We start from the raw sequence: 57,436 nt of genomic DNA, 5'->3' as shown, positions 1-57,436 counted from the left end.
CCCATGCACCCGCGTTTCCCCTCGCCCCTTTTGCACGCCGCCCTGCTCGCTGCATTGCTCCCCGCCGCGCATGCCGGCGAGTTCGTCTATCAGGGCAAGCTCGATGATCGCGGTGTCCCCGCCAACGGTCGCTACGACCTGCGCATCGCCGCTTACACCGATGAAAAATCGGCATCCGGTCTGATGGCGCCGATCGAGTTTCCGAGCGTCGAAGTCAAGGACGGCCGCTTCGAACTGCGCTTCGATGCGCCGCTCGCGAAGGAGCGCGAAGCCTGGCTCGAAGTCGCCGTACGCGATGCCGGCAGCGCCGCCTACGCGAGCCTCCCGGGACGCAGCAAGGCAATCAGCGCCCCCCTGATCGGCGCCTGCTGGAGCGCCACCGGCGATGCTGGCAGCAACCCCACCACCCACTTCCTCGGCACCACCGACGCGCAGCCGTTGGTGCTGCGCACGGCCAACGTGCAGAGCCTGCGCATCGAGCCATCCAGCATCCTGTCGGGTGGTCTGCCGATCACCGCGAATGTAATTGCGGGAAGTAAGTCCAACTACACCGAGGTTGCTGTGCGCGGCGCCACGATCGCTGGCGGTGGCGTGCCCTTCGGCGACAACGACCCCGACTTCCTCAACGAGGGTCCGAATCGCGTCGCTGACCACTACGGCACGGTGGGGTGGCAACAACAACTTGGCAGGTGACCTCCTGGGTACCGCGGGCGATCGCGCCTTTGCCACCGTCGCAGGCGGCGCTTACAACAATGCAACGGGATTCGCTGCCGCGGTCGGAGGCGGCGAAATCAACCGAGCCAGTGGTGAGGGTGCGATGGTTTCGGGTGGTAGAGGCAACACGGCAAGCCATAGCATGAGTACGGCGGCCGGGGGGCTTTACAATTGCGCAGGTGGCTTGGTGTCGTTTGCGGCTGGCCACCTGGCCAAGGTGCGGGTGGGTTCGGCTTCCGGGAACGCCGGGTTCGGATGCGACGGTGTAGCCACCAGCGGTGATGCCAATGGCGACGAAGGCACCTTCGCCTGGGCCGACAGTCAGGTGGCCAACTTCGTTTCCACCGGCCCCAACCAGTTCCTGATCCGCGCCCAGGGTGGCGTGGCGATCAACACCAACGCGCCGGAGGCGGGTGCGGCGCTGACGGTGGCGGGCAATGCGGTGGTGCAGCCTCCGGGGGCCTTGTCCTTCGGCAGTTCAACGCGGCAGATGATCAATCTGTTCGGCACCTCGTACGGCATCGGCGTGCAGTCGGATACGCAGTATTTCCGCTCCGGCGGCAACGGCTACTTCGCCTGGTTCAAGGGCGGCGTGCACAGCAACACCGGGCTCGATCCGGGCGCCGGCGGCAGCCTGCTGATGACGCTCGGGCCCGCCGCGAGCACGCCCACCGGCACCGCGCGTGCGCAGAGCTTCACCAACGTCAGCGACCGCGCCAGCAAGACCGGCTTCGAGCCGATCGATGCCAGCGAAGTGCTGACGCGCGTGACGCAGTTGCCGCTCAGTCAGTGGTCCTATCGCAACGAACCGAGCGTGCGCCACCTCGGCCCGGTCGCGCAGGACTTCCGCGCTGCATTCGGCCTCGGCGAAGACGAGCGCACCATCAGCACGGTCGACAGCGCCGGCGTTGCGCTGGCCGCGATCCAGGGGCTGAACGCGAAGCTCGAAGCGGAGAACACCGCGCTGCGTGAAGACAACACTGCGATCCGCGACGAAATCACCAGTTTGCGCGAGCAGCAGTCGCGCGAACTCATCGCGCTGCAGCAGCAACTGACCGACCTGCGCGCGCTGCTGGCTCCCGCGGTCGCCGATGGAAGCCGCTGAGATGCGCACGCGAATTCTGGTCCTTGGTCTGCTGCTGTCAGGCGCCGACCTCGCCGCCGCCGAGCCCACGCGCTTCCAACTTCGCGGCGAACTGCAACCGAGCGCGACCAGCAACGACGGTCGCTTCAGCTTGCGCGCGCAGGCGCGGGTGACGCCCGAGGCGAAGTCCGGCGATGGCCGCTTCGCGCTCAAGTCCACGAATGCGAGCTGCGACCCGCTCGACTTCAACCTGTTCAAGGACGGCTTCGAAGGCCCCTGAACCCATGCATCGCACCGGAGATTCCACCATGTCCCGCCGTTTCGCCTCGTCCCTGCTGCACGCCGCCCTGCTCGCCGCATTGATCCCCGCCGCGCACGCCGGCGAGTTCGTCTATCAGGGCCAGCTCGATGATCGCGGGCAGCCCGCCAACGGTCGCTACGACCTGCGCATCGCCGCTTACACCGATGAAAAAGCGGCATCCGGCCTGATGGCGCCGATCGAGTTTCCGAGCGTTGAAGTCAAGGACGGCCGCTTCGAACTGCGCTTCGACGCGCCGCTCGCGAAGGACCGCGAAGCTTGGCTTGAAGTCGCCGTACGCGACGCGGGCAGCGTCGCCTACGCTAGCCTGCCCGGCCGCAGCAAGGCGATCAGCGCCCCCCTGATCGGCGCCTGCTGGAGCGCTACGGGGGATGCCGGCAGCAACCCCGCGACCCACTTCCTGGGCACCACCGACGCGCAGCCGCTGGTGCTGCGCACGGCCAACGTGCAGAGCCTGCGCATCGAGCCTTCCAGCACTCTGTTTGGTGGGCTGCCGATCACCGCGAATGCGATCGCGGGATCGCGCGTCAACGGCGTGACGGCCGGGGTGCGTGGCGCGACCATTTCCGGCGGCGGCGTGCCCAGCGGCGACAGCGACCCGGATTTCAGTGGCGAGTCGCCGAACCAGATTGCGGACCACTACGGAACCATCGGCGGCGGCTACGGCAATGTGGCCGGCATGGATGAGGGAGATCTGGATCTGCAGTCGTTTGCGGTCGTGGGCGGCGGCAAGGGCAATCTGGCAATGGGAAGCCTGAGCACGATCTCGGGGGGCGCCGACAACATCGCTGCTGGCGAAAATAGCTTCATCGGCGGTGGTGACTCCAATAGCGCCCCCGGTGGTGGCGGAACGGTTGGCGGTGGTGGAAGCAATACCGCCAGTGGTTCCGCCAGTACCGTTGCGGGCGGTGGAGCGAACATGGCCAGTGGCAGCCTTGGTTCGATCAGCGGCGGTGGATTCAACACCGCCAGCGGCGGCTACAGCTCCGTCTCAGGTGGAGCCTACAACTGTGCGGGCGGTGTTCTGTCTTCCGCGAACGGAAGCCGCGCCAAGGTTCGCCCCGGCAGCGGCTCGGGAAGCGCAGGACAGGGTTGCAACGGCGTAGCAACGGTGGGCACCGTTGGCGACCGGGGCACGTTCGTCTGGGCCGACTATCAGGATGCGGACTTCGTCTCTTCCGGCCCCAACCAGTTCCTGATCCGCGCCCAGGGCGGGGTGGCGATCAACACCAACACGCCGGAGGAGACTGCAGCGTTGACGGTGGCGGGCAATGTGGTGGTGCAGTCGCCAAACAGCTTGTCCTTCGGCAGCAGCACACGGCAGATGCTGAACCTGTGGGGCAACACCTACGGCATCGGCGTGCAGTCGGATACGCAGTATTTCCGCTCTGGCGGTAACGGCTACTTCGCCTGGTTCCGGGGCGGCGTGCACAGCAATACCGGGCTCGACCCGGGCGCCGGCGGCAGCCTGCTGATGACGCTCGGTCCCGCCGCCAGCACGCCCACCGGCACCGCGCGTGCGCAGAGCTTCACCAACGTCAGCGACCGCGCCAGCAAGACCGGCTTCGAGCCGATCGATGCCAGTGACGTGCTGACGCGCGTGACGCAGTTGCCGCTCAGCCAGTGGTCGTATCGCAACGAACCGAGCGTGCGCCACCTCGGCCCGGTCGCGCAGGACTTCCGCGCTGCATTCGGTCTCGGTGAAGACGAGCGCACCATCAGCACGGTCGACAGCGCGGGAGTCGCGCTTGCGGCGATCCAGGGTCTGAATGCGAAGCTGGAAGCCGAGAATGCGGCCAAGGACAACGAGATCGCTGTGCTGCGCCACGACCTCGCCGCCCTGCGCGATCGGCAGTCAGCCGAAGTTGCCGCCTTGCGCGCACTGATCGAATCGCGTCTGCCGGCGGAGCGCTGACATGCGCGCGCACTTCCGCTTGCTGCTCGGTGTCGCGTCCTTGCTGCCCGTCGGCGCGGTGATTGCCGCCGATCCCACGCGCTTCCAGCTCCGCGGCGAACTGCAATCGAGCGCGACCAGTTCGGACGGTCGCTTCAGCCTGCGCGCCGAGGCGCGGGTGACGCCCGAGGCCAAGTCGGCCGATGGCCGCTTCGCGCTCAAGTCCACGAATGCGAGCTGCGACCCGCTCGACTTCAACCTGTTCAAGGACGGCTTCGAAGGCCCCTGAACCCATGCATCGCACCGGAGATTCCACCATGTCCCGCCGTTTCGCCTCGTCCCTGCTGCACGCCGCCCTGCTCGCCGCATTGATCCCCGCCGCGCACGCCGGCGAGTTCGTCTATCAGGGCCAGCTCGATGATCGCGGGCAGCCCGCCAACGGTCGCTACGACCTGCGCATCGCCGCTTACACCGATGAAAAATCAGCATCCGGCCTGATGGCGCCGATCGAGTTTTCGAGCGTCGAAGTCAAGGACGGCCGCTTCGAACTGCGCTTCGATGCGCCGCTCGCGAAGGAGCGCGAAGCCTGGCTCGAAGTCGCCGTACGCGACGCGGGCAGCAGCGCCTACGCCAGCCTCCCGGGACGCAGCAAGGCAATCAGCGCCCCCCTGATCGGCGCCTGCTGGAGCGCTACGGGGGATGCCGGCAGCAACCCCGCGACCCACTTCCTCGGCACCACCGACGCGCAGCCGTTGGTGCTGCGCACGGCCAACGTGCAGAGCCTGCGCATCGAGCCCTCCAGCATCCTGTCGGGCGGTCTGCCGATCACCGCGAATGCGATCGCGGGATCGCGCGTCAACGGCGTGACGGCCGGCGTACGCGGCGCGACCATTTCCGGCGGCGGCGTGCCCACCGGCGACAGCGACCCGGATTTCAGCGGCGAGTCGCCGAATCAAATCGCCGACCACTACGGAACCATCGGCGGCGGCTACGGCAATGTGGCTGGCATGGATGATGGAGATCTGGATCTGCAGTCGTTTGCGGTCGTGGGCGGCGGCAAGGGCAATCTGGCAATGGGAAGCCTGAGCACGATCTCGGGGGGCGCCGACAACATCGCTGCTGGCGAAAATAGCTTCATCGGCGGTGGTGACTCCAATAGCGCCCCCCGGTGGTGGCGGAACGGTTGGCGGTGGTGGAAGCAATACCGCCAGTGGTTCCGCCAGTACCGTTGCGGGCGGTGGAGCGAACATGGCCAGTGGCAGCCTTGGTTCGATCAGCGGCGGTGGATTCAACACCGCCAGCGGCTACTACAGCTCGGTCTCAGGTGGAGCCTACAACTGTGCGGGCGGTGTTCTGTCTTCCGCGAACGGAAGCCGCGCCAAGGTTCGCCCCGGCAGCGGCTCGGGAAGCGCAGGACAGGGTTGCAACGGCATAGCAACGGTGGGCACCGTTGGCGACCGGGGCACGTTCGTCTGGGCCGACTATCAGGATGCGGACTTCGTCTCTACCGGCCCCAACCAGTTCCTGATCCGCGCCCAGGGCGGGGTGGCGATCAACACCAACACGCCGGAGGAGACTGCAGCGTTGACGGTGGCGGGCAACGTGGTGGTGCAGTCGCCAAACAGCTTGTCCTTCGGCAGCAGCACACGGCAGATGCTGAACCTGTGGGGCAACACCTACGGCATCGGCGTGCAGTCGGATACGCAGTACTTCCGCTCCGGTGGCAACGGCTACTTCGCCTGGTTCCGGGGCGGCGTGCACAGCAATACCGGGCTCGATCCGGGCGCCGGCGGCAGCCTGCTGATGACGCTCGGGCCCGCCGCGAGCACGCCCACCGGCACCGCGCGTGCGCAGAGCTTCACCAACGTCAGCGACCGCGCCAGCAAGACCGGCTTCGAGCCGATCGATGCCAGCGAAGTGCTGACGCGCGTGACGCAGTTGCCGCTCAGCCAGTGGTCCTATCGCAACGAACCGAGCGTGCGCCACCTCGGCCCGGTCGCGCAGGACTTCCGCGCTGCATTCGGCCTCGGCGAAGACGAGCGCACCATCAGCACGGTTGACAGCGCCGGCGTCGCGCTTGCGGCGATCCAGGGTCTGAACGCGAAGCTGGAGGCGGAGAACAACGCGCTGCGTGAGGACAACACCGCGATCCGCGACGAACTCGTCGCGCTGCAGCAGCAACTGACCGACCTGCGCGCGCTGCTGGCTCCCGCGGTCGCCGATGGAAGCCGCTGAGATGCGCACGCGAATTCTGGTCCTTGGTCTGCTGCTGTCAGGCGCCGACCTCGCCGCCGCCGAGCCCACGCGCTTCCAACTTCGCGGCGAACTGCAACCGAGCGCGACCAGCAACGACGGTCGCTTCAGCTTGCGCGCGCAGGCGCGGGTGACGCCCGTGGCGAAGTCCGGCGATGGCCGCTTCGCGCTCAAGTCCACGAATGCGAGCTGCGACCCGCTCGACTTCAACCTGTTCAAGGACGGCTTCGAAGGCCCCTGAACCCATGCATCGCACCGGAGATTCCACCATGTCCCGCCGTTTCGCCTCGTCCCTGCTGCACGCCGCCCTGCTCGCTGCATTGCTCCCCGCCGCGCACGCCGGCGAGTTCGTCTATCAGGGCCAGCTCGATGATCGCGGGCAGCCCGCCAACGGTCGCTACGACCTGCGCATCGCCGCTTACACCGATGAGAAATCGGCATCGGGCCTGATGGCGCCCATCGAGTTTTCGAGCGTCGAAGTCAAGGACGGCCGCTTCGAACTGCGCTTCGATGCGCCGCTCGCGAAGGACCGCGAAGCCTGGCTCGAAGTCGCCGTACGCGATGCCGGCAGCGCCGCCTACGCCAGCCTGCCCGGCCGCAGCAAGGCGATCAGCGCCCCCTTGATCGGCGCCTGCTGGAGCGCCACCGGCGATGCCGGCAGCAACCCCGCGACCAACTTCCTCGGCACCACCGACGCGCAGCCGTTGGTGCTGCGCACGGCCAACGTGCAGAGCCTGCGCATCGAGCCAAGCGCGGAGTTGTTTGAAGGTTTGCCGATCACTGCCAACGTGATTGCTGGAAGTCGCTCCAACTATACCGAGGCCAACGTGCGCGGAGCGACGATCGCCGGTGGCGGCGTTCCGTTTGGTAACAGCGACCCGGAGTTCTCCAACGATTTTCCGAACTACGTCGGCGACCACTACGGTACGGTTGGCGGCGGCTTCGGCAACAAGGCTGGCGACTATCTGGGCACCGTTGGGGATCGTGCCTTTGCCACCGTCGCCGGCGGTTATCGCAACGGTGCTGGGGGGCTCTATGGCATGGTTGGCGGCGGCGAAATTAACAACGCCAGTGGCGAAAGCGCCTCGGTCGGCGGCGGCCACGGCAATTCGGCGAGCCACTTGTACAGCACGGTGCCCGGGGGCTCGGGCAACTGTGCCGGCGGCGAGAGTTCGTTCGCCGCTGGACATAGCGCCAAGGTTCGGGTCGGGTCGTCTTCCGGATACGCCGGGTTTGGCTGCTCGAGTGTCGCTGCCAGCGGTGATGCCAATGGCGACGAAGGCACCTTCGCCTGGGCCGACAGTCAGGTGGCCAACTTCGTTTCCACCGGCCCCAACCAGTTCCTGATCCGCGCCCAGAATGGCGTGGCAATCAACACCAACGCGCCGGAGGTCGGAGCGGCGCTGACGGTGGCGGGGAGTGCGGTGGTGCAGTCTCCGGGCGCATTGTCCTTTGGCAGTGCGACGCGGCAGATGCTGAACCTGTTCGGCACCTCGTACGGCATCGGCGTGCAGTCGGATACGCAGTACTTCCGCTCTGGCGGCAACGGCTACTTCGCCTGGTTCCGGGGCGGCGTGCACAGCAATACCGGGCTCGACCCGGGCGCCGGCGGCAGCCTGCTGATGACGCTCGGTCCCGCCGCCAGCACGCCCACCGGCACCGCGCGTGCGCAGAGCTTCACCAACGTCAGCGACCGCGCCAGCAAGACCGGCTTCGAGCCGATCGATGCCAGTGACGTGCTGACGCGCGTGACGCAGTTGCCGCTCAGCCAGTGGTCGTATCGCAACGAACCGAGCGTGCGCCACCTCGGCCCGGTCGCGCAGGACTTCCGCGCTGCATTCGGTCTCGGTGAAGACGAGCGCACCATCAGCACGGTTGACAGCGCGGGAGTCGCGCTCGCGGCGATCCAGGGTCTGAATGCGAAGCTGGAAGCCGAGAATGCGGCCAAGGACAACGAGATCGCTGTGCTGCGCCAAGACCTCGCCGCCCTGCGCGCACTGGTCGAGTCGCGGCTGCGGGGCGAACGCTGACACGCGCGCGCACTTCCAACTCCGCGGCGAACTGCAGTCGAGCACGACCAGTTGCGACGGTCGCTTCAGCCTGCGCGCGCAGGTGACGCCCGAGGTCAAGTCCTTCGACGCGCGCCAGCGCGCGATCCGAGCCCGTGCGACACTTTCGCGACCCTGGCCGGGAGGAGTGCGATCATGCGATGCGTTCGACGAAGGTTCGGTCTGGCGCGCTGGCCGCTGATTGGCCTGCTGCTGACGCCCGTTTCGACGCTGGCCGACACCATCGTGGTCGGCAGCGGTGCGGGATGTACCCACAGCAGCCTGGCGACTGCCTTTCTCGCCGCCGCGGTCAGTTCCGGCAGCGATACCCTCATCATCACCGCCAACCAGACGCACACGGGTGCCGTCGCCTTGAACCTGACCAACGAAGGGTCGGTCACGATTCGCGGGGGCGTGAGTTGCGCCGATACCGCCGAGCAGCAGCGCGACATCACCGCGACCCAGGGCGATCTGTTCGAGTTCGTCAACACCCACGCCACGGTGCGCAAGCTGCGGCTGATCAGTGATGTCAATGGCGGTCGGCCGTTGACCGCCAGTGGCAGCAGTCTCATCACCCTCGACGATGGTGCGGTCCTCAACGCCGGCAAAGCCGGAACCGGCGGCAATCTTTATCTCAGCGGCGGCGCCAGTCTGGTGATGCTCTCGGGCTCGATGATCTGGCATGGCGCCGCAACGTTCGACGGTGGCGGCGTTTACTGCACGGGAGCGGGCACGGTGGCCATTGCCGATGGCGCGCTGATACGCGACAACACCGCCGCGTTCAATGGTGGCGGCATCTACGCTGCGTCGGGCTGCACCGTCAACCTTTCCGCCGGCGGACCCAGCACCTTCGGAGCGACCATCTTCGAAGGCGTCTGGAACAATCACGCCGACTTCAATGGCGGCGGCATCTACACCACCACCGGCGCGAACGTGAACGTGCTCGGGTCGTCGGCCGAGGCGGCATCAGTGCGAGACAACATCGCCGAAAAGAATGGCGGCGGCATCTACGCCACTGGTGCGGGAACCCGTGTCGAGATTCTTTCGGCCGAGATCGTCGACAACCTCAGCTACGAGGATGGCGGTGGGCTCTACGTCGGGGCTGGTGCCGACTTGCTGATGGATCGGGACCTGGCGAGTTGCGCCCGCGCCGTCCGCTGCTCGTTGCTTGAGGGAAACTCGAACGCATCGCTTGCCGGCGTCACCTCCGAAGGCGGCGCCATCTACGTCGCCGGCGGTGCGACTGCAGCGATCCGGCAGACCTATGTCACCGGAAACACGTCGCTCGATGAAGGCAATGTCGCGTTGGTCGATGGCAGCGACAGCTACTTGTTGCTGGAGGGGGGTGTGTTGTACGACAACGCTGGCGTCGGAACCCACGTGTTTGCGCGCAACGGCGGCCATGCGCGAGTCGCCTTCTCTTCGCTGTGGGGGAGTTCCACGCCAGGCCTGGGAATGTACCTGTTGCAGGCCGGCAACAATGGCCGTGTCGACCTGTATTCAAGTCTGGCGGTGGAAGGGTTCGGCCAGGCGCCCACGGGTGGCGGACCGGACAAGGTGTTCGGACCCGCCGGCAGCGGTGGTCAGCACTTCGCTCGCTGCGCAATTGCCCACGAGACCGGATCACTGCCGGTGGTACTCCCGACCACCTACTTGATCGAGACCGACCCCGCGCAGGTGTGGTCGTCACCGGCGACTGGCGACCCGCATCTGCGCGCGGATTCCGACGCCATCGATTATTGCGACACATCGGGCCATGTGCCGGTTGATCGCGATATCGACAACGAGGTTCGTGGCCTCGACGACCTCGGTGTCGCCGATCGCTTCGGCAACCACGACCTCGGTGCCGATGAGCGACCGCCGGGAGCGGCGCCGGACGCGATCTTCCAGAACGGCTTCGAGACCTAGCCTCGGTCATCGTTCCCGACGTCGGCCACATCACCGAGTGCAGGGGCGGCCAGGCGGTTCCGATGGAGGAAGGCCTGCCAAAGCTTACCTTTTTCGGCATCGGCGGCGAATCCTTCGGTCAGGCCATCGGTCAGGCCATCGGGCAAGGCGGTCTGACGACGCGCGAAGGCGCCGCCGATCGCCTGCGCAAGATCGCGGGGATTCATCGCATTTTCGCGGGGCAATGCCAGCAGGTCGAAGTAGTCCTTCATCCGGCTGCTGGTCATGCCGAGACTGGCGATGGCCTCCAGCTTCTCGGCGAAAACGGTCTTGCGCGGATACACGCGCAAGCGCGGGGCGGGGAGGTCGGCGAGCTTGGAGGGCTGCTCCTGGTGGGGCAGGGTGTTACTCATCGTCGGATGAAGTCAACCGAATCCGACGATATGGCCCGCAGCGGGATCAAGCCTCGTCGGGCTCGCCGCGGCCGAGGCCGTGTTCGCGGAGCTTCTTGTAGAAGCTGGTCTTGCCGATGCCGAGTGCGCGCCAGGCGGCTTCGCCCTGGCCGTGGCGGGCGAGGGCGGTGCGCAGGGCTTCGGCTTCGGCGCGGTGCAGGGCGGCTTCGAGGCCGATGCCGGCGGCGGCGTCGGGTGCGGCGGCGAGGGCGCCGGATGCCTGGGCGATCGCGTTCGGCAGCGGCAGCGCCTGCAGTCGTTCCGGCAGGTGCACGCGGTCGAGCGCTTCGCCTGGATGCAGCATCGCGGTGGCGGTCTCGACCACCTGGCGCAGTTCGCGCACGTTGCCCGGCCAGTGCCAGGCCTGCAGCGTGGCCAGCGCCGCGGCGCTCATGCCGGGGCTGCGCTGGGCGTTCTCGGCCAGCGCCTGCTGGAAGAAGTGGATGGCCAGCGGGGCGATGTCCTCGCGCCGCTCGCGCAGTGGCGGCAGGCGGATCTCGAATCCGGCGAGGCGATGGTAGAGGTCGAGTCGGAAGCGGCCGGCTTCGACTTCGTTGGCCAGATCACGATTCGTGGCGCCGACCAGGCGCACGTCGATGTCCACCAGATGTTTGCCGCCGATGCGCAGGATGCGGCCTTCCTCGACCGCGCGCAGCAGTCGCACCTGGGTCTCGGGCGGCATGTCGCCGAGTTCATCGAGGAACAGCGTGCCGCCGTTGGCGCGCTCGAACACGCCCGCGCGCGCATCGACGCCGGTGGCCGCGCCGCGCTCGATGCCGAACAGTTCGGCTTCCAGCAGATCGCGCGGCAGCGCTGCGCAGTTGATCGCGACGAAGGGTGCCTTGCGCCGCGGCGAGCTGTCGTGCACCCAGCGTGCGAGCGCGTCCTTGCCGGCACCGGTCTCGCCGAACACCAGCACGTTGACGCGGCTGCGCGCGACGCGTCCGAGCGCCTGCAGGCGGCGCAGCAGGGCTTCGTTGCGGCTCGGCACGCCGGGCGGGTGACTGGCAGCGGGCACCGTTGCATAGCCGGTGGGCATCGGCTCCGGCAGCAGGTCGAGCAGCGGTGCCAGCACGGCGGCCAGCGCGGGGACACGCGTCGCGCCCGCAGCGTCAGCCAGCACCCGCCAGCCGGCGTGTTCCAGCACCAGCGCCAGTTCGCAGTCGATGCCGCAGGCGGCACGCACGTTTCCGTCGAGGTCGAGCAGGCGCAGCGCGTCGAATTCGAGCGCCTGCGCGAAGGCCGCGAGCACGCGCGGCAGCGTTGCCTCGAAACCCGGGCGGGCCGTGGCCAATTCGCGCCACAGCGCCTCGCGCAACCGCGTCGCCAGCGTCAGTTGCTGGGTACCCAGCGCGGTGCGCTGCGCCGCGTTCGGCGGGTCGATCTCGCCGGTGCGAAACGCCAGCCCGGCCGGTTCGTCGGCGTGCTCGTGCACGCGCAGCCGCACCCCACCGAGGTCGAGCACGAAGTCGCCGCGGCAGGCGATCTGGCCGATGCGACGACCGTCGACGCGGCTGCCGTTGGTGGAATCGAGGTCGCGTACCACGCAGCCGCCGTCGCCGAGCACCTCGATCTCGACGTGCTCGCGCGACACGCCGCGCACGTCGAGCTGCACCGCGCAATCGCCGCCACGGCCGATGCGCCAGCGCCCGACGTCGAGCTGCCGCCGCGACAGCGCGGCGTCGGCCGGTTCCAAGGTTTCGAGCGTGTAGCGGATGCGTTCCATCGTTCAAGGGGCAGCAGCGGAACCGCAAGCATAGCGCCGGCCCCGGTCGCATCCTTGCGTCAACGGCGCGCGACCCGCTGCGTTGAGCGCGAGGTTGCTCGGGTGATGGGGTCGATCGGATGAAACGAACGGGTTTGGCGTTGTGGGCGCTGCTGGCGGGTCCGCTGGCGCATGCGCAGTCGATCTGCAGTTTTGCGGATGCGGACGCGCGCTTCGAGCAGTTGATGCAGGACCAGGGCTTGCCTGGTGGCGCGATCCTGATCGGCGACCGCCAGGGCCTGCTGCATGAGCGCTACTTCGGCAGCCATGGCGCCGCCACCGTGGTGCCGATCGCGTCCGCGAGCAAGCTGGTCTCGGGCGTGCGCATCCTGCAGCTGATCGACGACGGCCGCATCGATGCGGATGCGCCCGTCGCTGCCGTGCTGCCGCAATTCACTGGCGACAAGGCGACGATGAGCGTCGCGCAGATGTTCTCGCACACCGCCGGTTACGGCGGCGATTCCGGCGACCCGCTGGTGTTCGACCGCACGATCACGCTGGCCGAAGCGGTGGACCAGATCGCCTGCTGCCGGTCGCTGCCCGCGGGGTTCACGGTGGGCGGCCAGTTCGCTTACGGCGGCGTGTCGATGCACATCGCCGGTCGCGTTGCCGAAGTCGCGACCGGGCTCGACTGGGAAGCGGGATGGCAGGCGGAACTGGGCGTGCCGCTTGGCATCGGCTCGATCGACTGGCAGGCCTTCGGCGCCACCAGCAACTACCCGATTGCCGGCGGTGCGCGCAGCAACTTGCGCGACCTGGGTCGGCTGCTGCACCTCCTCGCCAACGACGGACGCTCGAACAACCGCCGCCTGCTGTCCATGGGTGCTGCCGATCGCCTGCTCGTGGATCGCGCGGCCGGCTTGCCGGCACTTGAAGTTCCGCCCGGCGTCACGCCGCCGGTGCACTACGGCCTCGGCGCCTGGATCGATGGTCTCGGCGGCCCCGAACGACTGCAACTGGTCCACAGCCTCGGCGCCTTCGGCACGATGCCCTGGGCGGACTTCAGACACCGTGCGTTCGGCGTCTTCATGATCCGCGGTGCCGCCGGCATCAATGGCGCCGCGATACCGGCCTACCGCGAGATGCTGGCCGCGATCGAGATCCGCCTCGAAGCCGGACCCTGCGTCTGGATCGAGCGCTTCGACGAGATCTTCGTCGCTGACTTCGACGCGCGTTGAACTACTCGAAGCCGTCCGCGAACAGCGATCCGTCGTCGTCGCGGATGTGCGCCGTCAGGGCCACGACTCCACACCGCTTGGCGGTCACGCCCGAGGGTGCCAGGCTGAAATCGGATCCATTGGCAGCATTGCCGGCCGTGGCCACCGCGACCGATGGGAAGCCGAACCCCTGGCCGCCGCGGCGGATGACCTCGATCGTCACGTTGCTGGATGCTTCCGGGACGTCGATGTTGGCGGTCGCGAACTCGATATGGCCGGACTCCGGCTCGACCAGGGTCACGTCGGCGCTGCGGCTATTGTCGCCCGCATCTTGCGCCTGAACGAACTCCTGTCGGATTGCGTTGACTCATGGCAGGGGATGCAAACTGCGATCTTTGTTGCTGGGCGCTCCGCCCTTCCTCCACACGGATTCAATGTCAATCGCTTTCGAAACCGTCCGCGAAGATCGTTGGTGTGCAGATCCCGTCGCCGCCAGCGTTGAAAATGGAGCTGATTTCGCCCGCGCTCAGCATCCGGCTGAACAAGGCGACTTCGTCGATCAGGCCGTTGAAGCTCGAGTTGAAGCCGTGCGCGGAATTGGTCTCGTCGGAGAAATTGCCGATGTTCCAGCCACGCGTGTTCGGAGTCGAACCCGAAAAGGTGCGCGGCGTTGATCCGCGCAGTTCGCCGTCGACGTAGAGCGCCATGACGCTGCCGTCATAGGTCGCGACCACCAGGTGCCAGCCATTGGCGATCGCCGTGTTCACGTAGGTATCCGCCAACTGCCGTTGATTGATGGCGAACAGGAGATTGCCGCTGTCGATCCTCAGGTACAAGGAGAAGTTGCCGATGCCGCCGCCCTCCCCCATGTAGTTGCCGGCGATGACCTGCAGCGCTGGCAAGTCGGCGGCGCTGGTGTTCACCCAGGCGGCGATCGTAAACGGACCGGTTTCGGTCAGTCCGATGCCGCCGAGCAAGCCGACCCGCATCGAATCGTCGATCCCGTCGAACTGGAATGCGCGACCGACAAACCCCGGCCCGTAGCCGACGCCATTGGTCAGGCTACCGGGGTAATTGCCGAGGCGGTCGAACGCGTTGTCCTCGCCGGACCACCAGGCGCCGAGACCCGGCGGCGCTGGCACGCATGCAAGCGGCGCCGCGATGGCGGCATTGGCGACCAGCAGCGCCGCGAGGGCGAGCAGGCAGGGCGGCCATATCACTCGGGCGACTTTCGAAGCGCCCCGATCGTGGTTGATATCGATCACCATGGCCAATTCTCCCGATTTGTGTGGCCCACCCGACGGCGTCCACCTGACATCGTGACGCCAGCGAAGAGATTATCGTCGCGTCGTTGCGGTCGACATTGACCATAGTCAACCCGATCTGGGCGGCAACATCAGGGCCACCGCCCTGCGCCCAGTTTCCTCTGTCGCAGAAGAGCCGTCGGGGTTCGCCGTCCGTGGGCACCAGGAGTTCCGTGCCGGTGTCGCTGCGCGACAACCGGAACAGGTTGGACGGGGTATCGATGAATGCATCGACGGCGCCGCTCTGGTCGCTGGCCAGCAGATTGGTTGCGCCGGATAGGAAGCCGATGATGTCGCCACCGTCCGATATCGTGCAGGCGAGCACATCGCTGTTCGCCTCGGTGCCGAGGATCGAAGTATCCTCCACCGAACGGGGTCGACGCTGGTCGTAGGAGCCTGCATCAAGTCTGGTTGCAAGGAGCCGGGCGACGACAAGACGGATGGACTTCCAAGCCATGGCGAAGGACCACGGGAGGACGATGCGCGACGCGAGTGGAACTCCCGCAGGGGCTGGCAGAGGAGGTCTTGGCAGAGGCGCGCATGCGTCTCCGCGAAGGACCGTGAGCGCTACTCGAAACCATCCTTGAACAAGGCATCGGCGACGAAGCTGTGGCTCATCGATGCCGACGGGTTGCCGCCGGTGGCGGCGTCGCCGAAGGGCAAGTAGCGGGTGTCGAGCACGGCGCCGAGTGCGTGCACGCCGAGCGCCATCGCCGGCAGCGTGCAGGTGGCGCTGGCGGAGGCGGGGCCGGTGGCGTTGAGTGCGGCGTCGCAGTATGCGTAGGTGCTGCCCCAGGCGGAGTAGCTGATGCGCACGCTGCCGCGCGGAACAAACGGTGCCGGGCCGGCGACGTTCACCGTCACGGTCTTGGCGGTGTTCTCGATCTGCGTGGCCGTCGTGCCGGGTGCGAAGGTCAGGGTCAACGGATGCCAGCCGAGCTCGCTCGATGCGCGCGAGGACGGCGCCGGCGGCATCGCGCCGAGTGTCGAAGCGACCACAACCGCGTCCGCCGGCCACGGCGTTGGCGGCAGCGGCAGCACGACGCTCTTGATCGACTGCGCGTCGGATGCTTCGTACACGTCGCTGCCCAAGCGATCGAGCGGCGCCTGCGTGATCGCCGAATAGAACTCGACTTGCAGCGGATACTGCGCGTTGGCCGTGCTGGCATCGATGCGGTAGCTGAGGTGCAGTCCGTCGGCCTCGAGCGCGAACGCGGTGATCTCCGGATGGTTCTGCACGCTGCTGTCGCGCCCGCCGAGGCTGCCGTCGGCGTCGCCGGCATCGTTCGGACGGCGCATCAGCGGACCGTCGCCGGTCGGCCAGCGCAGGTACCAGGGCTTCAGGTGGGTATCGACGAAATGATTGCCGAACACCGCGCCGCGACTGTTGCTGCCGGTGTCGATGGCGGCGAAATTGCCGCTGCTCGGGCCGACCACGAGGTTGCCATCGCCAGGTTGGTCGCCGCCGAACATCAGGGCGGCGACGTTCGAGGCGATGTAGGCGTATTCGAGCGCGAGCGGCGTGACGCCATCGGCACCGAGTCCGAAGTGATTGCCCTGTACCACCACCGGCGCCAGCGACTGGTTGTTGAAGGCGATGTTCTTCGGCGTGATGTCGAGGCCCTTGCGTGCGACCACGTTGCGGCCGTTCGGGTCGTCCGAACCAAAGTAGATGTAGTCGTCGTCGTAGTACGGGAAGTTGCCGTCGATGGCTTCGGCGACGCTGCAACTGCTCATGGTGTGGCCGTCGGCGCCGACCCCGAACAGGTTGCCGTACACCTTCAGCTTGCCGGTGTTGGTGTGGTTGACGATGCTGGCGCCGGCCTTGCAGAACAGATTGCGAGCGGCAGGCGTCAGGCCGCCGACGCGCACCGGTTGGCGCGACTCAAGCACGAACGCCCAGTTCACCATGCTGATGCCGCCATCGAGCGCCTCGCCGAAGGCATTGCCTTCGATGACGAACTCGCTGCTCGTCGGCGTCGAGTTCGTGTACTTGAGCGGATACACCTGGCCGTTGCCGCGGCCGTTCAGCACCAGCCCGCGCACCGTGCCGGGCGCGGTGAACCTCAGCGCCGGGTTGAGCTGGATCTTGTGTACCGTGTTCAGTCCGCCGGCGTTGGCGGCGATGGTGTTCGCCGAGGCGCCGGGCTGCGAGAAACCGTCGAGGGTCAGGGCTTCGTTGACCGAGATTTCGCCGGAACCGGCGATCACGCACCAGCCTTGCGCGGCGTTGCAGCCGGGATCGCTGGTCGGAATGTTGAAATGGATGGCGTCGATCACGCCGCTGCTGACATTGGCCTTGGCCACCGCGCCGGCGAGCGAACAGTCGTTGCCGATGCCGTCGTCGCAGCCGGACACGCCGGCGTCGGCCGAGGTGGTATCGACGGTGTAGGTGGCGGCCTGCGCGAGAGGGGCGCTGGCCAGAACTGCCAGCAGACTGGCGCGACACAGGATGGACATGGGAACCCCGGAATGACTGCGCGCAGCATCGGCCAAGTGACGAGTCGTCCCAACCCCGTGAACGTGGGGGTGACGAACCGCTATCGTGCACGCGTCCTTGGAAAGCGGGAGTCGGCGATGATGCGTCTGCAATGGTTGCTTGGCGGGCTGTTCGTGCTGGCTGGCTGCGCCTCGCCGCCCCGAGAAGCGCCCCCGCCTGAACAGGCAGCGACGGCGGTCGTGTCCGAATCCGAGCGGTTGGCCGCGATCGCTGCGCGCGTCACCATCCTCCGCGACGACTTCGGCGTGCCGCACATCTACGGCAAGACCGATGCCGATGCCGTGTTTGGGCTGCTCTACGCGCAGGCCGAGGACGACTTCCCGCGGATCGAGCGCAACTATCTGTGGGCGATCGGGCGGCTGGCCGAAGTGCAGGGCGAGTCGGCGTTGTGGAGCGACCTGCGCGCGAACTTGTACATGACGCGCGCAGAAGCCGAGGCCGCGTATGCGCACGCTCCGGAATGGTTACGCGAACTCTGCCAAGCCTTCGCCGATGGCCTGAACTTCTATCTGGCGACCCACCCCGGGGTGAAGCCGCAACGGCTCACGCGCTTCGAGCCGTGGATGCCGTTCTATTTCTTCGAAGGCTCGATCGGTGGCGACATCGAGTCGGTGCCGCTCGAAGGCATCGCCGCGTTCTACGGCCGCGGTCGCGCGGTCGAGGCGAGCCTGGCATCGGCTTCCGCAGAAGTCCGGCAGCCCGCGCCGTTGCCGATCGCATCCGCGCCGGCGCGCTTTGCCGAACCTTCCGGTTCCAACGGCTTTGCGATCGCAGGCAGTCGCACGCGCTCGGGTCATCCGCTGCTGCTGATCAATCCGCACACCTCGCTGTTCTTCCGCGGCGAAGTGCATGTGGTCAGCGAGGAAGGCTTGAATGCCTATGGCGCGGTGACCTGGGGGCAGTTCTTCGTCTACCAGGGATTCAACGAAACCACCGGCTGGATGCACACCTCGAGCTACGCCGATTTCATCGACGAATACGTGCAGCAGGTGCGGCGCGATGGCGACGTGCTGAAGGTCCGCGATGGCGATGTAATGAGTCCGGTCGAGACCTTCGATGTGTCGCTGAGCTACCGCGATGGCGACGCGATTCGCAGCCGCACCTTCCCGGTCTACCGCACGCGCCAGGGCCCGGTCACGCACACGATCGACGGACGCTGGACGACGACGCGGATCAACTGGAAGCCGGTCGATGCGCTCCGCCAGAGCTACCTGCGCATGAAGACGCGCGACTATGCCGGCTTCCGGGACATGATGCAGATTCGAGCCAATTCCTCGAACAACACCGTGTTCGCCGACGCCAGCGGCAACATCGCCTATTTCCACGGCAACTTCATGCCGAAGCGCGACCCGGCGTTGGACTATTCGCAGCCGCTGGACGGCAGCGATCCGCGCAGCGACTGGCAGGGCCTGCATGAACTCGACGAGATGATCACGCTGCTGAATCCCGGCAACGGTTGGATCCAGAACTGCAACTCGACACCGTTCAACGCCGCGCTCGACTTCAGCCCGAAGCGCGACGACTATCCGCGCTACATGGCGCCGGATGCCGAGACCTACCGCGCGATCCACGCCGTGCGCATGCTGAAGGACGCGAAGGACCTGACACTCGATAGCCTGATCGAACTCGCACACGATCCCGAACTGCCGGCCTTCGAGGTGTTGTTGCCGGGTTTGTTCACCGCCTACGACCACGATGCCCGCAACTGGCCGCAGCTCGCGCGCCCGATCTCGGTGCTCAGGCGCTGGGACCGCAAGGTCGCGCTGGACTCGGCGGGGATGACGCTGGCGCACTTCTATGGCGTGGCGCTGCTCGAACATCCGGCGCTGCCGCCCGGGTTGTCGCCGCTGGCGCAGGTCGAGTGGGCCGGGCGCGACAGCCTCGCTGCGGACCGGCTGGCCGCGTTTGCGCGCGTGGTCGCAACGCTCGAACGCGACTTCGGCAGCTGGGAAACGCCTTGGCGTGAAGTGAATCGCTACCAGCGCCTCGATGGCGCCATCGAACAACGCTACGACGATGCGCGGCCGAGCCTGCCGGTGCCGATGGCCTCGGGCAACTGGGGTGCGCTCGCCGCGTTCGGCGCCTTGCCGGGAGAAGGGACGAAGCGCATCTACGGCCGCAAGGGCAACAGCTTCATCGCCGCGGTCGAGTTCGGCCCGCGCCTGCGCGCCCGCACCCTGCTCGCCGGCGGCCAGAGCGGCGACCCGGCCTCCCCGCACTTCGCCGACCAGGCCGAACACTACGCCACCCGCCAATTCAAGGACGCAGCCTTCTACCGCGAAGACGTCGAGCGCCGCGCCGTGCGGCGTTACCACCCGGGGGAGTGAACGCGACGAAGCGCGTTTTCGGCAGCGCTGTCGCACGGTCTCGACTCATCGAAGGAAACCTCGTTTTGCCGCGGTGGAAATTCGGCGTAAGATGCGCGCACCTAGCCCCTTCGGACCGAACCGTCTCCGTAAGGTGTGCTTGCCGGGCGATCGTCCGGCTAGGCCGAGGGTGCGGACAAGGGGGCGACCACGTCGCTCCCTTCGTTTTTTCGAGTCACCCGAAATCCCAGACGTTTTCCAGCCGCGGGCCCAGCTGGCGCATCCAGCGGGCGTCCCGGCGCTCGTCGTCGCGCCGGGCACGCAGCACAGCGCCCGCGCACATGTCGGCCAGTTGGATCAGGTTGTCGTTCCTGGAGTCGACGAAGCGCAGACTGGCTACCTTGCCTTGCGCCAGCTCACGTCGCGGATAGCCGGCCAGCTCGCACTTGAACCGGCGGTCCCCGCTGCCGTCGACCTTGATCCTGGCGTCGCGCAGCGTGTCGTGATCGTGTGTCATCAGCAGGCGCAGAAAGAAGTTGTAGAAGCAGTCGCTGTCGCGCTTCAGGCGTTCGCTGTACAGACGCTGCTTCTCGACGACCAGCATTCGGGCGCGGAACTCCTGCTCGCGTACGGCCGAAAAGAACTAGTCGCGCACCCCGTCCGGAGACTTGGAGAACTTGATTTCCCCGTTGATCTGCAGGCGCTGTTTCAGGTCGGTGATGCAGGCCCCGGTCTGTTGCGCGGCGCGGTCGTCGTCGAAGCGCACCATCGCCACGACGAAATGGCTGGTGGAGCCCCGCCCGAGCTTGAAGCCGGTGTCACCGCTTTCATCCATCACCACCAGCATCGGCGCTTGATTCCTGTCTCGGAGCGGGTCGAGTCCGGCGCTTGGCGGATCGGTGCCGGGGTCGCGCCGGACCATAGCGACCCATTCGCTGACGAGGCTTTGGCCTCCGCGAGGACGGGTCTCGCGACTGCCTTGCCCGGCCTTTGCCTTGCTCTCTCCAGACCTTCGCCGGACAATCGCCCGTATTCCCTGATTTGATCCTGTCCATGATCGATGCCACGCGCTACCCGCGACTGGCGCAGATTGCCGTCCCCGGTGACTTGCGCCGCTTTCCCGAATCCGAGCTGTCGGCGATCGCCGCGGAACTGCGCGGCCATCTGATCGATTCGGTGGCGGTGTCGGGCGGGCATTTCGCCGCCGGGCTCGGCGTCGTCGAGCTGACCGTGGCCTTGCATTGGCTGTACGACACGCCGACCGATCGCCTGGTCTGGGACGTGGGCCACCAGTGCTATCCGCACAAGATCCTGAGCGGGCGCCGCGACACCATCCAGACGGTCAAGCAGCGCAACGGCGTGGCGCCGTTCCCGCGGCGCGAGGAAAGCGAATACGACACCTTTGGCGTCGGCCATTCCTCCACGTCGATTTCGGCGGCGCTCGGCATGGCGGTCGCGCTGCAACGGCAGGGCGATACGCGCAAGGTGGTGGCGGTGATCGGCGATGGCGCGATGACCGCGGGCATGGCCTACGAGGCGCTGAACCACGCCGGTGGCATGGATCCGGAGCCGAACCTGCTGGTGGTGTTGAACGACAACCAGATGTCGATCAGCGAGAACGTCGGCGGCCTGACCAAGATGTTTGCGCGACTGCTTGCGGGGCCCGCGTACACCGCGTTCCGCGAGGGCGGCAAGAAGCTGTTTCCGGCCAAGAGCCGCACCGGCAAATTCCTCAAACGCTGGGAAGAACATTGGAAGGGCATGGCGCTGCCGTCGACGCTGTTCGAGGAGATGGGGTTTCATTACACGGGGCCGGTGGATGGACATGATCTGCCGGAGATGCTGCGCATATTGCGCACCCTACGCGAGCTCAAGGGGCCGCAGCTGCTGCATGTGATCACGCGCAAGGGCAAGGGCTACGAGCGCGCCGAGGGCGACCAGATCGAATACCACGCGGTCGGGCCGTTCGATCCCGAAGTCGGCGTGGTCAAGAAGGCCGCACCGACCAAACCGAGCTACACCCAGGTGTTCGGCGACTGGCTGTGCGACATGGCCGCGACCGACCCCAAGCTCGCCGGCATCACCCCGGCGATGCGCGAAGGTTCCGGCCTGGTGCGCTTCTCGCAGGAGTATCCGCGGCAGTATTTCGATGTCGCCATTGCCGAGCAGCATGCGGTCACGCTCGCCGCCGGCATGGCCTGCGAGGGCATGAAGCCGGTGGTCGCGATCTACTCGACCTTCCTGCAGCGTGGCTACGACCAGCTGATCCACGACGTCGCGCTGCAGAACCTCGACGTGCTGTTCGCGATCGACCGCGCCGGCGTGGTCGGTCCCGATGGTGCGACCCATGCCGGCAGTTTCGATCTGAGCTTCCTGCGCTGCATCCCGAACCTGGTGCTGATGGCACCGGCCGACGAAGCCGAGTGTCGACGCATGCTCTCGACCGGCTATCGCCATCCTGGCCCTGCGGCAGTGCGTTATCCGCGCGGCAGCGGCCCCGGCGTCGCGGTGCCAAAGAATCTCGACACACTGCCAATCGGCGAGGCCGAGGTACGGCGTCGCGGGCGTAGCCTCGCCCTGCTCGCGTTCGGGGCGATGGTCGCGGAGGCTGCGAAGGTCGGTCTGGAGATCGACGCCACCGTGGTCAACATGCGTTTCATCAAGCCGCTGGACGAGAAGCTGCTGCTGGAGATCGCGCGCAGCCACGATGGTCTGATCACGATCGAGGACAATGCGGTGCAAGGCGGCGCCGGTTCCGCCGTCGCCGAACTGCTGGCCGCGCACGGGATCGCGGTTCCGCTGCTGCAGCTCGGCCTGCCCGACCGCTTCATCGAGCACATGACGCGCGAAGAGCTGCTGACCGAGGTCGGGCTCGACGCTGCCGGCATCCGCGCCAGCATCCGCAAGCGCTGGCCGCAGCAGCCGGTACCGGTGCGCAGCGTCGCCGGCTAGGCGCCACTGCGACAACGTGTCGCAGCGACGTGCCGCGACCCGATTCCTAGACTGTCCGGATCGTTTTCCACGTTTCCGGAGTCCTCCATGTCCCGCCCACACGCCCTCGCGGCCGCGGTGTTCGCCGCGCTGTCCGCTTCCGCCTTCGCCACCGAGAAAACCCTGCCACGGGTCGAGATCGAGGAGGTCGCGCCCGAACCCCTGCCGAACGCGAGCCCGGCGCGCGGCCTCAAGGCCAAGCGCGCCGCCACCAGCGACACTGCAGCCTTGCTGCGCGATGTGCCGGGCGTACAGTTGAACGGTGCCGGTGGCGTCTCCAGCCTGCCTGCCGTGCATGGCCTGGCCGATGATCGCCTGCGTATCCGCGTCGACGGCATGGATCTGGTCGCGACCTGCCCGAACCACATGAATCCGCCGCTCTCCTACCTGGACCCGGCGCAGGTCGCGTCGTTGCAGGTGTACGCCGGCATCGCGCCGGTCAGCCTTGGCGGCGACAGCATCGGCGGCAGCATCGTCGCCACTACACCGGCGCCGGCGTTTGCAGCGACGGGTGAAACGCGCGCCGGTGGCGAGGTCGCGAGTTTCTACCGCAGCAACAATGCGGCGCTTGGCGGGAGTGTCGATCTGCACTGGGCGAATGATGGCTTCCACGTCGGCTATCGCGGGGGCAGCAGCCGCGCCGACAACTACCGCGCCGGGCGCGACTTCAAGCCGGCAGCGAGTACTGGTCGGCCGGGTCACGAATTGCCGCTCGATGAGGTCGGCTCGACCGCCTACGAAACCGCGAACCACGCACTGACTCTGGCGCTGAAGCGCGACGCGCACCTGCTGGAGGCAAAGCTCGGCTACCAGGACATGCCCGAGCAGTTGTTCCCGAACCAGCGCATGGACCTGCTCGACAACACCCAGCAGCGCGGCAGCCTGCGTTATCGCGGCGAGTTCGGCTGGGGTGCGCTCGATGCCAGTGCCTACCACGAGCGCGTCGATCACTTCATGGACTTCGGGCCGGACAAGCGCTTCTGGTATGGCAGCAACTCGGGCCCCGGCAATCCCTGCGATCCGATCCGCTACATGGGTGACCCGGCCGGCACCTGCGCCGGCGGCATGCCGATGTACAGCGCCGGTCGCACCAGCGGCGCGCGGGTCGCGGCCGATCTCGGGTTCGGTGCCGCCGACCTGTTGCGCGTCGGCGCGGAGATGCAACGGTATGAACTCGACGACTGGTGGACGCCCTCAGGCGGCGGCATGGGCCCCGGTGTTTTCTGGAACATCGCCGATGGCGAACGCGATCGCAACGCACTGTTCGCGGAGTGGGAGCAGCACGTCTCCGATGCCTGGATGACCTTGCTCGGCGCTCGTTTCGAACAGGTGCATACCGACGCCGGCGATGTGCGCGGCTACAACACGATGCCGAACGCGCCCGGCGGCCAGTACGCCGAGGCCAACGCCTTCAATGCCCGCGATCGCGAACGCAACGACCACAATTGGGACCTGACCGCATTGGCGCGCTACACGCCGAGTGCACGTTTCGATCTCGAGTTTGGCCTCGCGCGCAAGGCGCGCACGCCGAACCTGTACGAACGCTACACCTGGTCGAGCTGGCCGATGGCGGCGACGATGAACAACTTCGTCGGCGACGGCAACGGCTACATCGGCAGCATCGACCTGGAACCTGAGGTCGCGCACACGCTGTCGGCGACCTTCGACTGGCACGCCGCCGACCACGCCTGGCGGCTGCGCGCCACGCCGCACTACACGAGCGTGCACGACTACATCGACGCCGCGCCGCGCACCGGCTGGGCCGCCAACCGCTTCAACGTGCTGCAACTGTCGAACCAGTCGGCGCGGTTGGTTGGCATCGATCTATCGGGTGAGGCGCGACTCGGCGAAGGCGGGTTCGGCGCGTTCGCGTTCGAGGGCATCGTCAACCATCTGCGCGGCGTGAACCGCGAGCGCGACGACGATCTCTACAACCTGATGCCGCTGAACGCACGGCTGCGCTTCAAGCATGCGTTCGGCGGCTGGAACAGCGTGCTCGAATTGGAACTGGTCGATGCCAAGGACCACGTGTCGGCGGTGCGCAACGAGGTGCCGACCGACGGCTATGGGCTGCTGCACCTGCGCACCTCGCGCGAGTTCGGTCGCCTGCGTCTTGACGCCGGCATCGAGAACCTGTTCGACCGCGGCTATCGCCTGCCGACTGGCGGTGCCTACCTCGGTCAGGGCACGACCATGAGCATGAACGGCGTGCCCTGGGGCATCGCGGTGGCGGGCATGGGGCGCAGTGTCCACCTCGGGCTCAGCCTCGGTTTCTGAGGCTGCGGCGGCGCGCTGGGGGAATCGTCACGCACGGGCGTCGTCTGGGCAGGAATGCCCGAGGAGACCTCCGATGCGCGCACTGCTGCTTTGTTGCCTGATCCTGATCGCTGCGCCGGTGCTGGCGCAGCGCGACTACACCGCGCCCGCCGATGCCGAGCGCACCGATGTCTGGTTTGACCCCACCGATTCCGGCTGGGCGCTGACGATCGCGCCTTCGGGTGCGATCAGTTCGGCGCTGCTCACCGATTTCGACGCCGCCGGTGCGCCGCGCTGGTGGTTCGGCGGCGCGGTGCGCGCGGGTCCGGGGCAGGTGGCGATGGCGCTGTATCGGCCGCGCTGGGACGTGGCGCGTCAACAGTTGGGCGGGGCCACGCAGGCCGGGCAGCTGAACTTCGTGCGGCACAGCGAAGACGCGGCGCACGTGGTGCTGCAACTCGATGGCCGTACGCGCGAACACACGCTGGTTCGCTACGTCGTCAACCGCGACTTCAGTCTCGGCGACCGTTCCGGCTTCTGGTTCGACCCGGTCGATGGCGGGCACGGCCAGCTGCTGATCCAGCAGGGCCGCTGGGTCGGCTCGATCTCGCTCGGTTACGACCGTGGCGGCGAGCCAACTTGGGCATTCGCGCAGGGCGATATCGGTGAAGGGCTGCTCGCGGCCACACGCGTGCGTCGCGTTTGCGACCCCGGTTGCCGGCTGCTGTCGGAAGCCGGCGGCGAAACCCGCATCCGCTTCCGTGGCCAGGACGATGCCATTGCGTCGATCACCCTCGGCGACGCGCAGGGTGTGTTCTGGTCGCGCCCGGACAAGGCGCTCTCGCGCTACACCGAAGCACCGAACACGCGGCTGCATGCGGGGGCACTGGCGCGCTTTTCCGACGCGGCAGCGATGACGCACTTCGTGCAACAAACCGCAGCGCACAATCCGTACTACAACCTCGATGGCTGCATCGATTTCTCGCCGGGTGTGCCTGCGGCCACCACCGCCAGCGACACCAATGTGCAGGAAGAAGGTGTCGGCGAATACGACCTGATCCAGCGCATCGGCAGTCGCGTATACAGCCTGAGCGCTCGCGACGATGGCGTGCGCCGCCTGCGTCTGCATGTGCTCGATGCGGCGAGCGGCGTGGCCAGCGAGACGGGCTCGATCGCGCTGCCCGAAGGCATGCAGGAGATCGGGCTGCATGTCGCCGGGCAGGGGGCGCAGACGCGCCTGATCCTGCTCGCCGGGCTCAATCCGTTCTACACCGCGTTTTCGCCGTGGTGCGGTTTCGAGCCGATCGACGGCAACGTGGTCGCGGTCGTGTACACGCTGGACGTGGAAGGCATGCCGCAGGAGGTTCGGCGCATCGAGCTGCAAGGCATGTTCGCGACCAGTCGGCTGGTCGGCGACGCGCTGTTCCTCGCCAGCTCGCGGCTGGTGCAGGTCACCGATGCCGGCGCGCCGATCCTGCCGCAGTGGCGCGAGAACGGCGGCCCGTGGCAGCCGATGGTCACGCTCGAATCCGTGTGGCTTCCGAACTTCGCGCCCAACGACTACGAGCGCAGCCTGACCACGCTGTCGCGTTTCGATCTCGGCGGTGGCGCGCCCGTGTTCGTGTCGCTGTTTGCGCGCCCGGAGCTCTCCTACGTCGCGCCCGGTGCCTGGTATCTGGCGACCAGCGAGTACCGCATCGCCTCGGGCATTGTGCCGTCCGGTGGCGCTGCGCCGCAGCTCGATATCCACAAGCTGGCGCTGCCCGACCTGAGCTATCGCGCGAGTGGCAGCGTGCCGGGCAGCATCAGTACCTCAGCCGAGGGCGCATTCCGCTTCTCCGAACGCGACGGGCTACTGCGTGTGCTGACCGACCACGCTTGGTGGTCCTGGTCGGCGACGACGCTGTTCGAACTCTCGGTGCTGCGCGAGAACACCGCCAGCCGACAGCTCGAACGCATTGCGTCGCTGCCCAACGCTGCACGCCCGGCACCGATCGGCCCGCCCAACGAGCAAGCCTACGGCGTGCGTTTCGTCGGTGATCGTGCCTATGCGGTCAGCTTCTTCCGCACCGACCCGTTGTATGCGATCGACCTCTCCGACCCGCTCGACCCCAAGCTCGATTCGGCGCTCGAGATCACCGGGTACTCCGACTACCTGCATCCGCTGCCCGGCGGTTTTCTGCTCGGCGTCGGTCGCGATGCCACACCCGCGAGCGGCGGCGACGGTTGGGGTGGGGCGTGGTTGCTCGGCCTGAAGTTCAGCCTGTTCGACCAGCGCGATCCGCTGCATCCGATCGAGTCCTGGCGACAGATCAGCGGCACCCGCGGCAGCGATTCCGCGCTGCTCGACGACCACCACGCCATCGCCGCCGCCGTCACTCCCGACGCGCGCACGCGCATCGCCATCCCGATCGTCCGCCACGACGGCAGCTATTCCGAACCGTGGTCCTGGGCCCCCTGGCAGTTCAGCGGCGTCGCCAGTTTCGAGGTTGATGCGAGCGGCTTCGTGCACGGCTACCGCGAACACCGGGCGGTACTCGCCGCCCCGGTCGGCCCGCCCTACCGCCACGTCGACGGCGCCCGCACCCTGTTGCTCGGCGACAGCCTGTTCCTGCTCAGCAATGGCCACTGGTACGGCACCCGCTTCGACGCCACCACGCCGATGACGGGGCCGTATTGAGCGCGATCCGCCAATGTCCGAGACGCGGATGCGGTCCCCGAGGCGGCGGAAGTCCGCCGCGCCGTGGGTGAGCAGGTGCGCGGAGGTTCGCGTGATTCCGGTCGCATGAGGGCCGGGTCAGGTCTTGGACTTGAGTTTTTCGACGAGTGCCTTCAGCACCGTCTGCGTCTCTTCGCCGAACCAGATGTCGGCGAAGCTTGCGGCGGGGAAGCGGTGGGGGTCGGCCATGATTTCGGCGAGGTCGCTGCGAGCAAAGCGCCGCGTGTTGGCCACTGCCAGCGGAGGCAGGAACAGGTGTTGTTGGCACCAGGCGAGGGCTCGCGGGATGACGGCGTCGATGGCGACCACTTCGTCGACGAAACCGATGCGCAGCGCTTCGTCGCTGTCGAGCATCGCGCCGGCGACCATCAGCCGCTCGGCGCGATGCGCGCCGACCAGGCGCCGCAGTGCGAGCTGGATCACTTCCGGCACCATCAGCCCGACCTGTACCTCGTTCAGTCCGATGCGGAAGGGCTTGTCCGGGTCCGGCGAGCGCGCCATGACGCGGTAGTCGCAGAAGATCGACAGCACCGCGCCGCCGGCGGGCGAATGCCCGGTGATGGCGGCGACGGTCGGGATGGGCGAGCGCGCGATCGCGGCCATCAGTCCGAAGAAGTCGTCCCAGAACGCGATCATGCCGGCGCGATCCAGTTGCAGCAGTTCGATCACGTCGAGCCCGCCCGAGAACATCTTCGGCTGGCCCGAAAGCACCACCGCGCGAAAGCCCTGGCCGGCCGCGTCGGCGAGCGCCGGGCGCAACTGCGCCACCAGCGCCGGTGACAGCGCGTTGACCGGCGGACGCGCCAGGCGCAGTTCGAGGATGCGGTCGTGTTCGATGCGTTCGAGCATGCGGTTCACCGATGCGGGCGGGGCGGGCACGTATCATAGCCGCCCCTTTCCCGTGGTCCGACGACGATGACGATGCGTGCCTTGCTGTGGCTGGTGCTGTTGGCGATGGGTGTGGTGCAGGCCGGCGACGCGGCACTCGCGGCGCGCGATGGTTGGATCCGCGCCGCGCCGCCGGTCGCGAAGGTGCGTGCCGGATACCTGGTGATCGAGAACCACGGCGACGCCGAGGTCGTGCTCAACGCGGCCGACAGCGCCGATTTCGGCGCGATCGAGATCCACGAGATGATCGACGACGCCGGCACCATGCGCATGCGCCGCGTGCTCGAGCTGCGTGTGCCTGCGAATGGTCGGGTCGAGCTGAAACCCGGCGGCCTGCACCTGATGATGTTCAGGCCGCAGCGCGAGCTGCCCGAGGGCGCGGAGGTGAAGATCGCGCTGCAGGGACCCAAAGCCCGCGTCGAGGCGCGCTTGCTCGTGCGCGCGCCGTGAGCGGTTCATGAAGCGCGCGTACTCTCCGCCATGCACGCTCGGATCCGGCATCGTGAGCCAGGTAGCGCGCGTCGCCGAGGCGGTGGGGAAATTGTCGGCCCGAGCGGAGGTCGGTCGTGACCTGCGTCTGCGCCGCGACAATCGCATCCGCACCATCCACGGCTCCTTGGCGATCGAAGGCAACACGCTGAGCGAGCTGCAGATCACCGCCATCCTCCAAGGCAAGCGGGTCGCGGCACCCCCGCGCGAGATTCAGGAAGTGCGCAATGCACTCATGGCCTATGAACAGCTCGGGCGCTGGCGCCCGACGCGCGAGGCGGACTTGCTGGAAGCGCATCGCATCCTGATGAGCGGCCTCGTCGACGACGCCGGGATATGGCGTCGCCAGGGCGTGGGGGTGATGGCCGGAAGCAAGCTCCTGCACATGGCGTCGCAAGCGGATCGTGTGCCGCAGCTGATGAAGGATCTATTGCGATGGCTGGCGCGCACCGGTCGAGAGCCTGGTGCATGAACATCAGGAGGCCTACTACCGCGGAATCGGCGAGAGCACGCGCCAGGCCGACGCCGCGCCTTTCGTCACGTTCATGCTTGGCATGATCCTCGCTGCGGTCGTCGAAGCGACCCCCCCAGGATGCCCCCCAGGTTACCCCCCAGGTCGAGCGCTTGCTGCTCGCGCTGCACGGCGCCATGAGCCGCGAAGCCTTGCAGGCGGAACTGGACTTGCAGGATCGCAAGTGGTTCGGCGAGCGCTATCTCGGCCCCTCTCTGGCCGGTGGCTGGATCGAGATGTCCATTGCCGACAAGCCGAGCAGTCGCTCGCAGCAGTATCGTCTGACCGAGCAGGGAAAAAGTGGCTGCGAAATCGCTCAACGCCATGATCAGCCAAGGTTTCTGCAATCTTTCGTGCGGCATGTCGGCTGCGGTCGCATTTTGACGCTAAGGGCAGAATGACCCGAGGAGCGCCATGAAAACCCTGCTGACCCTGATCCTGTTCGGACTCGCCACCGCCTGCCAGGCGGCCAACCTGACCATCCCGACCAGCCATCCGCGGCTGTGGTTCGGCAATGGCGCGCGGCTGGCGCAGGCGCAGGCGCGTTTCGCCACGAATCCGTTCACGCCCGCCGGTGGCGACATCCAGTATGAGCGCGCATTGCGTGGCGTGCTTACCGCCAATGTCGGTGATTGCGATCTCGCCGCCGACTATCTGGTCGCCTGGCTGGTCGAGAACAATGGCAGCCGCCGCGATGCCTTGCGCCAGCAGGGCGAAGAACTGCTGCTGATCTACGACTGGTGCCACGACCGCTTCACGCCGGCCGAAATCAGCACGCTGGTCACGCGCTGGAACGGCTACATGGACCTGGAAATCAATGACGATTTCGCCAACCAGGGTTCGGAGGCCAACAACTACTTCACGGGACGCACCCGCAATCTGCTGATGTGGGGCATCGCCAGCTTCCACGAGAACGCCCGCGCTCAGGAGTTCATCAACCAGTCGCTCGACACCCGCTACGGCACCTGGTTTCCGTCCTGGTACCAGGACTTCGGCCGCGGCGGCGTGTTCCCCGAGGGCGGCGACTACGGTGTGGTCAGCCTGTCCTACCCGATCATTGCGTTCGCCAGTGCCGGCGATTTCGGCTACGACGCCTTTGCGCTCTCGCCTTACTATCGCGAGGCGATCTACGCGACGCTGTACGGCACCACACCCGGTGCAACCACGCTCAACACCGGCTTCACCGGCGGCTATCTGCTGTTCCCGTTCAACGACGACGAGAACCTGCACGGCGGCGGCGTGATCAATGCGCGCAACTATCTCGGCGACTTCGCCCGCTACTTCGGTGCGCGCGACGTCGCGAGTGGCAACGCGCGCCATGCCCGCGCCTGGCTCGCGACCACGAATGCCGGACGCAGCTGGCTGTTCGATGCCCTCGGCGGCACCGGTTCGGCAGCCGACTTCGCCGATCTGCCGCTCGACTACTACGCGCCCGGCGCGCAGGTGTTCGACCTGCGTTCGGCGCACGACGCCAGCGCCACCCAGGTGCATCTGCAGCTCGGCACGCCGGGCGGCACCGAGCATCGCCACTACGATGCCGGCAGCTTCCAGATGTGGCGCAAGGGTCGCTTCCTGACACGCGAGACCGCCGGCTATTCCGACCAGATCGCCGGTTTCCAGGGCAACGGCAATATCGACACCGAGCATCCGCTGGCGCACAACACGCTGCTGTTCGAGGGCTGGAACACCGGGCGCTGGGTCGGGCGCGGCCCGCACGTGATCCCGGAAGGCGGCGACCGTGGCGAGCAACCGCGTGGCCTGCCCGCGGTGAAGCGGCTGCAGCACGAGCCGCAGTTCGGTTACGTCGCGGTGGATTACTCGGATGCCTATCGCAACATGCCCGACAGCCGCGTCGACTGGCCCTATGCGGACAAAGCCTGGCGCGAGTTCCTGTTCATCCGGCCGTTGCAGACGCTGCTGATCCTCGATCGCACGCGCGGTTCCGCCGATTCGCTGCTGCCCTGGTACAACGGCGGAGGATGGCTGCTCGATGGCCCGCACGTCGCTGCCAACCTGGTGCGACGTACCTTCGTCATGCACTTCGAAACGCTGCCGACAGCGAGTACAAATCGCGTTGCGGCCGCACTGGGCACGCAGACCTCGGAGCTGATCACCTTGTTGCCGACGAGCCCAAGCTATCGCGTCCTCAACGAAGACCGCCCCGGCGACGAGGAGGCCGGCCAGTATCGCGTCGAGCTCGACCAGTCCGGCAGCACCGACGCCTACTTCCTGCACCTGGTCACCGGCTATGACGCCGGCGAGGCCGCGCTCACTGCCAATCTGGTCGACAACGGCGCCAGCTGGACCATCACGCTCAGCCATCCGACGCGCGGCAACGCCAGCATCGTGCTGGTGAAGGGCATGAGTTCGAGCGGCGGCAGCATTGCCATCAACGGTGGCGCCGCGACGCCGCTGCGCGAAACCGTGCAGCCGATCAGCGTCACCAGCGAGCGCCCGGTGTGGGGCTCGTCGGGACTGTTCGGCGATGGGTTCGAGTAAGAGCGAGCACGACGCTGCGGCGCCCGGGTCGGACATCACCGGCCTGCTCGGGCGCGCCGGTGCCGGCGACGCCGAGGCGGCCAATCGCCTGCTGCCGCTGATTTACGCGCGGCTCAAGGAACTCGCGCGCCGGCAGCTCGGACGCGAAGCCGACTCACCCTCACTCGCAACCACGGCGTTGGTGCACGACGCCTACCTGTCGCTGTTCGGCGACGCCGATCTCGCCTGGCGCGATCGCGGACACTTTTTCGCGTACGCTGCGCGCGCCATGCGCAGCATCCTGATCGACCGTGCCAGACATCGCATGCGCAGCAAGCGCGGCGGCGGCGCGCTGCGCGTGGAAATGCCCGAGCAGGAACTGGTCGCCGACGACGAATGCCTGGAGTTGCTGGCGATGGACCAGGCCCTGACCGCGCTCGGTGCAACGCATCCGCGGCTGGTGCAGGTGGTCGAGCTGCGCTTCTTCGCCGGCTTGTCGGTCGAGGATACGGCGAACGCGCTCGAGGTTGACACGCGCACCATCGAACGCGACTGGCGCAAGGCGCGCGCCCTGATCCATGACGCGATGGGCGCCTCGGCGTGAGCTCCGCGGACCCGGACACGCCGCCGGCGGAGTGGCTGGATGCGTGGTTCGACCTCGATGCCGAGGCGCAGGCGCGGGTATTGGCCGATGCCGAGGTGCCCGCCGCCTGGCGTGCAGCAGCGGCTCGATTGCAGGCGGCAGCCGCGCGCGTCGGCGTGCTCGACCGCGACCCCACGGCCGTGGCCGAAGGACTGCTTGGTGCGCCGCCTGCGGTACCGAAGGCGGGCGACGCCGTCGGCCGCTACTGCCTCGATGCGCTGATCGGGCAAGGCGGCATGGCCACGGTGTGGTCCGCGCGCCACCAGGACCCGCAGTTGCCGCAACGGGTCGCGATCAAGTTCCTGCGCACGACGCTGTTCACGCCGGAATGGCGCGAGCGCTTCCTGCGCGAGCAGCGCATCCTCGCCCGCCTCAACCATCCCTGCATCAGCCGCCTGTTCGACGCCGGCCTCGACCGCAGCGGCGCGCCCTACATCGCGATGGAGCTGATCGAGGGCGAACCGATCGGCGCGTACTGCGACGCCCGCGGCCTCGACTGCGCCACACGCGTGCGGTTGTTCCTGAAGGTCTGCGCCGCGGTCGCCTACGCGCATCGAAACCTGGTCGTGCACCGTGACCTCAAGCCCGGCAACGTGCTGGTCGGTGGCGACGGCGAGCCGCACCTGCTCGACTTCGGCATCGCCAAGCTGCTCGACGCCACCGGTGCCGAGCGCGACCGCACCGGCACCGGCCTGCATCTGCTGACGCCGGCCTACGCCGCCCCGGAACAGCTGGCGCAGGGCGACATCACCACCGCCACCGACGTCTATGGCCTCGGTGCCCTGCTGCACGAACTGCTGTCGGCAGCGCGGCCGCAACAGGCCGAGGGTGGTTGGCTGCAGCGGCCCTCAGCGCGGGTCGATGCGGCGGCCGCAGCCCGGCGCGGGCTGCATTCGGCGGCAGCATTGCGGGCGCAGTTGCGTGGCGATCTGGATGCGATCCTGGAACGCGCGCTGCGCCGCGAACCGGAACTGCGCTACGCATCTGCGCATGAATTCGGCGAGGACCTGGAACGCTGGTTGCGCCAGGAAACAGTGCGCGCCCGCGCCGACAACTGGCGCTACCGCAGCGGCAAGTTCGTGCGCCGGCATCGGCTGGCACTGGCTCTGGTCCTGGCCGCGGTACTCGGACTGGCGTTGGCGACCGTAGTCAGCGTGCGTGCATCCTTGCGCGCCGATCGTGCCGCTGCGGCTGCGGTGCAGGAAGCCGAGCGCGCACGGCGCAGTCGCGACTTCGTGTTGGCGTTGCTGCACGACTTGCGCCCCGGGGCGTCGTCGCGCACGCCGGAGCGGCTGCTCGACCGCGCGGCGGCGCGCATCGAGCAACAGTTCGGCGACGACCCCGAGAGCCGCGTCGAACTGCAGCTGGTGCTCGGTGAACTGGAACGCGGCTACAGCCGCCTGGCGCCGTCGCGCACGCTGCTCGAACGCGCCAGCGCGACCGCGCGCAGGCAGCACGGCGGCGCTTCGCCGCTGTGGCTGCGTGCCGAGGCAAGTCTCGCGCACACCGCGTTTCGTGAGGGCACCTATCGTGACGGCGCGTCGCGGCTGCAGAAGGCGCTGGCGGAGTACGACGGTGCCGGTGGCGAGTTCGGTGCGGCGCGCATCAGCGCCTTATCGCGGCTCGGGCAACTGCGCGACCATGCCGAGGATTCGCCCGCGGCCTTGGCACTGCACACCGAAGCCGACACCGCCGCGCGGCGCCTGCTCGCAGCGGATGATCCACTGCGGCTGGAGGTGCGCGAGCTGTACGGCGAAGCGCTCGCCGGCGCCGGTCAGGATGACGCGGCGCGCGCGGTGCTGCGCGAGAACCTGGCGGCGTTGCGCGCCCGCTACGGCGATCGCGATCTGGCCGTGGTCAGTGCGCTCGAGTCGCTGGCGCTGCGCGAGATCGAAGCCGACGCGCCGCAGGCGGCGTTGGCACTGTTGCTCGAAGCGCGCGCCATCGCTGCGTCGATTCTCGATGGCCCGCACGTGATCGCCGGCTATGTCGAAAACTCGCTCGGTCTCGCAGCGCTGTACGCCGCTGACCCGGCGCAGGCATCGCAGGCATTCGAGCGCGCGCTCGCGATCTTCAAGGCCTTGCTGAAACCGCCGCACCCCTTGCTCGAAGCCACCCACGCCAACCGCGGCGAAGCGGCGTTCGAACGCGGCGATTTCGCCGCCGCGGTTGCCGCATTCGCGGCGGCGCAGGCGCAGCGCGAAGCGCTCGATCCGCAGTCGCAACGCGGCGCGTTCGCGCCGTCGTGTCTGGCCGGGGAGGCGTACACGCGTGGCGGCGATGCGACGCGCGCATTGGCGCTGCTCGAACCTTGTGTCGGTGCGCTGCAGCGTCGTACCGGCGCCGCGACGGCGCAGCTGGCCACGGCACTCGCGCTGCGCGCCGAGGCCGAGTGGCGCGCGGGCCGCAGCGACGCAGCACAAGCCAGCGCATTGCAGGCACTTGCGTCCGCGCCTGCGGATAGCGCGCACGCGGCACTGGTGCCGTTGCGCGTGCTGGCCGAGATCGAGCTGCAGGATCGCGACGCCGGCAACGTGCGCGAACGGCTCGATGCCGTGCTCGCGATCGCACCCGAGCTGCCGCGGCCGTGGCCGCGGCCCTGCGACAGCGCCCGGCAACTGTCGCGCCTGGCGGAAATCGCGGTGCAGTTCGGCGATGCCGCGCGTGCCACCGCGTTGCGCAACGCCGCCGGGTCGTGCAACCCGGCGGCGCCGTTGCCTCAACCGCCGCAGTAGCGGTCGAACAGCTCGCAGGCGCTCTGGTCGCCGCGGTCGCATTTCTCCATCATCTTGCGGCAATACACCCAGCTCATCGACTTGCTCGCCTGCGGCCGCACATTGGCGGCGATCAGGCTGCGCAGGGCATGCGTCTGCTGCTCCAGCTCAGCTTCCGAGCGCAATGGCGAAGCATTGTTCGCGAGCGTCAGGATCGGCCCCGGCCCACCGCGCAGGCAATCCTGGTAGTTCCAGCCGCACAACATGCTGTTGCCGCCAAACATGCAGTTCAGGAACTGGTTGTGGCAGCGCTGTTCGATGCTCTGCGGTGGCCGCAGCTTTGGGCTGGGCGTGCCGCTGCTGGCGCCAGCAAGGCCGGCGAGGGCGAGCAATGCGACCGTGACCACGGTCTGAAAGGTGATGCGAAGCTTCATGAGCGACTCCGTTGCAAGCGACGACGCGGCGGACCGCGGGCGCCAGCACAATGCCGGCGCCGGTAGTGGAAGCGCGCTTTGGGGGGTGATGGCGACACGCGTCGGGAATTCTCCCAGTGGTTGGCGCGGTTCCAGAGCCTGCCGTGAAATAGCGATACAGGGCGATCGGCGTGGCCATGGCCATGTTGCTGCCGTGGTCGGCGCCGACGCTGAGTTCATGCGACCAGCGCACCGTGTCGGGTGCGGTCGTCGCAAGTGCTTGCAGCGCAGCGTCATAGCCGGCGCGCATCTTCTCGTTCTCGTCATCACCGAGGCTCAGAAACAGGTAGGTCTCGCCAGGCAGTTGCGGCAGTTGTGCGCGGAGCCGTTTGAGCATTGCATGATCGTCGCGCCACAACGCCGGGCTGTGGGCGAAGCGTGCCGTGAACAGTTCCGGTGCGGCGAGCAGCGAGTGCACCACGAACAGTCCACCGCGCGAATGTCCGGACAGGATGCGGATGCGGTTGCTGCGATACCTTCGCTCGATCTCCACGATCAGTTCGTCGCGGATGAACCCGAGAAACCGATCGGCTTCACCCGCTGGAGAGTCGGCGCGATCGACGTCCTGGCGCATGCCCGGCGGCGTGTAGTCGCGTTGTCGGGAGGTGTCATCCGGACTCGGAATTCCGACCACGATCAGTTCCGCCGCCAGCCCGAGGCGGGCGAGCAGGCTGCTCGATTGGACCATGGTGATGAACTGCGGCCCGGCATCGAGTACGTAGGCGACGGCGTAGCGCCGCTGCGGATCGCAGCGGTAACTCGCGGGCAGATGCACCACGTAGTCGCGTGATTCGCCCAGCTTCTTCGAGTGCAGCGATGCGCGGATCGCGTCGGTCGGCACACCGTCTTGGGACAGTATTGCGATGGTGGTGATCGCGGTCGTCGTCGCGAGCGCGAGTGCGCCCGTCGCAGTCCATAACCAGCTGCGTTTCATCGGTGCTCCATGTGGTTTCGCCCGCGCCGCGCGGGCGGGTTCAGTGCGGCGTTTGCACCTGCATGACGTGGCCCGAGGGCAAGTCGGATGCAGTGCCGATCCAGGCCAGGGCACAGGTGCCGGTGAGCAGCAGGGCGCTGAGCAGCGTCTCGATCAGTGTCGTCGGCATCAGTCCGCTCAGCGCCAGCAGCGTGACCAGCACGGGAACTGCACCGAGCCCGGCGATCTGTGCCGCGCGTGCGGGCTCCTGTGCGGGTGACGATGCGGCAATCCCGGCGAGCACGCGCGCCGCAAAGCCGTCATCGGCCGCCTCCGACTCGCCGCGAAAGCTGGCGCGCAGACGTGCATCGAAGTCTGCATCTTCATTCATGATCCGCTCTCCATGGGGCAATGCCGCAGACGCGCTGCAGCTTCAGGCGGGCGCGGCGAATCAGGCTCTTGACCGTGCCGATCGGGATCTGCAGGGTGTCGGCCACTTCGCTGTGGCTGAGATCCTGTCCGTAGTGCAGATGCATGGCGCTTCGTTCCAGCGGCTGCAGTTGGTCGATCAGGCGCAGCAGACGATCGCCGTCGATGTCGCGATCGGGTTCGTCCAGCACCGGGAGCGCCTCATCCTCGATGGGTACGTCGATGCGCTGCCCGAGCGCGCGACGGCGGTCGGCAAAGGTCTGGAACCCGATGCGGAACAACCAGCTCAGGAAACGGCCGTCGCCGCGGAAGCTCGCGATATGGCGCCAGGCCTTGAGCATGGTCTCTTGCGCAAGGTCGTCCGCCAGCGCGTGATCGTCGCCGACCAGCCGACGCAGGAATTGGCGCAACGGCGACTGATGCAGGCGCACCAGTTCGGCGAACGCGGCGTGGTCGCCATCGACGACGACACGCGCGATCCATTGCCGCTCCTGCGGCACGGGCTCAGCGCGTGCGGCGCTCGACGCCATGCATCACCAGGAACACGCTTCCGAGCAGGATCGGCGCAACGCCGGCGATCCAGCCGCGGCCGCCGATCAACCAGGTGGTCACACTCCAGGCCAGTCCGATCGCAAGCAGCAGCAGGCCGCGCCGCAACTGCCGCGTGCGATGTCCTGGATCAACCAGGCGTGTCGCGGTGTCGAGGTCGGTGCCCTGGGCCAGCAACTGGCGCAGTGCGTCCAACTGCGCGATGCGAAGTCTCGCCGCGGCGTGGATGGCGGTGACGAGGATCAAGGCGAGGCCGATCAGTCCGGCCGCGGCGATCAGGGTGTCCGGGTTCATCAGCGCTCCCTGCGGCCAAGTCGGCCGCGCGTCGGTAGACAGAACGTAGCGCGGCGCAATCCGGATTCACGCCGATGCAATCAGGCCAGTGCCGCGCGCAGGTGTGCCGGCAGTTCGATCGACTTGCCGCTGCGCGGATCGATCCAGACCAGCACGCTGTCGCCTTCGGCGTAGAGCACTTCAGGCGCGGCGCGGTCGAGCATGCGGAAGCTCGCCGTGAACGAGCTGCGGCCGACACGTCCGGCGTACATCTCGACCACGATCTCGGCCGGCCATTCGATCGGCCTGCGGAAGTTCGTGTTCAGCGCCGCCAGGATCGGCGCGGCGTCTTCGCCCATCCAGTCGGCATCGAGGCTGCGGAACCACTGCAGGCGCGCTTCCTCGACGTAGGTCGCATAGACCGAGTTGTTGACGTGGCCGTAGGCGTCCATGTCGCCCCAGCGCACCGTCACCGGGGCGCGCACCAGCAGTTTCGGCGTCGTCGTGGGCTCGCTCATGTCTTGCTCCGCTTCGGGGATTTCGGTTTCGCCGTCTTCGTCGCGGCGGGCGGGCTGGTGTCGAACAGTCGGCGCAAGAAGTGCCCGGTATGCGAATGCGCATGTGCCGCCAATTGTTCGGGGGTGCCGGTGGCGATGATGCGGCCGCCGCGCGCCGCCCTCGGGGCCGAGGTCGATGACCCAGTCGGCGGTCTTGATCACGTCGAGGTTGTGCTCGATCACGACCACCGTGTTGCCGTCGTCGCGCAGGCGATGCAAGACGCCGAGCAGTTGCGCGACGTCGTGGAAGTGCAGGCCGGTGGTCGGCTCGTCGAGGATGTAGAGCGTGCGCCCGGTATCGCGCTTCGAGAGTTCGCGCGACAGCTTCACGCGCTGCGCCTCGCCGCCCGAAAGCGTGGTCGCGCTCTGGCCGAGCTGGATGTAGGTCAGGCCCACGTCCATCAGCGTCTGCAGCTTGCGTGCGAGCACCGGCACCTTGTCGAATACTGCGAGTGCATCCTCGACCGTCATCTCCAGCACGTCGCGGATCGAATGCCCCTTGAACAGGATCTCCAGCGTCTCGCGGTTGTAGCGCTTGCCGTGGCATACGTCGCAGGGCACGTACACGTCGGGCAGGAAGTGCATCTCGACCTTGAGCAGGCCGTCGCCCTGGCAGGCCTCGCAACGGCCGCCCTTGACGTTGAAGCTGAAGCGCCCGGTCTCGTAGCCGCGCGCGCGCGCCTCGGGCACCTGCGCGAACAGTTCGCGCAGCGGCGTGAACAGGCCGGTATAGGTGGCCGGGTTCGAACGCGGGGTGCGCCCGATCGGACTCTGGTCAATGTCCACGACCTTGTCGAACAGATCGATACCTTCGACCTTGCCGTAGGGTGCCGGCTGTTCGGCGGCGCCATTGAGCTGCACCGCGGCGATGCGGAACAGGGTGTCGTTGACCAGGGTGGATTTGCCCGAACCGGAGACGCCGGTGACGCACACGAACAATCCGGCCGGGATCTCGAGATCGACGTGCTGCAGGTTGTTGCCGTGCGCATCGCGCAGGCGCAGCCATTGATCCGCGACGGGCTCGCGGCGTTGCGTTGGCACCGCGATCGCCTTGCGTCCGGCGAGGTAGTCCCCGGTCAGCGAACGTTTGGCGGCGAGAATGTCGGCGAGCTGGCCCTGCGCGACGATCTCGCCGCCATGCACGCCGGCACCGGGGCCGATGTCGAGGATGTGGTCGGCGCTGCGGATCGCGTCCTCGTCGTGCTCGACCACGATCACGGTATTGCCGAGATCGCGCAGGCGCGTGAGTGTCGCCAGCAGGCGCTCGTTGTCGCGCTGGTGCAGGCCGATCGAGGGTTCGTCGAGCACGTACATCACGCCGACCAGGCCGGCACCGATCTGCGAGGCGAGGCGAATGCGCTGCGCTTCGCCACCGGACAGGGAGTCGGCCTTGCGATCGAGCGTGAGGTAATCGAGCCCGACATCGATCAGGAAGCGCAGGCGCTCGCGGATTTCCTTGACGATCTTGGCCGCGATCTCGCCGCGCCAGCCTTCCAGCTGCAGGTGTTCGAAGAAGCGCTGCGTCTCCTCGACCGGCCAGGCCGTCACCGTCGGCAGTGCACATCCGCCGACGAAGACATTGCGCGCGGCGCGGCCGAGGCGCTGGCCGCCGCATTCGGGGCAGGGACGTTCGCTGATGAACTTCGCCAGTTCCTCGCGCACCATCGCCGATTCGGTCTCGCGATAGCGGCGTTCGAGGTTGTTCAGGATGCCCTCGAAACGATGCTTGCGATTCACCGTCAGGCCGCCGGATTCGCTGGCATAGCGGAAGTTGATCTCGTCGCTGCCGCTGCCGTGCAGGATGCGCTCGCGCACCTCCGTCGACAGCTTCTGCCACGGCGTCTCGACATCGAAGCCGTAGTGCTTCGACAGCGCCAGGATCATCGCGAAGTAGTAGCTGTTGCGGCGATCCCAGCTCTTGATGGCGCCGTTGGCCAGCGCCAGTTCCGGGTGCGCGACCACGCGCGCCGGATCGAAGAACTGGGCCACGCCGAGGCCGTCGCACTTGCTGCAGGCGCCGACCGGCGAATTGAACGAGAACAACCGCGGTTCCAGTTCGCTCAGCGAGTAGTCGCAGATCGGGCAGCTGAACTTCGACGAGTACAAGATCTCCTTCGCTTCGGGCGCATCCATCTCGGCGACGATGACCCTGCCTTCGCTGAGCTTGAGCGCATTCTCGAAGGACTCGGCGAGTCGTTGCTTAAGGTCGGCTTTCGGCTTGAAACGATCGACCACGACTTCGATGGTGTGCTTGTTGCGCAGGCCGAGCTTCGGTACCGCGTCGATCTCGTGGATGCTTCCGTTCACGCGCACGCGCACATAGCCCTGCGCACGCAATTGCTCGAACACCTGCAGATGTTCACCCTTGCGCTCGCGGATGATCGGTGCGAGCAGCATGTAACGCTGGTCGGCATCGAGCGCCAGCGTTGCATCGACCATCTGCGACACCGTCTGCGCCGCCAGCGGCTGGCCGTGGTCGGGGCAATGCGGGGTGCCGGTGCGTGCATACAGCAGGCGCAGGTAGTCGTAGATCTCGGTGATGGTGCCAACCGTCGAACGCGGGTTGTGCGACGTCGATTTCTGCTCGATCGAGATCGCCGGCGACAGGCCCTCGATGTGGTCGAGGTCCGGCTTCTCCATCACGCTCAGGAACTGCCGCGCATAGGACGACAGCGATTCGACGTAGCGGCGCTGGCCCTCCGCGTAGATCGTGTCGAACGCCAGCGAGGACTTGCCCGAACCGGACAGCCCGGTGATCACGATCAGCTGGTCGCGCGGCAGGTCGAGATCGATGTTCTTGAGGTTGTGCGTGCGCGCGCCACGCAGGCGGATCGTGTCCATCGCCCAGACTCTTGCAGGGAGCCGCGAAGGCTAACAGGCAGGTGCGCGCGCTCCATGTGAAACAGGTTCATGCCGCACGGCCCCACGCCTGCAGCCGCAGCGAGGGGGCAGTGCGACGGTTCACGCGGAGGCCGACCGGCCATTCATTGACCGTTGACCCTTGCTGCAGCTATGCTCCGCGCCCTTTTTGGACTTCGTGTCCGCAAGGGAACGGGTCGGCGGAGCAAGGTGTCCGGCGACCGTGGCCAAAATAACTACAGAGGCAAAGCCATCATGTACGCAGTTGTTGTCACTGGCGGTAAACAGTACCGCGTGATGCAGGGCGAAATCCTGCGAATCGAGAAGTTGGATGCCGAGGCCGGTTCCTCGGTGAAGTTCGACCAGGTCCTCCTGCTCGGCGACGGCGACGCTATCAGCGTCGGCACGCCGACCGTGGCCGGTGCGTCGGTCAGCGCGACGATCAAGTCGCATGGCCGTGGCGACAAGATCCGGATCGTCAAGTTCCGGCGTCGCAAGCACTTCCGCAAGCAGATGGGTCACCGTCAGCACTTCACCGAAGTCGAAATCACTGGCATCCACAAGTAAGGGCCGAGGAGAGCAGCCATGGCACAGAAAAAAGGCGTAGGTTCCACCCGGAACGGCCGCGATTCCAATCCGAAGTACCTGGGCGTCAAGCTCTTTGGTGGCCAGGCGGTGGAAGCCGGCAACATCATCGTGCGTCAGCGCGGTACCCAGTATCACCCCGGCACGAACGTCGGTCTCGGCCGCGACCACACCCTGTTCGCGCTCGCGGACGGCTTGGTCGAGTTCAGCGTCAAGGGTCCGAACGGCGGTCGCCGCACCGTCAGCGTTCGCTGAAGCAAGGCGCCATTCGCTTCACCGGAGAGCCCCGCGCTGCGGGGCTTTCCCGTTTCTGGGACCCGAAGCCCGGTGACGACGCCATCTTCCAGGCCGCGAAAATCCGTTTCGCGGCCTTTCAGTTTCATGTCCGATCAAGCATCCTCCGCCCATGAAATTCGTCGACGAAGCTGAGATCAAGGTGATCGCCGGAGCCGGCGGCAACGGCAGCGTCAGCTTCCGGCGCGAGAAGTTCATTCCGCTCGGTGGTCCCGACGGCGGCAATGGCGGCGAAGGCGGCAGCGTGATCGTGCAGGCCGACGAGAACCTGAACACCCTGGTCGACTTCCGCCACGAGCGCGTGTTCCGCGCCAAGCGCGGCGAGAACGGCATGGGCCGACAGATGACCGGTGCGGCCGGCGAGGACATCGTGATCCGCGTGCCGGCCGGCACCGCGATCATGAATGTCGACACCGAGGAAGTCATCGCCGACCTGACCCGGCATGGCCAGCGCACGCTGGTCGCGCAGGGCGGCAAGGGCGGCGCCGGCAACATGGTGTTCAAGTCCTCGACCAACCGCTCGCCGCGGCGCGCGCAGCCGGGCACACCGGGTGACGAGCGCGAGATCCGTCTCGAACTCAAGCTGCTGGCCGATGTCGGCTTGCTCGGCTTTCCGAATGCGGGCAAGTCCACGTTCATTCGCGCGGTGTCGGCGGCGACGCCGAAGGTCGCAGACTATCCGTTCACGACGCTGTATCCGAACCTCGGCGTGGTCTCGATCAGCCGCGATCACAGTTTCGTGATCGCCGACATTCCCGGCGTGATCGAGGGCGCGGCTGAAGGCGCCGGACTCGGCATCCAGTTCCTGAAACACGTCTCGCGCACCAGCCTGCTGCTGCACGTGGTCGACATCGCGCCGATGGACGAGGCGATCGACCCGGTCGAGCAAGTCAAGACGATCGAGCGCGAACTCAAGAAGTTCGACGTCGACCTGGCCAAGCGTCCGCGCTGGCTGGTGTTCAACAAGATCGATCTGATCGCCGAGGAAGACCGCGACGCGCGCGTGAAGGACCTGCTCAAGCGCCTGCGCTGGACGCGCAAGCCGTGGTTCGCGGTGTCCGCAGCGACCGGCGAGGGCTGCGACTTGGTAGCGAAGAAGGCGATGGCCTTCATCGAGGCCGAAAAACGTGATGCGGCTGACGACGCCGCCAACGCATGACCGTGCCCGTAGGAGCGCCGCGTGCGGCTCTTGTGGGTGCGAAATTTTTTTGCACGCTTTTCCAGCAAGAGCGTGCGAAAAAATTTCGCACCCACAAAAGCAAATTTCGAGCCCACGAGAGCATGGATGCCCCGCAGCGCTGGATTCACCATACAAAAAAGCCGGCTTGCGCCGGCTTTTTCGTCAACACGAAGCAGGGCAGCTTCGTCTCATGCCATCGCGCGGATGCGGGCCGTGATGCGGCTCTTGTGGCGCGAGGCCTTGTTCTTGTGGATCTGACCACGACCGGCGAACCGGTCGAGCAGCGATTCCGCGGTCTTGAATGCGGTTTCGGCGCCGGTCTTGTTGCCGGTCTCGATCAGCTTCAGCACGTTTTTCACGGCCGTACGCATCTGCGAACGCTGACTGTTGTTGTGCAGGCGGTGCTTTTCCGCCTGAACCGCGCGCTTCTTCGCGGACTTGATATTGGCCACAGCTGGACTCCGGGATTCGGGGGGGTGAAAAAGGGCGCGAATTATCCGGGCATCGCCTTCCGGAGTCAATGCGCCCGGCCGGGGGGCGGTTCATGAAGCTCTTGCGCTCGACCCTGGTGTTCTCGGCGATGACGTTCTTGTCGCGCATCGCCGGCTTCGCCCGCGACATGCTTCAGGCCACCCTGTTTGGCACCGGCGGAGCGATGAGCGCGTTCATCGTCGCCTACCGGATCCCGAATTTCCTGCGCCGGATCTTCGCCGAAGGCTCGATGCAGATGGCCTTCGTGCCGGTGCTGAACGAGATCCGCGAGAGCGGCGACCGCGAGCGGCTGCGCGACTTCATCGATCACATGGCCGGGTCGCTGGCGGCGGTGGTGTTCGTGGTCGCCGGCATCGGCGTGCTGGCGGCACCGCTGATCGCGACCGTGTTCACCCCGGGCGCGCTCGACGAGCCGGAGAAGTTCGCGCTCACCGCCGAGATGCTGCGCATCACCTTTCCCTACCTGATCTTCATTTCGCTGATGGCGTTGTGCGCGTCGGTGCTGAACAGCTACGGCAAGTTCGGATTGGCCGCGTTCACGCCGGTGCTGCACAACATCACCGTGATCGCGGCGATGCTGTTGCTGGCGCCGCAGATGGCGGTGCCGCCGAAAGCCCTGGCCTGGGGTGTGCTGGTTGCCGGTTTTCTGCAATTGGCCTTGTTGTGGCCGGCCTTGATCAGGCTTGGGCTGCGGCCGCGCTTCAAGCTCGGCTTCCATCACGCCGAGGTGCGCCGTGTCGGCAAGCTGATGCTCCCGACGCTGTTCTCGTCTTCGGTGGCGCAGGTGAACCTGCTCGTCGGCACCGTGTTTGCGTCCCTGCTCGCCGATGGATCGCAGGACTGGCTGTATTACTCGGACCGGCTGATCGAGTTTCCGCTCGGCCTGTTCGGGGTCGCGATCGGCACCGTGATCCTGCCGCACCTGGCGCGTCGTTTTGCCGCGCAGGACCACGATGGTTATTCGCATTCGCTGGACTGGGGACTGCGCCTGGTCCTGCTGGTCGGTTGGCCCGCCGGGCTCGGGCTGATGTTCCTTGCCGAGCCGATCACGGCGACGGTCTACAACTACGGCCGCTTCACCGCGCACGACACCCAGATGGCGGCCTGGAGCTTGATCGCGATGAGCATCGGCGTGCCCGCGTTCATGGCCAGCAAGGTGCTGCTGCCGGCGTTCTATGCGCGCCAGGATACGAAGACGCCGATGCACGCGGCCTTGTGGACGGTGGCCAGCAACGTCGGTCTGACGCTCGCGATCGTCACGCCGCTGGCGCTGAACCACACCCTCGGTGGCCACGCCGGTATTGCGCTCGCGACCGGCCTCGCCGGCATCGTCAACGCGCTGTGGCTCTTCATCGCATTGCGCCGCCAGCAACTGTTCGCCGCGCAGCCCGGCTGGCCGGCATACCTGTCCAAGCTGATCGTCGCCGGCCTGACCATGGTCGCGACCTTGCTTGCGCTGCGCGCCTTCATTGGCGACTGGTCGCTGCTGCACTGGCAGGCGCGCATCCTCTGGCTGCTCACTGCGATTGCCGCCGGTGCCAGCGCCTACGGGCTGGTCCTGCTGGCCCTCGGCCTGCGGCCGCGGCATTTGCGGGATCGCGGCTGAACGCGAATCCCTCGATCGCGCTTTCTGAACACGGGATGTCTCCGCCGTCGGTCTGTTGTCCCGCCATCAGCGCGGCTCATGCTCGCCATCAGTTTGCCCGTGACGCGGTTCTACGATGCTGAGCACAGGAGAACGCCCCATGCGCAACGAAGCAAGTTCAATGATCGTCGTCATGCTCGCCGTGCTGGTCGCCATCATCGCGCTGCGCTTCCGCGCGGCCTGAGCCTGCGAGCAACGGCATCTGCGGGATCCCGGCTGGCAGTTTCCGCGCTGCATCGCAGCTTCCGCCGCTTCGACATCGTTTCGTTGTGGCTTCGGGCTTGGGATGTGGGCGCAACTGTCAGTCATCGCGGCTTGGAAGCCGCGCCCACTTTTTCTCCGAACAACGCTTGAAGGGCGACAGTGGGAGCGGCTTCCAAGCCGCGATCTCTTGCTTCCACTCATTTTCTAACCATCCCCCCCATGGAGCCCCAGTGGGAGCGGCGGCAGCCGCGATGCTCTGGCTCGGGATCGCCACAATGCCGCGCCCGGGATTCCGGTCGATCCGCCGCTATACTCCGCCGTTCCATGAGCTTCCTGTTTCGCGATACGCGCGGGCCGCGCCTTTGCCCGCGTGGCGCAGTCATCGCCATCGGCGCGTTCGACGGTTTGCATCGGGGTCACCAGGCCCTGATCGGGCGTGCGTTGGCGCGGGCGCGTGAACTGGACTGCGAGGCAGTGCTGCTCGGGTTCGAGCCCTTGCCGCGCGAGTTCTTCGGGCGCGGTGGTCCGCTGCTGCGCTTGAGCACGGTGCGCGAGAAGGTGAAGTTGACGCACGCGCTCGGCATCGACCGGCTCGGGCTGTTGCGCTTCAACCAGGCCCTGGCGAATACCGCGGCCGAGGAGTTCGTGCAGCGCGTGCTGGTCGAGCGGCTGGGTGCGCGCGAGGTCTGGATTGGGCCCGATTTCCGCTTCGGTCATGCGCGTCGCGGCGATCTGGCGATGCTGCGCGACATGGGCGCGGAACTCGGCTTCAGCGCCCACCCGATCGAACCGGTGCTGGTCGATGGCGAGCGCGTGTCGAGCACGCGCGTGCGCGCCGCCCTGCTCGCTGGTGATCATGCCCTGGCGCGGCGCCTGCTCGGGCGCGACTTCGCGATCAGTGGCCGCGTCATCCACGGCCAGAAGCTCGGACGCACGCTTGGCTACCCGACCGCGAACATTCCACTGGGCGAACGTCTGCCGCCGGTGCACGGCATCTACGCGGTGCGCGTGACCGGTGCCGGCATGCGGCACTGGCCGTCGGTGGCCAGCCTCGGCACGCGCCCGACCGTGAATGGCCGCGAGCTTCTGCTCGAAGCACATCTGTTCGACTTCGACGGCGATCTCTACGGGCGGCGCCTGCGGGTCGACTTCGTTGCCAAAATCCGCGACGAGGAACGCTTCGCCAACCTCGATGACCTGACCGCGCGCATGCACCTCGATGCCATCGAGGCGCGCCGCATCCTTTCCGAATCCACGACGAATCAGCGGGAGCCCGCGTGAGCATCGACTACAAGAACACGATCCACCTGCCGGACACCAAGTTCGCGATGAAGGGCGACTTGCCGACGCGCGAACCGCAGGCGCTGGCGCATTGGGATGCGTCGCAGCTGCACGCGCGACTGCAGGCGCACACGGCGTCGCGTCCGAGCTACGTGTTGCACGACGGCCCGCCCTACGCCAATGGCGAGATCCATATCGGCCATGCCGTGAACAAGACGCTGAAGGACATCGTCGTCAAGGGCAAGCTGCTCAGCGGCTTCCGTTCGCCCTACGTGCCGGGCTGGGACTGCCATGGCCTGCCGATCGAACTCGTGGTCGAGAAGGACATCGGCAAGGTCGGCGTCAAGGTCGATGCCCGCAGCTTCCGCGCGAAGTGCCGCGAGTATGCGGCCAAGCAGATCGACAGCCAGCGCGCCGACTTCAAGCGCCTCGGCGTGCTCGGCTACTGGGAGCAGCCCTATCGCACCATGGACTTCAAGTTCGAGGCCGACGAATTGCGTGCACTGGCGAAGATCGTCGCCAACGGCCACCTCGCGCGTGGCGCCAAACCAGTCCACTGGTGCTTCGACTGTGGCTCGGCCTTGGCCGAGGCCGAGATCGAATACGCCGACAAGGTTTCGCCGCAGATCGACGTTGCCTACGACGCGCTCGACGCGGATGCCTTGGCCGCGCGTTTCGGTGTGCAACAAGGTGATTCGATCGTGGCCGTGCCGATCTGGACGACGACGCCGTGGACACTGCCGGCGAGCATGGCCGTCTCACTGAATGCGGAGTTCGACTACGTGCTGGTCGAGGGACCGCCGCGCGGCGGCAGGCGCGTGCTGCTGGTGCTGGCCGAGGCGCTCGCGGCCGATGTGCTGCAGCGCGCCGGTGTCGAGGCAATGACCGTGCTCGGTCGCGCGAAAGGTGCCGAGCTCGAGCACGTCAGGCTGCGACATCCATTCATTTCCTCGCGTCACGTGCCAGTGATCCTCGGTGATCACGTCACCGCCGACGCCGGTACCGGCGCCGTGCACACGGCGCCCGGCCATGGCCAGGAAGACTTCGTGGTTGGCCAGAAGTACGGTCTCGAGGTACTGAATCCGGTCGGCGGCAATGGCGTGTTCGTGAGCGGCACCGAGTTCGTCGAAGGCATGTTCGTCTGGAAGGCGAACGACGTGATCATCGAGTTGCTGCGCGAACGCGGCGTGCTGCTTGCGTCGGGCAAGCTCGAACACAGCTATCCGCACTGCTGGCGGCACAAGACGCCGGTCGCGTTCCGCGCGACGCCGCAGTGGTTCATCGCCATGGACCAGGCCGGCCTGCGTGCGCAGTCGCTGGCGTCGATCCAGCAAGTGCAGTGGCTGCCGGACTGGGGCCAGGAACGCATCACCGGCATGATCGCGAACCGTCCCGACTGGTGCATCTCGCGCCAGCGCACCTGGGGCGTGCCGATCGCGCTGTTCATCGACAAGGAAACCCAGGTGCCGCACCCGGATACGGTTGCGCTGCTCGGTCGGGTCGCCGACATCGTCGAACGCGATGGCGTCGATGCCTGGTACGAGCTCGATGCCGCGACCCTGATCGGTGCCGACGCCGCGCGTTACGACAAGGTCACCGACATCCTCGATGTCTGGTTCGACTCCGGCGTCACCCATGCCGGCGTGCTCGATTCGCGTGAAGAGCTGAAGGGAGATCGTGTCGGCACGATGTATCTCGAAGGTTCCGACCAGCACCGCGGCTGGTTCCATTCGGCGCTGCTGACCTCGGTCGCGATGCATGGCCGCGCGCCGTACACGACGGTGCTGACGCACGGTTTCACCGTCGATGCGCAGGGCCGCAAGATGTCGAAGTCGCTCGGCAATGTCGTTGCGCCGCAGAAGGTGATCAACGCCATGGGCGCCGATGTGCTGCGGCTGTGGGTTGCATCGACCGACTATCGCAACGAGATGACCTGCGGCGACGAGATCCTGAAGCGCGTCGGCGACAGCTACCGGCGCATCCGCAATACCGCGCGCTTCCTGCTCGGCAATTTGCACGGCTTCAATCCGGACGCCGATCGCGTGCCGGTGGCGAACCTGTTGCTGCTCGACCGCCATGCCATGAGCCAGGCCGAGCGCGTGCTGAAGCTCGCGCAGCGCGTGTTCGGGCCGGATGCGCGCGCGCCTGCCGACAGTAGTCGCGATCTGTGCGAGTTCGCCACGCTGGTGCAGGAATTGATGCGCTTCTGCACCGTGGACATGGGCGCGGCCTATCTCGACATGACCAAGGATCGTCTGTACACGATGCAGGAAGCGGCCCCGGCACGACGTTCGGCGCAGACGGCGATGCATGCCGCGCTCGAAGTGCTGGTGCGGGCGCTGGCGCCGATCAGCAGTTTCACCGCCGAGGAAATCTGGGCGCTGATGCCGGCGCGCAAGCACGACTCGGTGTTCTTCTCGACCTTCGCCGAGATCGAGCCGCTGTTCGCGGGGCTTTCGGTGACGGCCGAGGAGAGTGCGTTGATCGCGGACTTGACCGCATTGCGTGGTGCGGCCCTGAAGCGCATCGAGGAGCTGCGCAACGAGAAGAAGATCGGCGGCTCGCTCGAGGCCGAGGTCGATCTCCATCTTGATGCGACATCGATCGCGCGCCTCGATGCCTGCCGCGCCGAGCTGCGCTTCTTCTTCATCACCTCGGAGGTGCGCGTAGATGCGCTCGACGCAGCACCCGCCGACGCAATCGCCGCGACCTTCGGTTCGGCCGTGGCGAAAGTGGTGGTGACGCCGACGAGCGCCGGCAAGTGCGTGCGCTGCTGGCACCACCGCAGCGATGTCGGCTGCGAACCCGATCATTCGGAGCTGTGCGGTCGCTGCGTGAGCAACGTGGCCGGCGAGGGCGAACGGCGTGACTGGTTCTAAGTGGGAGCGGGCTCCGGCCCGCGATCTCTTGGGTCTGTCCGGCCTGTTGCGCTGGCTCTCGCTGTCGGCGCTGATCATCGTGCTCGACCAGTTGACCAAGTGGGTCGCGGTCGAACACCTGAGCTACGGCGAGCGCAAACCGGTGATTGCCGGCTGCTTCGACTGGACCATGGCGCACAACACCGGCGTTGCCTTCTCGATGTTCGCCGATGGCGAGGTCTGGACGCGCTGGGGCTTGTCCGGGTTCGCGTTGCTGGTGTCTGCCGGTTTCGCGATCGCGCTCGCGCGCCTGTCCAGGCATGAGCGTTTCAGTGCGCTCGCCTTCGCGCTGGTCATCGGCGGCGCCATCGGCAACGTCATCGATCGCGTGCGGCTTGGCTACGTCGTCGATTTCATCCTCTGGTACTGGCGCGACTGGCACTGGCCGGCGTTCAACGTCGCCGACTCCGCCATCGTCTGCGGTGCGGCAGTGTTGATCCTGTTCGGCTGGCGCGATGCGAAGAAGGATTCCTGAGTGGAAGTGTTGCTCGCCAATCCCCGCGGCTTCTGCGCCGGCGTCGACCGTGCCATCGAAATCGTCGAGCGCGCGATCGAGGCCTTCGGTGCGCCGATCTACGTGCGCCACGAAGTCGTGCACAACCGCTTCGTCGTTGACAACCTGCGCTCGCGCGGCGCCGTGTTCGTCGAGGAGCTGGAGCAGGTGCCGGATGGCGCGACCGTGATCTTCAGCGCCCACGGCGTCTCGCAACAGGTGCGCAGCGAGGCGCGCGGACGCGGGCTCAAGGTGTTCGACGCGACCTGCCCGCTGGTGACCAAGGTGCATATCGAGGTCGCGCGCCACGCCCGCGCCGGGCGCAATGTCGCGATGATCGGCCACGCCGGTCATCCTGAGGTCGAGGGTACGCTCGGGCAATGGGACGCGAGTGCCGGTGGCCGCATGCTGCTGGTCGAGACCACCGCGGACGTGGCCGGGCTCGATCTCGATACCGAACACGAACTCGCCTACGTCACCCAGACCACGCTGTCGGTGGACGACACCACGGCCATCATCGCGGCCCTGCGCGCGCGCTTCCCGAACATCGTCGGACCACGCCACGACGACATCTGCTACGCCACCCAGAACCGCCAGGATGCGGTCAAGCAACTCGCCGCCGAGTGCGATCTGGTGCTCGTGGTCGGCTCGACCAATTCCTCGAACTCGAACCGCCTGCGGGAACTCGCCGCAAAGCACGGTGTCGAGGCGCACCTGATCGACGGCGCCCAGGACATCAGTCCGGCGTGGCTGGCCGGCAAGCACCAAGTCGGCGTCACCGCCGGCGCCTCGGCACCGGAATCGCTGGTGCAGGCGGTGGTCGACTACCTGCGCAGCGCCGGTGCCAGCGAAGTGCGCGATCTCCACGGCGAACCCGAGGACATGGTCTTCGCGCTGCCCAAGGAACTGCGGTTGCTCATGGTGGAGTGAGCGGTGGTGCCTCGAAGCTGTCGGCGAAAAGGTATTGGTCGTTGCTCAGCGTGAAGCTCGCGTCGCTGGAGTCGGCGAGGCCCGGTGCGGTGACGCTCGTGACGCGCACGCGATAGCCGGGGCCGAGCGTGATTGCTGGGTCCGGCGTCCACAAGAACGCACCACTGCTCGGCGCGTTGCTGGCCAGTCGCGCGATCGCGACATCGTTGCGATCGAGATCGATGTTCACTTCGCCGCCGAGGTTGTCGGTCCAGTTGATCGCATGCGGTAGCGCGCGATCCCAGAGTTCGCCGCCGTTCGGGCTGGAGACCGCGATCGCAGTCGGGGCATCGACGTTGAAGTAGGTGTTGTGGCTGGCGCCGTTGTAGATCGCCTCGAAGCGCCAGGTGCCGGGCGCCGATCCGGCCGGGAAGTTGTACAGCCAGGAGCCGGTCCAGGACGAGGCGAAGGCGGTGGCCGTGGTGTACTGCCACGATTGGAAGACGCTGCCGTCTGGTCGATAGATGGCGAGTTGCGCGGGCACTGCGCCCTGGTAGTCGCGGAAGAATGCGTAGAAGTAGAGGTTCTGCGGCGTGCTGAAGCTGTCTTGCAGATGGGTGATCGTCTGCGCGCAGGCGTTTGCGGTGCTCGGCGGACTCGAATGTGTGCTCAGGCGATTGATCGCCGAGTCGAGATAGGGACGCTGGCTGAGCCACAACGACTGCGGCTGGCTGTTCGGGCCGGCGTAGGGATCGGTCCACTCTGCGCTCGAGTAGGAACCGAACCGCACCTCGAAATGAAGATGCGGGCCGCTCGAGTTGCCCGAACTCGCGGCGGTTCCGAGGTATTCGCCCTGCGCCACGGTCTGGCCGATGCTCTTGCCGGTGAGCGAGTTGTAGCGCAGGTGTCCGTAGATGGTCATGGTGCCATCGGCATGGATCACGGTGACGTAGTTCCACGGATCGGCATTGCTGCCGCCGTCGCAGGGATTGTGGTCGGTGGCATCGACGTTCGACTTGCCGGCAATGGTGCCGGCCGCAGCCGCGACCGCTTGCATGTCGCCCGCGTCCACCTTGTTCCAGTTGAACGGCGTGAGCGCCAGGTCGGTGCCGCGATGGCCGTCGTAGGTGCGCGAGCCGCCGTTGTAGTCGAGCACCGCGCCGGCCGTCGGATTGTGGTCGGCAAACGCGGATACGCGATGGCCGGCGAAGTCGGGGAGCCCGGGTGCCAGCCGCAGTGGAAACTGGTAGCCGACCGCAGTCGGGCTCGTGGGCATCGGCAGCAACGACTGCTGCCTGAGCACTGCGAGGTTGCCCTGGATCTCCTGCCACATGGCCTGCTCGGCAGCGGGGGACAAGCGGTCGGTCGGAGTGCGGTCGTCGGCTGGATTGGCCAGGGTCACGCTGGCCAGCAAGGCAACTGCGAGGCAAGCACTCCAAAATCGTGTCCGCTCCGCGGCTGCGTTGCCTGGTCGCGGCTTCGCGCACTTCGCCTCCATCGCCACGCTCGCCGTCATGTTCGCTCCCCCCGCGGATGCGGTTCAACTCGCAGGACTCGTGCCGGGAAGCGGTTCGTTCTCGCCACGCGAGCCCAGCAGCTGCAGGAGCGGAGCTCCTGCGCCGCCGAACGGGATGGCCCGCGGCCTGTAGCCGCGGTGTCGCGGGTTTTTAGACTTGTCCGGTTCCGTAGCACATGAATTGTCCGCTTTTTTGCCTGCGCGCGGGAATCGGCGGAGGGCGTAGCCCGTAGCCGGTTTCCGCGCGCAGCGCGCGAATCACGCTGCCACTTCGATCTGTTCGGCTGGCTGGCCGTCGGCGTTGTAGGTGGCGAGGCGACGCGGGCCGTGGAACAAGGCGAGCTGGCCATTCGCGTGGCGGTGTACGCTGACTCGCGCGCGGACGTAGTGGCAGCGGTTCCTGTCCTGTGGGATCTGCAAACTCCGCCCCTCGAACTGGACGCAGTTGTCAGCGCCGACGATGCGCTCGTGCTGTTCGCACAGAATGTCGTCGAGATTGGTGCCGATCCACGGCACAAATGCCGAGCCCTCGGCCATCGCGGGCTGGGCAGATTCGACATTGAAGGCCGGCATGTAGACGTCGCGCAGATAGCGATTGGCTGCGGTCATGTCGGTGATCCCCGCCAGGGCAAGTTCGTTCGGAAGGCGCCCTTGATGCGTTCCGAAAGCGCGCTCGGAACGGCCGCGGGCCTCGGGTGAGTAGGCTGCGATCATCTCGATGCCCAGCTGTTTCAGGGGCCCGACCGAACTGGGTGGGACGGGCCTTATCGACTTTCCCGCCGGTCTGCGGCGTATACCAATAGTGGCTGCCGCGATCGCTGTAGAACGAACTGAACAGCCCCTGGGCCAGGATCGTCGCGCACCCCTTGCAGGCTGCTCAATGTGCCTTCCTCGTCGACGAAGAACATCGAATAGTGCGTGTTGGTGGCATCGTCCATGGTCGCGATCAAGTCCCATTTTCGACCAACACACCATTCATGCGTGCTGCCGTCCTGATGGATCATCATCCCCGGTAGCGCCGAACGCTCCCGTCGCTTGCGATGCACGCCGCGCTTCGCCGCCTTCGCGACCAGCTTCGCGCCCTGTAGCCGCAGCTTGACCCAGGTGTAACTGCGCGCGCCGCCCGGCGCTGGCACCAGCTATGGAAATGCTTCACGTTCCAGCCGCTGTGTTGCCGGGCATACAACTCCGTCAACGCGATCACTTCGTCCACCGGCGCCAGCCGGTTGGACCTGCCAGCCGTCGATCCATCAGCCCGTCCAGCCCTTCCGCTTCGTATCGCGGCAAATACCGCCGGAAACTGCGATCGCACATGCCGAGAATCCGGGCCGCATCCGACTGCGTCAGCCGACCCGCCTGCCATCCCCTCGTAAGCCTCTTCAAACCTCATCTTCCGAACCTCCTGTAGCACCTCCAGTCGTCTCATCTCGCGCCCCTTCAGGGCCGATGACAACCGGACGATTGCGTGCGCAGAACCGGACAGATCACTAACCCCCAACCCGGCCTGTAGCCGCGGTTGCGCCCGCGCGGTGCCAGCCCCTAGAATGCGCCCCCCTTCGAGCCTGGGCGCGGCAGATCGATCGCGATTGCCGGGTTCGACAGGGACTCCCGCCGGTGTAGCTCAGTTGGTAGAGCGGCGCATTCGTAATGCGTAGGTCGTAGGTTCGAATCCTATCTCCGGCACCAATGAAAACAAGGGCTTGCGTGCTTCACGGTGCGCAGGCCCTTGTCTTTTTTGGCTCGGGGTAACTGTGGGGTAACTTGCCGGGAAAGTCACTGCCCTATGCCAAGTGTTTCAAGCCGCCTCCACTGCCCGAAGCGAGCAATTTTCTGACCTGATCCGCCGCCGATGAGCCGAAGATCGAGCGCCAGCGCGAAGAAATTCGACGAAGCCAGCCCGCAAAGCTGGCTTTGCTCGTTCTTGCGCGCGCGAAAGACGTATTCGAGGCGTGCGGGCTTGGCACGGTCGCTGGCCGCGGCGAGTTTCTGGATGGTCGTCGTGCTCGGTGGGCTACTCGCGTTATTGACGATGATGCGCGCCATCGCCGCCTTGAACGCGCCGAAGAAGCGCTCAACGCGTCCGTTTTGCCACGGACAGGCGATGTCGACGACCTGAAGTTTCACACTGAGCACGCGCAACGCGCTGCGCATGACGCGCGACTTCAAGCTCGGATCGTTGTCGACGCGAATCTGTTTCGGGAAACCGAACTGGCGAATAGCGGCGATGATTTCGCGCAGGATCGTCAGCGAGCGTCGGTCAGTGAGTTCGCGAAGGGCGATGCATGCGCGTGCCGTGATCAACGATGCCGAGCACGAGGCGTTGGCGCTTCGTCATGTCGGTCACGGTGGTCAGGTCGAGGCCCCAGGTGCAGTTCTTCGGTACCGATCGCGGCACGCGATTGCGGATATCGCGGCGCAGCGCGAGCACGTCGGCGCGACGCTTGATGAGGATGCGTCGCACCGTGCTTGGCGCCACTGACGCTGAACCTGAGTGGCCAGGTTGAAACCCGCACGACGGTCGCGGTCGCCTGCTCACGGGCGACCATGCCGATGGCCAGTCGATCGCATCCAAGGATGACCCCGGCCAGAACCGCTCAGGCTCATGTGTCATTGGAAGAGGCTGAGTGCCTCAATGCGATCAATCGCCTGCTATAGTAGGCATAAAAGCGAACTAAGCTGGCCATAATGAGCAAATTTCCCTATCCGCCCCAAGTCGTGGCCCGTATTGCCCAGTTGGGCGACCGCATTCGCGTTGCGCGAATCCGCCGCGGCTGGTCGTCCGCAGACTTGGCCTTGAAGGCCGGCATCAACAGAAACACGCTGTCCGCTCTGGAAAATGGCACGCCCGGCACGTCGATCGGCGTGTGCCTTTCAGTCATCTGGGCACTCGGTCTCGACAAGACCCTGGATGGCGTTGTCGATCCCGATGCCGATTTGCATGGCAAGTCGCTTGAGGCATCGCGCCGACCGCGTCGCGTCGGCCGTACCACCGCGGCAGCTGATGACTATGACTTCTGAGCGCTCGTGCTTCATCTACGTGCAGTTGCCCGGCACGCTTGAAACGGTGCCAGCTGCGAAGCTCACCATCGAGACCCTGCCCGACGGCGTGGCCATCGGACGCTTCCGCTACGGCGACCGCTTTCTCGGCCGCCAAGACTCGATCGCGCTCGATCCTTTCGCCTTGCCTTTGGGCAAAACGAGCTACGCGTTCACCCAGCTCAAGGGGGTGCCTGGTGCGGTGCGCGATGCCGGGCCTGACGCGTGGGGTCGTCGCGTCATTGAGCACACACTGGAGCGCGGCCCAGATGACCTTCATGAGATCGACTATCTGCTCAGCGGGCCGCAGGACGGCGCCGGACATCTGACGTTCGGCTTGAAGCCAGAGCCGCCCGCGCCGAGCCGGCACTACAACCGGACACAGCAGATGCCCGCCTTGCTGGCAGCCATGCAAGCGATCGAAGCCGGCGGCGTGGTCGATCCACAAATCCAGCAGTTCGTAAACGCTGGTACGAGCATGGGCGGTGCTCGACCCAAGGCCACGATCGAGTACAACGATCAGCTTTGGCTCGGCAAATTTCCATCCAAGGACGATCGATTCAATCTCCAGCGCGTCGAGTTCGCGACGCTGGAACTTGCCCGCCGCTGCGGCATTACGGTCACCGCGTCTCGCCTGCAGTCCTCGGGTTCGATCGATATCCTGATGCTCGCGCGCTTCGATCGCGAATTCACGGCAGCCGGCTACCTTCGCTACGGCATGGTCAGCGGATTGACCGTCCTCCAGTGCGGCGACACTCACCTCGATCGCGGGAAGTGGTCCTACCCGCTCCTTGCCGATGAACTGCGACGCTGGTCCGACAAGCCCGATGTCGACTGCGCTGAGGTCTTCCGACGCATGGTGTTCAACGCGGCAGTGACCAACAACGATGATCACCCGCGCAATCACGCCTTGCTTCGCAAGCCCAAAGGATGGCGCCTCTCGCCGGCGTACGATCTGGTGCCGGCGCCGGTCGTCAGTCTCGAACGGCGCGATCTCGCGCTCATCGTGGGTGACTACGGACGCACTGCCAGTTGCTACAACCTGCTCTCCCAAGCCGCTCGCTTCGGACTATCCGCTGATGCTGCCCGCGACATCTACAATCACGTCGCAAAGGAAGTGGCGCGATGGCGCGACGTGTTCGCTCATTGCGGCGTGTCCGCCACCGACGCCGCCCTTGTCGCGCCGGCGTTCTTGCCCGAGTGCTTTTTCTTCGAAGCGCCGATCCAGTGAGACGGAGAGTCGACCTGCCGAACGCCTCGGCCTTTTTCGCCATCGATCGGCTACTCAAACCCATCCGCGAACAGGAATCGGGTGATCTCGTACTGGTCGGACCGCGCCGGCGTTGCGCCGTAGGTGGTGGTGACGGTCCAGGTGGCGCTGCGCACGCTGTCGCTCGGCGGGGTGTCGAATACGGTCAGGAAGGCGCTGGCACCTGGGGTCAGGTTGTAGGGAAGTTG

50 protein-coding genes, 1 tRNA gene and 3 pseudogenes are annotated in these 57,436 nt (G+C 66.8%); 32 read left to right on the top strand and 22 right to left on the bottom strand.

Annotated elements, in window-relative coordinates:
- Positions 1-3: 3 nt before the first annotated feature.
- The 5 genes from IPG63_00270 to IPG63_00250 all read left to right on the top strand — a co-directional run bounded on the left by IPG63_00270 (position 4) and on the right by IPG63_00250 (position 4,300).
- On the top strand, positions 4-693 hold the full coding sequence (locus IPG63_00270) for a hypothetical protein (GenBank protein MBK6725689.1): 690 nt from the start codon (positions 4-6) through the stop codon (positions 691-693).
- 208 nt (positions 694-901) lie between these two features.
- Positions 902-1,819, top strand: coding sequence for a tail fiber domain-containing protein (locus IPG63_00265; GenBank protein MBK6725688.1), 918 nt, complete (start codon positions 902-904; stop codon positions 1,817-1,819).
- Position 1,820: 1 nt separating this feature from the next.
- Positions 1,821-2,078 carry a hypothetical protein gene (locus tag IPG63_00260; GenBank protein ID MBK6725687.1) on the top strand — a complete coding sequence of 86 codons (258 nt, stop codon included), beginning with the start codon at positions 1,821-1,823 and terminating at the stop codon, positions 2,076-2,078.
- A 28-nt stretch (positions 2,079-2,106) separates the two neighbouring features.
- Positions 2,107-4,032 (top strand): tail fiber domain-containing protein, encoded by a 1,926-nt coding sequence (locus IPG63_00255; protein ID MBK6725686.1) that lies wholly within the window; start codon positions 2,107-2,109, stop codon positions 4,030-4,032.
- Position 4,033: 1 nt separating this feature from the next.
- Positions 4,034-4,300, top strand: coding sequence for a hypothetical protein (locus tag IPG63_00250; protein MBK6725685.1), 267 nt, complete (start codon positions 4,034-4,036; stop codon positions 4,298-4,300).
- 193 nt (positions 4,301-4,493) lie between these two features.
- Here IPG63_00250 and IPG63_00245 read toward each other — a convergent pair whose 3' ends face one another.
- Positions 4,494-5,261: a hypothetical protein gene (locus IPG63_00245; protein MBK6725684.1), complete on the bottom strand. Its 768-nt coding sequence runs from the start codon at positions 5,259-5,261 to the stop codon at positions 4,494-4,496.
- On the opposite strand from IPG63_00245, the gene IPG63_00240 reads away from it, so the two are divergent.
- From IPG63_00240 to IPG63_00225, 4 genes are all read left to right on the top strand, one after another.
- A complete protein-coding gene (locus IPG63_00240) occupies positions 5,260-6,246 on the top strand; it encodes a tail fiber domain-containing protein (GenBank protein ID MBK6725683.1) in 987 nt (328 codons plus the stop codon). The two genes, IPG63_00245 and IPG63_00240, sit on opposite strands and share 2 nt — an antisense overlap.
- 1 nt (position 6,247) lies before the next feature.
- Positions 6,248-6,505, top strand: coding sequence for a hypothetical protein (locus IPG63_00235; protein MBK6725682.1), 258 nt, complete (start codon positions 6,248-6,250; stop codon positions 6,503-6,505).
- A 28-nt stretch (positions 6,506-6,533) separates the two neighbouring features.
- Complete coding sequence (locus tag IPG63_00230) at positions 6,534-8,294, top strand: tail fiber domain-containing protein (GenBank protein ID MBK6725681.1); 1,761 nt, start codon at positions 6,534-6,536, stop codon at positions 8,292-8,294.
- A 174-nt stretch (positions 8,295-8,468) separates the two neighbouring features.
- A complete protein-coding gene (locus IPG63_00225; protein ID MBK6725680.1) occupies positions 8,469-10,220 on the top strand; it encodes a hypothetical protein in 1,752 nt (583 codons plus the stop codon).
- Here the strand turns inward: IPG63_00225 and IPG63_00220 are convergent.
- Complete coding sequence (locus IPG63_00220; GenBank protein ID MBK6725679.1) at positions 10,217-10,612, bottom strand: nucleotidyl transferase AbiEii/AbiGii toxin family protein; 396 nt, start codon at positions 10,610-10,612, stop codon at positions 10,217-10,219. The two genes, IPG63_00225 and IPG63_00220, sit on opposite strands and share 4 nt — an antisense overlap.
- 46 nt (positions 10,613-10,658) lie before the next feature.
- Positions 10,659-12,377 (bottom strand): sigma 54-interacting transcriptional regulator, encoded by a 1,719-nt coding sequence (locus IPG63_00215; GenBank protein ID MBK6725678.1) that lies wholly within the window; start codon positions 12,375-12,377, stop codon positions 10,659-10,661.
- A gap of 119 nt (positions 12,378-12,496) precedes the next feature.
- Here IPG63_00215 and IPG63_00210 point away from each other — a divergent pair, with 119 nt between their 5' ends.
- Entirely contained in the window at positions 12,497-13,594 is a 1,098-nt protein-coding gene (locus IPG63_00210) for a beta-lactamase family protein (protein ID MBK6725677.1), read from the top strand.
- Between the two features lies 1 nt (position 13,595).
- On the opposite strand, the gene IPG63_00205 is transcribed toward IPG63_00210, so the two are convergent.
- A complete protein-coding gene (locus IPG63_00205) occupies positions 13,596-13,874 on the bottom strand; it encodes a hypothetical protein (GenBank protein ID MBK6725676.1) in 279 nt (92 codons plus the stop codon).
- A 136-nt stretch (positions 13,875-14,010) separates the two neighbouring features.
- On the bottom strand, positions 14,011-14,841 hold the full coding sequence (locus IPG63_00200) for a LamG domain-containing protein (GenBank protein MBK6725675.1): 831 nt from the start codon (positions 14,839-14,841) through the stop codon (positions 14,011-14,013).
- A 215-nt stretch (positions 14,842-15,056) separates the two neighbouring features.
- Between IPG63_00200 and IPG63_00195 the strand changes: the two genes are divergently transcribed.
- On the top strand, positions 15,057-15,269 hold the full coding sequence (locus IPG63_00195; protein ID MBK6725674.1) for a hypothetical protein: 213 nt from the start codon (positions 15,057-15,059) through the stop codon (positions 15,267-15,269).
- 175 nt (positions 15,270-15,444) lie between these two features.
- Here the strand turns inward: IPG63_00195 and IPG63_00190 are convergent, their stop codons facing one another.
- A complete protein-coding gene (locus tag IPG63_00190; protein ID MBK6725673.1) occupies positions 15,445-17,337 on the bottom strand; it encodes a hypothetical protein in 1,893 nt (630 codons plus the stop codon).
- A 120-nt stretch (positions 17,338-17,457) separates the two neighbouring features.
- Between IPG63_00190 and IPG63_00185 the strand changes: the two genes are divergently transcribed.
- Positions 17,458-19,704 (top strand): penicillin acylase family protein, encoded by a 2,247-nt coding sequence (locus IPG63_00185; GenBank protein ID MBK6725672.1) that lies wholly within the window; start codon positions 17,458-17,460, stop codon positions 19,702-19,704.
- A gap of 214 nt (positions 19,705-19,918) precedes the next feature.
- On the opposite strand, the gene IPG63_00180 is transcribed toward IPG63_00185, so the two are convergent.
- Together IPG63_00180 and IPG63_00175 are read right to left on the bottom strand one after the other, a co-directional pair.
- Positions 19,919-20,287, bottom strand: coding sequence for a DUF3800 domain-containing protein (locus IPG63_00180; protein ID MBK6725671.1), 369 nt, complete (start codon positions 20,285-20,287; stop codon positions 19,919-19,921).
- Positions 20,288-20,326: 39 nt separating this feature from the next.
- A complete protein-coding gene (locus tag IPG63_00175; GenBank protein ID MBK6725670.1) occupies positions 20,327-20,530 on the bottom strand; it encodes a hypothetical protein in 204 nt (67 codons plus the stop codon).
- Positions 20,531-20,736: 206 nt separating this feature from the next.
- On the opposite strand from IPG63_00175, the gene dxs reads away from it, so the two are divergent.
- The 3 genes from dxs to IPG63_00160 all read left to right on the top strand — a co-directional run bounded on the left by dxs (position 20,737) and on the right by IPG63_00160 (position 27,610).
- Entirely contained in the window at positions 20,737-22,635 is a 1,899-nt protein-coding gene (gene dxs, locus IPG63_00170) for a 1-deoxy-D-xylulose-5-phosphate synthase (GenBank protein MBK6725669.1), read from the top strand.
- An 87-nt stretch (positions 22,636-22,722) separates the two neighbouring features.
- Entirely contained in the window at positions 22,723-24,951 is a 2,229-nt protein-coding gene (locus IPG63_00165; GenBank protein MBK6725668.1) for a TonB-dependent receptor, read from the top strand.
- 73 nt (positions 24,952-25,024) lie between these two features.
- Positions 25,025-27,610: a beta-propeller domain-containing protein gene (locus IPG63_00160; protein ID MBK6725667.1), complete on the top strand. Its 2,586-nt coding sequence runs from the start codon at positions 25,025-25,027 to the stop codon at positions 27,608-27,610.
- 117 nt (positions 27,611-27,727) lie between these two features.
- On the opposite strand, the gene IPG63_00155 is transcribed toward IPG63_00160, so the two are convergent.
- The gene (locus IPG63_00155; GenBank protein ID MBK6725666.1) at positions 27,728-28,498 is read right to left on the bottom strand and encodes an enoyl-CoA hydratase/isomerase family protein; all 771 of its coding nucleotides are present in this window, start codon (positions 28,496-28,498) and stop codon (positions 27,728-27,730) included.
- Positions 28,499-28,570: 72 nt separating this feature from the next.
- Between IPG63_00155 and IPG63_00150 the strand changes: the two genes are divergently transcribed.
- From IPG63_00150 to IPG63_00130, 5 genes and pseudogenes are all read left to right on the top strand, one after another.
- Positions 28,571-28,987, top strand: coding sequence for a copper chaperone PCu(A)C (locus tag IPG63_00150; GenBank protein MBK6725665.1), 417 nt, complete (start codon positions 28,571-28,573; stop codon positions 28,985-28,987).
- A 7-nt stretch (positions 28,988-28,994) separates the two neighbouring features.
- Positions 28,995-29,938 (top strand): annotated as a pseudogene (locus tag IPG63_00145) (Fic family protein).
- A gap of 13 nt (positions 29,939-29,951) precedes the next feature.
- Entirely contained in the window at positions 29,952-32,036 is a 2,085-nt protein-coding gene (locus tag IPG63_00140; GenBank protein ID MBK6725664.1) for a hypothetical protein, read from the top strand.
- Positions 32,023-32,619, top strand: coding sequence for a sigma-70 family RNA polymerase sigma factor (locus tag IPG63_00135; GenBank protein ID MBK6725663.1), 597 nt, complete (start codon positions 32,023-32,025; stop codon positions 32,617-32,619). The genes IPG63_00140 and IPG63_00135 overlap by 14 nt, the downstream gene beginning before the upstream one ends.
- Positions 32,616-35,393, top strand: a complete 2,778-nt coding sequence (locus IPG63_00130; protein ID MBK6725662.1) for a serine/threonine protein kinase — start codon at positions 32,616-32,618, stop codon at positions 35,391-35,393. Before IPG63_00135 ends, IPG63_00130 begins: the two co-directional genes overlap by 4 nt.
- On the opposite strand, the gene IPG63_00125 is transcribed toward IPG63_00130, so the two are convergent.
- From IPG63_00125 to uvrA, 7 genes and pseudogenes are all read right to left on the bottom strand, one after another.
- Positions 35,378-35,557 carry a hypothetical protein gene (locus IPG63_00125; protein MBK6725661.1) on the bottom strand — a complete coding sequence of 60 codons (180 nt, stop codon included), beginning with the start codon at positions 35,555-35,557 and terminating at the stop codon, positions 35,378-35,380. The two genes, IPG63_00130 and IPG63_00125, sit on opposite strands and share 16 nt — an antisense overlap.
- A complete protein-coding gene (locus IPG63_00120; GenBank protein ID MBK6725660.1) occupies positions 35,541-36,779 on the bottom strand; it encodes an alpha/beta hydrolase in 1,239 nt (412 codons plus the stop codon). Before IPG63_00120 ends, IPG63_00125 begins: the two co-directional genes overlap by 17 nt.
- Before the next feature lie 40 nt (positions 36,780-36,819).
- A complete protein-coding gene (locus tag IPG63_00115; GenBank protein ID MBK6725659.1) occupies positions 36,820-37,149 on the bottom strand; it encodes a hypothetical protein in 330 nt (109 codons plus the stop codon).
- The gene (locus tag IPG63_00110; protein MBK6725658.1) at positions 37,142-37,717 is read right to left on the bottom strand and encodes an RNA polymerase sigma factor; all 576 of its coding nucleotides are present in this window, start codon (positions 37,715-37,717) and stop codon (positions 37,142-37,144) included. Before IPG63_00110 ends, IPG63_00115 begins: the two co-directional genes overlap by 8 nt.
- Positions 37,692-38,030 (bottom strand): hypothetical protein, encoded by a 339-nt coding sequence (locus tag IPG63_00105; GenBank protein ID MBK6725657.1) that lies wholly within the window; start codon positions 38,028-38,030, stop codon positions 37,692-37,694. Before IPG63_00105 ends, IPG63_00110 begins: the two co-directional genes overlap by 26 nt.
- 80 nt (positions 38,031-38,110) lie before the next feature.
- A complete protein-coding gene (locus tag IPG63_00100) occupies positions 38,111-38,527 on the bottom strand; it encodes an acyl-CoA thioesterase (protein ID MBK6725656.1) in 417 nt (138 codons plus the stop codon).
- Positions 38,524-41,407, bottom strand: a pseudogene (gene uvrA / locus IPG63_00095) (excinuclease ABC subunit UvrA). Before uvrA ends, IPG63_00100 begins: the two are co-directional and overlap by 4 nt.
- Before the next feature lie 273 nt (positions 41,408-41,680).
- Here uvrA and rplU point away from each other — a divergent pair.
- The 3 genes from rplU to obgE all read left to right on the top strand — a co-directional run bounded on the left by rplU (position 41,681) and on the right by obgE (position 43,463).
- Entirely contained in the window at positions 41,681-41,992 is a 312-nt protein-coding gene (rplU, locus tag IPG63_00090; protein MBK6725655.1) for a 50S ribosomal protein L21, read from the top strand.
- Positions 41,993-42,010: 18 nt separating this feature from the next.
- Positions 42,011-42,265 (top strand): 50S ribosomal protein L27, encoded by a 255-nt coding sequence (gene rpmA / locus IPG63_00085; protein MBK6725654.1) that lies wholly within the window; start codon positions 42,011-42,013, stop codon positions 42,263-42,265.
- Between the two features lie 151 nt (positions 42,266-42,416).
- The gene (gene obgE / locus IPG63_00080; protein ID MBK6725653.1) at positions 42,417-43,463 is read left to right on the top strand and encodes a GTPase ObgE; all 1,047 of its coding nucleotides are present in this window, start codon (positions 42,417-42,419) and stop codon (positions 43,461-43,463) included.
- 209 nt (positions 43,464-43,672) lie between these two features.
- On the opposite strand, the gene rpsT is transcribed toward obgE, so the two are convergent.
- A complete protein-coding gene (gene rpsT, locus IPG63_00075; GenBank protein ID MBK6725652.1) occupies positions 43,673-43,936 on the bottom strand; it encodes a 30S ribosomal protein S20 in 264 nt (87 codons plus the stop codon).
- Positions 43,937-44,028: 92 nt separating this feature from the next.
- Here rpsT and murJ point away from each other — a divergent pair, with 92 nt between their 5' ends.
- The 6 genes from murJ (at position 44,029) to ispH (ending at position 51,447) form a co-directional block, all read left to right on the top strand.
- Entirely contained in the window at positions 44,029-45,582 is a 1,554-nt protein-coding gene (gene murJ / locus IPG63_00070; protein ID MBK6725651.1) for a murein biosynthesis integral membrane protein MurJ, read from the top strand.
- A 78-nt stretch (positions 45,583-45,660) separates the two neighbouring features.
- Complete coding sequence (locus IPG63_00065; protein MBK6725650.1) at positions 45,661-45,975, top strand: hypothetical protein; 315 nt, start codon at positions 45,661-45,663, stop codon at positions 45,973-45,975.
- 174 nt (positions 45,976-46,149) lie between these two features.
- On the top strand, positions 46,150-47,106 hold the full coding sequence (locus IPG63_00060; protein ID MBK6725649.1) for a bifunctional riboflavin kinase/FAD synthetase: 957 nt from the start codon (positions 46,150-46,152) through the stop codon (positions 47,104-47,106).
- A complete protein-coding gene (ileS, locus tag IPG63_00055) occupies positions 47,103-49,985 on the top strand; it encodes an isoleucine--tRNA ligase (GenBank protein ID MBK6725648.1) in 2,883 nt (960 codons plus the stop codon). The genes IPG63_00060 and ileS overlap by 4 nt, the downstream gene beginning before the upstream one ends.
- A 43-nt stretch (positions 49,986-50,028) precedes the next feature.
- Positions 50,029-50,499 (top strand): lipoprotein signal peptidase, encoded by a 471-nt coding sequence (locus tag IPG63_00050; GenBank protein MBK6725647.1) that lies wholly within the window; start codon positions 50,029-50,031, stop codon positions 50,497-50,499.
- A complete protein-coding gene (gene ispH / locus IPG63_00045) occupies positions 50,500-51,447 on the top strand; it encodes a 4-hydroxy-3-methylbut-2-enyl diphosphate reductase (GenBank protein MBK6725646.1) in 948 nt (315 codons plus the stop codon).
- Here ispH and IPG63_00040 read toward each other — a convergent pair.
- Complete coding sequence (locus tag IPG63_00040; protein ID MBK6725645.1) at positions 51,434-52,840, bottom strand: peptidoglycan DD-metalloendopeptidase family protein; 1,407 nt, start codon at positions 52,838-52,840, stop codon at positions 51,434-51,436. The genes ispH and IPG63_00040 overlap by 14 nt on opposite strands.
- A 360-nt stretch (positions 52,841-53,200) precedes the next feature.
- Positions 53,201-54,325: pseudogene (locus tag IPG63_00035) on the bottom strand (ISNCY family transposase).
- A 227-nt stretch (positions 54,326-54,552) separates the two neighbouring features.
- On the opposite strand from IPG63_00035, the gene IPG63_00030 reads away from it, so the two are divergent.
- A tRNA-Thr gene (locus IPG63_00030) sits at positions 54,553-54,628 on the top strand.
- An 87-nt stretch (positions 54,629-54,715) separates the two neighbouring features.
- Here the strand turns inward: IPG63_00030 and IPG63_00025 are convergent.
- Both IPG63_00025 and IPG63_00020 read right to left on the bottom strand, forming a co-directional pair.
- The gene (locus IPG63_00025) at positions 54,716-55,243 is read right to left on the bottom strand and encodes a DDE-type integrase/transposase/recombinase (protein ID MBK6725644.1); all 528 of its coding nucleotides are present in this window, start codon (positions 55,241-55,243) and stop codon (positions 54,716-54,718) included.
- Positions 55,200-55,403, bottom strand: a complete 204-nt coding sequence (locus tag IPG63_00020) for a hypothetical protein (protein ID MBK6725643.1) — start codon at positions 55,401-55,403, stop codon at positions 55,200-55,202. Before IPG63_00020 ends, IPG63_00025 begins: the two co-directional genes overlap by 44 nt.
- Positions 55,404-55,627: 224 nt before the next feature.
- Between IPG63_00020 and IPG63_00015 the strand changes: the two genes are divergently transcribed.
- A complete protein-coding gene (locus IPG63_00015; protein ID MBK6725642.1) occupies positions 55,628-55,960 on the top strand; it encodes a helix-turn-helix domain-containing protein in 333 nt (110 codons plus the stop codon).
- The gene (locus IPG63_00010) at positions 55,950-57,209 is read left to right on the top strand and encodes a HipA domain-containing protein (protein MBK6725641.1); all 1,260 of its coding nucleotides are present in this window, start codon (positions 55,950-55,952) and stop codon (positions 57,207-57,209) included. The genes IPG63_00015 and IPG63_00010 overlap by 11 nt, the downstream gene beginning before the upstream one ends.
- 50 nt (positions 57,210-57,259) lie before the next feature.
- On the opposite strand, the gene IPG63_00005 is transcribed toward IPG63_00010, so the two are convergent.
- A partial coding sequence (locus IPG63_00005; protein ID MBK6725640.1) for a hypothetical protein occupies positions 57,260-57,436 on the bottom strand: 177 nt, incomplete at its 5' end.

The organism is Lysobacterales bacterium (assembly GCA_016703225.1).
Taxonomy (GTDB): Bacteria; Pseudomonadota; Gammaproteobacteria; order Xanthomonadales; family Ahniellaceae; genus JADKHK01.
The sequence above is the reverse complement of the archived record's forward strand: the minus strand, read 5'-3'. Positions and strand labels throughout refer to the sequence as shown.

Bases quoted from the DNA above. Each gene is read 5' to 3' on its own strand.
- IPG63_00270 (MBK6725689.1), top strand. From the start codon at position 4: ATGCACCCGCGTTTCCCCTCGCCCCTTTTGCACGCCGCCCTGCTCGCT.
- IPG63_00260 (MBK6725687.1), top strand. From the start codon at position 1,821: ATGCGCACGCGAATTCTGGTCCTTGGTCTGCTGCTGTCAGGCGCCGAC.
- IPG63_00255 (MBK6725686.1), top strand. From the start codon at position 2,107: ATGTCCCGCCGTTTCGCCTCGTCCCTGCTGCACGCCGCCCTGCTCGCC.
- IPG63_00250 (MBK6725685.1), top strand. From the start codon at position 4,034: ATGCGCGCGCACTTCCGCTTGCTGCTCGGTGTCGCGTCCTTGCTGCCC.
- IPG63_00240 (MBK6725683.1), top strand. From the start codon at position 5,260: ATGGCCAGTGGCAGCCTTGGTTCGATCAGCGGCGGTGGATTCAACACC.
- IPG63_00245 (MBK6725684.1), bottom strand. From the start codon at position 5,261: ATGTTCGCTCCACCGCCCGCAACGGTACTGGCGGAACCACTGGCGGTA.
- IPG63_00235 (MBK6725682.1), top strand. From the start codon at position 6,248: ATGCGCACGCGAATTCTGGTCCTTGGTCTGCTGCTGTCAGGCGCCGAC.
- IPG63_00230 (MBK6725681.1), top strand. From the start codon at position 6,534: ATGTCCCGCCGTTTCGCCTCGTCCCTGCTGCACGCCGCCCTGCTCGCT.
- IPG63_00225 (MBK6725680.1), top strand. From the start codon at position 8,469: ATGCGATGCGTTCGACGAAGGTTCGGTCTGGCGCGCTGGCCGCTGATT.
- IPG63_00220 (MBK6725679.1), bottom strand. From the start codon at position 10,612: ATGAGTAACACCCTGCCCCACCAGGAGCAGCCCTCCAAGCTCGCCGAC.
- IPG63_00215 (MBK6725678.1), bottom strand. From the start codon at position 12,377: ATGGAACGCATCCGCTACACGCTCGAAACCTTGGAACCGGCCGACGCC.
- IPG63_00210 (MBK6725677.1), top strand. From the start codon at position 12,497: ATGAAACGAACGGGTTTGGCGTTGTGGGCGCTGCTGGCGGGTCCGCTG.
- IPG63_00200 (MBK6725675.1), bottom strand. From the start codon at position 14,841: ATGGTGATCGATATCAACCACGATCGGGGCGCTTCGAAAGTCGCCCGA.
- IPG63_00190 (MBK6725673.1), bottom strand. From the start codon at position 17,337: ATGTCCATCCTGTGTCGCGCCAGTCTGCTGGCAGTTCTGGCCAGCGCC.
- IPG63_00185 (MBK6725672.1), top strand. From the start codon at position 17,458: ATGCGTCTGCAATGGTTGCTTGGCGGGCTGTTCGTGCTGGCTGGCTGC.
- IPG63_00180 (MBK6725671.1), bottom strand. From the start codon at position 20,287: ATGCTGGTCGTCGAGAAGCAGCGTCTGTACAGCGAACGCCTGAAGCGC.
- IPG63_00175 (MBK6725670.1), bottom strand. From the start codon at position 20,530: ATGCTGGTGGTGATGGATGAAAGCGGTGACACCGGCTTCAAGCTCGGG.
- dxs (MBK6725669.1), top strand. From the start codon at position 20,737: ATGATCGATGCCACGCGCTACCCGCGACTGGCGCAGATTGCCGTCCCC.
- IPG63_00165 (MBK6725668.1), top strand. From the start codon at position 22,723: ATGTCCCGCCCACACGCCCTCGCGGCCGCGGTGTTCGCCGCGCTGTCC.
- IPG63_00160 (MBK6725667.1), top strand. From the start codon at position 25,025: ATGCGCGCACTGCTGCTTTGTTGCCTGATCCTGATCGCTGCGCCGGTG.
- IPG63_00155 (MBK6725666.1), bottom strand. From the start codon at position 28,498: ATGCTCGAACGCATCGAACACGACCGCATCCTCGAACTGCGCCTGGCG.
- IPG63_00150 (MBK6725665.1), top strand. From the start codon at position 28,571: ATGCGTGCCTTGCTGTGGCTGGTGCTGTTGGCGATGGGTGTGGTGCAG.
- IPG63_00140 (MBK6725664.1), top strand. From the start codon at position 29,952: ATGAAAACCCTGCTGACCCTGATCCTGTTCGGACTCGCCACCGCCTGC.
- IPG63_00135 (MBK6725663.1), top strand. From the start codon at position 32,023: ATGGGTTCGAGTAAGAGCGAGCACGACGCTGCGGCGCCCGGGTCGGAC.
- IPG63_00120 (MBK6725660.1), bottom strand. From the start codon at position 36,779: ATGAAACGCAGCTGGTTATGGACTGCGACGGGCGCACTCGCGCTCGCG.
- IPG63_00115 (MBK6725659.1), bottom strand. From the start codon at position 37,149: ATGAATGAAGATGCAGACTTCGATGCACGTCTGCGCGCCAGCTTTCGC.
- IPG63_00110 (MBK6725658.1), bottom strand. From the start codon at position 37,717: ATGGCGTCGAGCGCCGCACGCGCTGAGCCCGTGCCGCAGGAGCGGCAA.
- IPG63_00105 (MBK6725657.1), bottom strand. From the start codon at position 38,030: ATGAACCCGGACACCCTGATCGCCGCGGCCGGACTGATCGGCCTCGCC.
- IPG63_00100 (MBK6725656.1), bottom strand. From the start codon at position 38,527: ATGAGCGAGCCCACGACGACGCCGAAACTGCTGGTGCGCGCCCCGGTG.
- rplU (MBK6725655.1), top strand. From the start codon at position 41,681: ATGTACGCAGTTGTTGTCACTGGCGGTAAACAGTACCGCGTGATGCAG.
- rpmA (MBK6725654.1), top strand. From the start codon at position 42,011: ATGGCACAGAAAAAAGGCGTAGGTTCCACCCGGAACGGCCGCGATTCC.
- obgE (MBK6725653.1), top strand. From the start codon at position 42,417: ATGAAATTCGTCGACGAAGCTGAGATCAAGGTGATCGCCGGAGCCGGC.
- murJ (MBK6725651.1), top strand. From the start codon at position 44,029: ATGAAGCTCTTGCGCTCGACCCTGGTGTTCTCGGCGATGACGTTCTTG.
- IPG63_00065 (MBK6725650.1), top strand. From the start codon at position 45,661: ATGCTCGCCATCAGTTTGCCCGTGACGCGGTTCTACGATGCTGAGCAC.
- IPG63_00060 (MBK6725649.1), top strand. From the start codon at position 46,150: ATGAGCTTCCTGTTTCGCGATACGCGCGGGCCGCGCCTTTGCCCGCGT.
- IPG63_00015 (MBK6725642.1), top strand. From the start codon at position 55,628: ATGAGCAAATTTCCCTATCCGCCCCAAGTCGTGGCCCGTATTGCCCAG.
- IPG63_00010 (MBK6725641.1), top strand. From the start codon at position 55,950: ATGACTTCTGAGCGCTCGTGCTTCATCTACGTGCAGTTGCCCGGCACG.